The sequence below is a fragment of the Ruixingdingia sedimenti genome (assembly GCF_031432425.1).
GTDB lineage: Bacteria > Pseudomonadota > Alphaproteobacteria > Rhodobacterales > Rhodobacteraceae > Ruixingdingia > Ruixingdingia sedimenti.
On the sequence record NZ_JAVKPH010000006.1, the window covers coordinates 113,223 to 168,175 of the forward strand.

At 69.9% G+C, this 54,953-nt stretch carries 55 protein-coding genes, 1 tRNA gene and 1 riboswitch (1 of these 57 only partly in view); of the genes, 23 read left to right on the forward strand and 33 right to left on the reverse strand.

Translation table 11 applies throughout. The features are described 5' to 3' along the window. Positions 1-84 precede the first annotated feature (84 nt). The 3 genes from rpsT to mutM all read right to left on the reverse strand — a co-directional run bounded on the left by rpsT (position 85) and on the right by mutM (position 2,366). Complete coding sequence (gene rpsT, locus RGD00_RS07620; protein ID WP_310456713.1) at positions 85-354, reverse strand: 30S ribosomal protein S20; 270 nt, start codon at positions 352-354, stop codon at positions 85-87. 309 nt (positions 355-663) lie between these two features. Continuing rightward, positions 664-1,440 carry an enoyl-CoA hydratase gene (locus tag RGD00_RS07625; protein WP_310456714.1) on the reverse strand — a complete coding sequence of 259 codons (777 nt, stop codon included), beginning with the start codon at positions 1,438-1,440 and terminating at the stop codon, positions 664-666. A gap of 59 nt (positions 1,441-1,499) precedes the next feature. After that, complete coding sequence (gene mutM, locus RGD00_RS07630) at positions 1,500-2,366, reverse strand: bifunctional DNA-formamidopyrimidine glycosylase/DNA-(apurinic or apyrimidinic site) lyase (RefSeq protein WP_310456715.1); 867 nt, start codon at positions 2,364-2,366, stop codon at positions 1,500-1,502. 119 nt (positions 2,367-2,485) lie between these two features. On the opposite strand from mutM, the gene ubiE reads away from it, so the two are divergent. From ubiE to RGD00_RS07650, 4 genes are all read left to right on the forward strand, one after another. After that, on the forward strand, positions 2,486-3,247 hold the full coding sequence (gene ubiE, locus RGD00_RS07635) for a bifunctional demethylmenaquinone methyltransferase/2-methoxy-6-polyprenyl-1,4-benzoquinol methylase UbiE (RefSeq protein ID WP_310456716.1): 762 nt from the start codon (positions 2,486-2,488) through the stop codon (positions 3,245-3,247). Between the two features lies 1 nt (position 3,248). After that, complete coding sequence (gene ubiB, locus RGD00_RS07640; protein ID WP_310456717.1) at positions 3,249-4,778, forward strand: 2-polyprenylphenol 6-hydroxylase; 1,530 nt, start codon at positions 3,249-3,251, stop codon at positions 4,776-4,778. A 396-nt stretch (positions 4,779-5,174) separates the two neighbouring features. Further along, complete coding sequence (gene ahcY, locus RGD00_RS07645) at positions 5,175-6,569, forward strand: adenosylhomocysteinase (RefSeq protein WP_310456718.1); 1,395 nt, start codon at positions 5,175-5,177, stop codon at positions 6,567-6,569. A gap of 107 nt (positions 6,570-6,676) precedes the next feature. Then, positions 6,677-7,018 (forward strand): DUF2853 family protein, encoded by a 342-nt coding sequence (locus tag RGD00_RS07650; RefSeq protein WP_310456719.1) that lies wholly within the window; start codon positions 6,677-6,679, stop codon positions 7,016-7,018. A 501-nt stretch (positions 7,019-7,519) separates the two neighbouring features. Here RGD00_RS07650 and RGD00_RS07655 read toward each other — a convergent pair. From RGD00_RS07655 to tsaD, 6 genes are all read right to left on the reverse strand, one after another. After that, on the reverse strand, positions 7,520-7,999 hold the full coding sequence (locus RGD00_RS07655; protein ID WP_310456720.1) for a VOC family protein: 480 nt from the start codon (positions 7,997-7,999) through the stop codon (positions 7,520-7,522). A gap of 110 nt (positions 8,000-8,109) precedes the next feature. Continuing rightward, on the reverse strand, positions 8,110-8,451 hold the full coding sequence (locus tag RGD00_RS07660; RefSeq protein ID WP_310456721.1) for a hypothetical protein: 342 nt from the start codon (positions 8,449-8,451) through the stop codon (positions 8,110-8,112). Beyond that, on the reverse strand, positions 8,448-8,867 hold the full coding sequence (locus RGD00_RS07665) for an EVE domain-containing protein (protein ID WP_310456798.1): 420 nt from the start codon (positions 8,865-8,867) through the stop codon (positions 8,448-8,450). The genes RGD00_RS07660 and RGD00_RS07665 overlap by 4 nt, the downstream gene beginning before the upstream one ends. Then, positions 8,867-9,136, reverse strand: coding sequence for a YciI family protein (locus RGD00_RS07670; RefSeq protein WP_310456722.1), 270 nt, complete (start codon positions 9,134-9,136; stop codon positions 8,867-8,869). Before RGD00_RS07670 ends, RGD00_RS07665 begins: the two co-directional genes overlap by 1 nt. 2 nt (positions 9,137-9,138) lie before the next feature. Beyond that, positions 9,139-10,092 carry an NAD(P)H-dependent glycerol-3-phosphate dehydrogenase gene (locus RGD00_RS07675; RefSeq protein ID WP_310456723.1) on the reverse strand — a complete coding sequence of 318 codons (954 nt, stop codon included), beginning with the start codon at positions 10,090-10,092 and terminating at the stop codon, positions 9,139-9,141. Then, entirely contained in the window at positions 10,089-11,171 is a 1,083-nt protein-coding gene (gene tsaD / locus RGD00_RS07680) for a tRNA (adenosine(37)-N6)-threonylcarbamoyltransferase complex transferase subunit TsaD (protein WP_310456724.1), read from the reverse strand. Before tsaD ends, RGD00_RS07675 begins: the two co-directional genes overlap by 4 nt. A gap of 54 nt (positions 11,172-11,225) precedes the next feature. Here tsaD and RGD00_RS07685 point away from each other — a divergent pair, with 54 nt between their 5' ends. The 5 genes from RGD00_RS07685 (at position 11,226) to RGD00_RS07705 (ending at position 15,245) form a co-directional block, all read left to right on the forward strand. Then, positions 11,226-11,963: a uroporphyrinogen-III synthase gene (locus RGD00_RS07685; RefSeq protein WP_310456725.1), complete on the forward strand. Its 738-nt coding sequence runs from the start codon at positions 11,226-11,228 to the stop codon at positions 11,961-11,963. A 70-nt stretch (positions 11,964-12,033) separates the two neighbouring features. Further along, positions 12,034-13,236, forward strand: a complete 1,203-nt coding sequence (locus tag RGD00_RS07690; protein WP_310456726.1) for a COG4223 family protein — start codon at positions 12,034-12,036, stop codon at positions 13,234-13,236. A gap of 11 nt (positions 13,237-13,247) precedes the next feature. Further along, entirely contained in the window at positions 13,248-14,702 is a 1,455-nt protein-coding gene (locus tag RGD00_RS07695) for a heme biosynthesis protein HemY (RefSeq protein ID WP_310456727.1), read from the forward strand. 45 nt (positions 14,703-14,747) lie between these two features. Beyond that, positions 14,748-14,823: transfer RNA gene (locus RGD00_RS07700), tRNA-Thr, on the forward strand. 158 nt (positions 14,824-14,981) lie between these two features. Next, complete coding sequence (locus tag RGD00_RS07705) at positions 14,982-15,245, forward strand: hypothetical protein (RefSeq protein ID WP_310456728.1); 264 nt, start codon at positions 14,982-14,984, stop codon at positions 15,243-15,245. 194 nt (positions 15,246-15,439) lie between these two features. Here the strand turns inward: RGD00_RS07705 and olsA are convergent, their stop codons facing one another. From olsA to RGD00_RS07720, 3 genes are all read right to left on the reverse strand, one after another. Continuing rightward, on the reverse strand, positions 15,440-16,255 hold the full coding sequence (olsA, locus tag RGD00_RS07710; RefSeq protein ID WP_310456729.1) for a lyso-ornithine lipid O-acyltransferase: 816 nt from the start codon (positions 16,253-16,255) through the stop codon (positions 15,440-15,442). After that, positions 16,252-17,037, reverse strand: a complete 786-nt coding sequence (gene olsB, locus RGD00_RS07715) for an L-ornithine N(alpha)-acyltransferase (protein WP_310456730.1) — start codon at positions 17,035-17,037, stop codon at positions 16,252-16,254. The genes olsA and olsB overlap by 4 nt, the downstream gene beginning before the upstream one ends. Positions 17,038-17,183: 146 nt before the next feature. Beyond that, complete coding sequence (locus tag RGD00_RS07720) at positions 17,184-17,366, reverse strand: DUF3553 domain-containing protein (protein WP_310456731.1); 183 nt, start codon at positions 17,364-17,366, stop codon at positions 17,184-17,186. A 28-nt stretch (positions 17,367-17,394) separates the two neighbouring features. Here RGD00_RS07720 and RGD00_RS07725 point away from each other — a divergent pair, with 28 nt between their 5' ends. Then, entirely contained in the window at positions 17,395-17,988 is a 594-nt protein-coding gene (locus tag RGD00_RS07725; protein WP_310456732.1) for a histidine phosphotransferase family protein, read from the forward strand. A 204-nt stretch (positions 17,989-18,192) separates the two neighbouring features. Here RGD00_RS07725 and glyS read toward each other — a convergent pair whose 3' ends face one another. The 3 genes from glyS to RGD00_RS07740 are packed head-to-tail and all read right to left on the reverse strand — an operon-like array spanning position 18,193 to position 21,864. Continuing rightward, positions 18,193-20,472: a glycine--tRNA ligase subunit beta gene (glyS, locus tag RGD00_RS07730; RefSeq protein WP_310456733.1), complete on the reverse strand. Its 2,280-nt coding sequence runs from the start codon at positions 20,470-20,472 to the stop codon at positions 18,193-18,195. A 4-nt stretch (positions 20,473-20,476) separates the two neighbouring features. Beyond that, positions 20,477-20,938, reverse strand: a complete 462-nt coding sequence (locus RGD00_RS07735; RefSeq protein WP_310456734.1) for a DUF6446 family protein — start codon at positions 20,936-20,938, stop codon at positions 20,477-20,479. Then, entirely contained in the window at positions 20,935-21,864 is a 930-nt protein-coding gene (locus RGD00_RS07740) for a glycine--tRNA ligase subunit alpha (protein WP_310456735.1), read from the reverse strand. The genes RGD00_RS07735 and RGD00_RS07740 overlap by 4 nt, the downstream gene beginning before the upstream one ends. A 187-nt stretch (positions 21,865-22,051) precedes the next feature. On the opposite strand from RGD00_RS07740, the gene RGD00_RS07745 reads away from it, so the two are divergent. Further along, a complete protein-coding gene (locus RGD00_RS07745) occupies positions 22,052-23,806 on the forward strand; it encodes a serine protease (protein WP_310456736.1) in 1,755 nt (584 codons plus the stop codon). Between the two features lie 297 nt (positions 23,807-24,103). On the opposite strand, the gene RGD00_RS07750 is transcribed toward RGD00_RS07745, so the two are convergent. Continuing rightward, positions 24,104-25,549: a TrkH family potassium uptake protein gene (locus RGD00_RS07750; RefSeq protein WP_310456737.1), complete on the reverse strand. Its 1,446-nt coding sequence runs from the start codon at positions 25,547-25,549 to the stop codon at positions 24,104-24,106. 225 nt (positions 25,550-25,774) lie between these two features. Further along, the gene (gene folE2 / locus RGD00_RS07755; RefSeq protein WP_310456738.1) at positions 25,775-26,866 is read right to left on the reverse strand and encodes a GTP cyclohydrolase FolE2; all 1,092 of its coding nucleotides are present in this window, start codon (positions 26,864-26,866) and stop codon (positions 25,775-25,777) included. 160 nt (positions 26,867-27,026) lie between these two features. On the opposite strand from folE2, the gene RGD00_RS07760 reads away from it, so the two are divergent. Beyond that, positions 27,027-27,647, forward strand: coding sequence for a glutathione S-transferase family protein (locus RGD00_RS07760; RefSeq protein WP_310456739.1), 621 nt, complete (start codon positions 27,027-27,029; stop codon positions 27,645-27,647). Between the two features lie 217 nt (positions 27,648-27,864). Here RGD00_RS07760 and metZ read toward each other — a convergent pair whose 3' ends face one another. Together metZ and RGD00_RS07770 are read right to left on the reverse strand one after the other, a co-directional pair. Continuing rightward, a complete protein-coding gene (metZ, locus tag RGD00_RS07765) occupies positions 27,865-29,049 on the reverse strand; it encodes an O-succinylhomoserine sulfhydrylase (protein WP_310456740.1) in 1,185 nt (394 codons plus the stop codon). A 48-nt stretch (positions 29,050-29,097) separates the two neighbouring features. After that, positions 29,098-29,177, reverse strand: a riboswitch (SAM riboswitch). 32 nt (positions 29,178-29,209) lie between these two features. Further along, complete coding sequence (locus tag RGD00_RS07770; RefSeq protein WP_310456741.1) at positions 29,210-29,581, reverse strand: DUF4440 domain-containing protein; 372 nt, start codon at positions 29,579-29,581, stop codon at positions 29,210-29,212. 60 nt (positions 29,582-29,641) lie between these two features. On the opposite strand from RGD00_RS07770, the gene RGD00_RS07775 reads away from it, so the two are divergent. Both RGD00_RS07775 and RGD00_RS07780 read left to right on the forward strand, forming a co-directional pair. Beyond that, positions 29,642-30,595, forward strand: a complete 954-nt coding sequence (locus tag RGD00_RS07775; RefSeq protein ID WP_310456742.1) for an alpha/beta hydrolase — start codon at positions 29,642-29,644, stop codon at positions 30,593-30,595. Positions 30,596-30,652: 57 nt separating this feature from the next. After that, complete coding sequence (locus tag RGD00_RS07780) at positions 30,653-31,357, forward strand: glutathione S-transferase N-terminal domain-containing protein (protein WP_310456743.1); 705 nt, start codon at positions 30,653-30,655, stop codon at positions 31,355-31,357. A gap of 319 nt (positions 31,358-31,676) precedes the next feature. Here the strand turns inward: RGD00_RS07780 and RGD00_RS07785 are convergent, their stop codons facing one another. Both RGD00_RS07785 and ftsY read right to left on the reverse strand, forming a co-directional pair. Then, positions 31,677-32,282, reverse strand: coding sequence for an inner membrane-spanning protein YciB (locus RGD00_RS07785; RefSeq protein ID WP_310456744.1), 606 nt, complete (start codon positions 32,280-32,282; stop codon positions 31,677-31,679). Between the two features lie 5 nt (positions 32,283-32,287). Next, positions 32,288-33,298 carry a signal recognition particle-docking protein FtsY gene (gene ftsY, locus RGD00_RS07790; RefSeq protein WP_310456745.1) on the reverse strand — a complete coding sequence of 337 codons (1,011 nt, stop codon included), beginning with the start codon at positions 33,296-33,298 and terminating at the stop codon, positions 32,288-32,290. A 173-nt stretch (positions 33,299-33,471) separates the two neighbouring features. Between ftsY and RGD00_RS07795 the strand changes: the two genes are divergently transcribed. Both RGD00_RS07795 and RGD00_RS07800 read left to right on the forward strand, forming a co-directional pair. After that, a complete protein-coding gene (locus RGD00_RS07795; protein WP_310456746.1) occupies positions 33,472-34,491 on the forward strand; it encodes an alkane 1-monooxygenase in 1,020 nt (339 codons plus the stop codon). A gap of 52 nt (positions 34,492-34,543) precedes the next feature. Next, the gene (locus RGD00_RS07800) at positions 34,544-34,942 is read left to right on the forward strand and encodes a hypothetical protein (protein ID WP_310456747.1); all 399 of its coding nucleotides are present in this window, start codon (positions 34,544-34,546) and stop codon (positions 34,940-34,942) included. 168 nt (positions 34,943-35,110) lie between these two features. Here the strand turns inward: RGD00_RS07800 and xseA are convergent, their stop codons facing one another. Continuing rightward, on the reverse strand, positions 35,111-36,667 hold the full coding sequence (gene xseA / locus RGD00_RS07805; protein WP_310456748.1) for an exodeoxyribonuclease VII large subunit: 1,557 nt from the start codon (positions 36,665-36,667) through the stop codon (positions 35,111-35,113). A 70-nt stretch (positions 36,668-36,737) separates the two neighbouring features. Between xseA and purD the strand changes: the two genes are divergently transcribed. After that, positions 36,738-38,000, forward strand: coding sequence for a phosphoribosylamine--glycine ligase (purD, locus tag RGD00_RS07810; RefSeq protein ID WP_310456749.1), 1,263 nt, complete (start codon positions 36,738-36,740; stop codon positions 37,998-38,000). A 191-nt stretch (positions 38,001-38,191) separates the two neighbouring features. Here the strand turns inward: purD and RGD00_RS07815 are convergent, their stop codons facing one another. Continuing rightward, complete coding sequence (locus tag RGD00_RS07815) at positions 38,192-38,515, reverse strand: 2Fe-2S iron-sulfur cluster-binding protein (protein ID WP_310456750.1); 324 nt, start codon at positions 38,513-38,515, stop codon at positions 38,192-38,194. A 172-nt stretch (positions 38,516-38,687) separates the two neighbouring features. Between RGD00_RS07815 and RGD00_RS07820 the strand changes: the two genes are divergently transcribed. Then, positions 38,688-39,185: a peptidoglycan-binding domain-containing protein gene (locus RGD00_RS07820; RefSeq protein ID WP_310456751.1), complete on the forward strand. Its 498-nt coding sequence runs from the start codon at positions 38,688-38,690 to the stop codon at positions 39,183-39,185. A gap of 51 nt (positions 39,186-39,236) precedes the next feature. Here RGD00_RS07820 and RGD00_RS07825 read toward each other — a convergent pair whose 3' ends face one another. The 6 genes from RGD00_RS07825 to rpiA form a co-directional block, all read right to left on the reverse strand. Continuing rightward, on the reverse strand, positions 39,237-40,712 hold the full coding sequence (locus RGD00_RS07825) for a DegQ family serine endoprotease (RefSeq protein ID WP_310456752.1): 1,476 nt from the start codon (positions 40,710-40,712) through the stop codon (positions 39,237-39,239). A gap of 160 nt (positions 40,713-40,872) precedes the next feature. Next, positions 40,873-41,064, reverse strand: a complete 192-nt coding sequence (locus RGD00_RS07830; protein WP_310456753.1) for a DUF2065 domain-containing protein — start codon at positions 41,062-41,064, stop codon at positions 40,873-40,875. Next, a complete protein-coding gene (hflC, locus tag RGD00_RS07835; protein WP_310456754.1) occupies positions 41,061-41,933 on the reverse strand; it encodes a protease modulator HflC in 873 nt (290 codons plus the stop codon). The genes RGD00_RS07830 and hflC overlap by 4 nt, the downstream gene beginning before the upstream one ends. Beyond that, positions 41,933-43,114 carry an FtsH protease activity modulator HflK gene (hflK, locus tag RGD00_RS07840; RefSeq protein ID WP_310456755.1) on the reverse strand — a complete coding sequence of 394 codons (1,182 nt, stop codon included), beginning with the start codon at positions 43,112-43,114 and terminating at the stop codon, positions 41,933-41,935. Before hflK ends, hflC begins: the two co-directional genes overlap by 1 nt. Before the next feature lie 61 nt (positions 43,115-43,175). Then, the gene (gor, locus tag RGD00_RS07845; RefSeq protein ID WP_310456756.1) at positions 43,176-44,534 is read right to left on the reverse strand and encodes a glutathione-disulfide reductase; all 1,359 of its coding nucleotides are present in this window, start codon (positions 44,532-44,534) and stop codon (positions 43,176-43,178) included. A gap of 4 nt (positions 44,535-44,538) precedes the next feature. Further along, positions 44,539-45,327, reverse strand: coding sequence for a ribose-5-phosphate isomerase RpiA (rpiA, locus tag RGD00_RS07850; protein ID WP_310456757.1), 789 nt, complete (start codon positions 45,325-45,327; stop codon positions 44,539-44,541). Positions 45,328-45,620: 293 nt separating this feature from the next. Between rpiA and RGD00_RS07855 the strand changes: the two genes are divergently transcribed. After that, positions 45,621-46,565 carry a DMT family transporter gene (locus tag RGD00_RS07855; protein WP_310456758.1) on the forward strand — a complete coding sequence of 315 codons (945 nt, stop codon included), beginning with the start codon at positions 45,621-45,623 and terminating at the stop codon, positions 46,563-46,565. On the opposite strand, the gene RGD00_RS07860 is transcribed toward RGD00_RS07855, so the two are convergent. Beyond that, on the reverse strand, positions 46,480-47,172 hold the full coding sequence (locus RGD00_RS07860; RefSeq protein ID WP_310456759.1) for a thiamine diphosphokinase: 693 nt from the start codon (positions 47,170-47,172) through the stop codon (positions 46,480-46,482). The two genes, RGD00_RS07855 and RGD00_RS07860, sit on opposite strands and share 86 nt — an antisense overlap. 139 nt (positions 47,173-47,311) lie before the next feature. On the opposite strand from RGD00_RS07860, the gene RGD00_RS07865 reads away from it, so the two are divergent. After that, positions 47,312-50,026, forward strand: a complete 2,715-nt coding sequence (locus tag RGD00_RS07865; RefSeq protein WP_310456760.1) for a hypothetical protein — start codon at positions 47,312-47,314, stop codon at positions 50,024-50,026. 38 nt (positions 50,027-50,064) lie between these two features. Here the strand turns inward: RGD00_RS07865 and RGD00_RS07870 are convergent, their stop codons facing one another. From RGD00_RS07870 to RGD00_RS07880, 3 genes are read right to left on the reverse strand one after another with little or no spacing between them, the layout of a single operon-like run. Further along, positions 50,065-50,307 carry a DUF2842 domain-containing protein gene (locus tag RGD00_RS07870; RefSeq protein WP_310456761.1) on the reverse strand — a complete coding sequence of 81 codons (243 nt, stop codon included), beginning with the start codon at positions 50,305-50,307 and terminating at the stop codon, positions 50,065-50,067. Continuing rightward, complete coding sequence (locus tag RGD00_RS07875; protein WP_310456762.1) at positions 50,304-50,906, reverse strand: NAD(P)H-dependent oxidoreductase; 603 nt, start codon at positions 50,904-50,906, stop codon at positions 50,304-50,306. Before RGD00_RS07875 ends, RGD00_RS07870 begins: the two co-directional genes overlap by 4 nt. 4 nt (positions 50,907-50,910) lie before the next feature. Next, the gene (locus tag RGD00_RS07880; RefSeq protein WP_310456763.1) at positions 50,911-52,203 is read right to left on the reverse strand and encodes an adenylosuccinate synthase; all 1,293 of its coding nucleotides are present in this window, start codon (positions 52,201-52,203) and stop codon (positions 50,911-50,913) included. A 155-nt stretch (positions 52,204-52,358) separates the two neighbouring features. Between RGD00_RS07880 and secG the strand changes: the two genes are divergently transcribed. The 3 genes from secG to RGD00_RS07895 all read left to right on the forward strand — a co-directional run. Further along, positions 52,359-52,718: a preprotein translocase subunit SecG gene (secG, locus tag RGD00_RS07885; protein ID WP_310456764.1), complete on the forward strand. Its 360-nt coding sequence runs from the start codon at positions 52,359-52,361 to the stop codon at positions 52,716-52,718. Positions 52,719-52,910: 192 nt separating this feature from the next. Next, positions 52,911-54,554 carry a CTP synthase gene (pyrG, locus tag RGD00_RS07890; protein WP_310456765.1) on the forward strand — a complete coding sequence of 548 codons (1,644 nt, stop codon included), beginning with the start codon at positions 52,911-52,913 and terminating at the stop codon, positions 54,552-54,554. A gap of 359 nt (positions 54,555-54,913) precedes the next feature. Next, positions 54,914-54,953, forward strand: the 5' portion of a protein-coding gene (locus RGD00_RS07895) for an imelysin family protein (RefSeq protein WP_310456766.1). It continues 1,223 nt past the right edge of the window; the window shows 40 of its 1,263 coding nt (coding positions 1-40); its start codon is at positions 54,914-54,916; the stop codon falls past the right edge of the window.

The following is a 54,953-nucleotide window of genomic DNA, read 5'->3' on the forward strand; positions in this document are numbered from 1 at the left end:
CCGGTTGCGCGGAAATCGGGCCGCGAACGAAAAAAGGCGCCCCCTGCGGGGCGCCCTCGGATCGGATCGTCCGGCGGGGCCGGATCAGGCGTTCGACAGCGCCTTCACCCGGGCGGCCAGGCGCGACATCTTGCGCGCGACGGTGTTCTTGTGCAGCACGCCCTTGGTCACGCCGCGGTCGAGTTCGGGTTGCGCATTGCGCAGCGCGGTGGCGGCGACTTCGGCATTGCCCGAGGCGATCGCCTCTTCGACCTTGCGCAGGTAGGTGCGGATGCGCGAACGGCGCGCCTTGTTGACGGCATAGCGCGCCTCGGACTGGCGGGCGCGTTTCTTGGACTGGATCGTGTTGGCCATGGTCTGGGTCTTTCCGGGTCAGTTGTTTCGGTTGCACAAAAGACCCAAGGCCCCGGAAACGGATGACCGGGATGATTCCTGCCTTAAGCGGGCCCACGCGCATGTAGGGCGGTCGCTTATACCATCACGGAGACAAAGGAAAGGGGGGGCAGCGCCGGCGGATGGCGCAGGGCCGGGGGCCAGCCTGAAGATGCAGGACGCCTTCATGGGGAAGAATGCATGCTGCTTCATCTTTTCAAAAATACTCCGGGGGTCCGGGGGCTGGCCCCCGGCCCTGTCCCGTCCGCCCGCACCACGCCGGGCGGGGGCTCAGCGGTCGCGGAACTGCGGCGTGCGTTTTTCCACGAAGGCGGCCATGCCTTCCTTCTGGTCCTCGGTGGCGAAAAGCGCGTGGAAGGCGCGGCGTTCGAACAGCAGGCCCTCGCGCAGCGTGGTCTCGTAGCTGCGGTTCACCGATTCCTTCACCACCATCGTGGTCAGCGCCGATTTCTCGGCGATCTTGCGGGCGGCGGCGCGGGCCTCTTCCATCAGGTTTTTCGCGGGCACCACGCGGCTGACGAGGCCCGCGCGTTCCGCCTCTGCCGCATCCATGAAACGGCCGGTCAGGTGCATGTCCATCGCCTTGGACTTGCCCACCAGCCGCGTCAGCCGCTGCGTGCCGCCGATCCCGGCGACCACGCCGAGGTTGATTTCCGGCTGGCCGAATTTCGCATTGTCGGCGGCGATGATGAAATCGCACATCATCGCCAGTTCGCACCCGCCGCCAAGGGCATAGCCCGCCACCGCCGCGATTACCGGCTTGCGCACGCGGGTGATGGCGTCGGATTCGGGGGTGAAGAAATCCTCGGTGAACATCTCGACGAAGCTTTTCTGCGACATCTCGCGGATGTCCGCGCCCGCCGCGAAAACCTTGTCGGATCCCGTCAGCACGACGCAGCGCACCGCCGGGTCGGCGTCCAGCGCCGCCAGCGCCTCGGCCAGTTCGCGCATCAGCTTCTGGTTCAGCGCGTTCAGCGCCTCGGGCCGGTTGAGCCGGACGACGGCGACATCATCCTCGACCTCGACAAGCAGCGTTTCATAAGCCATCGGCGCATCCCCCTTCTGGACTGGGCCCGAGTCCTAGCAGGCCCGGCCCGCGGATCAAGTCATCTCTGGCACTGGGGGCAGAAGTAGGTGGACCGCCCCGATTGCACGATGCGGCGGATCGTGCCGGTGCAGCCGGGGCTGCGGCAGGGTTCGCCCTCGCGGCCGTAGACGCGGAAATCGTGCTGGAAATAGCCCAGTTCCCCGTCCGCCTGCCGGTAGTCGCGCAAGGACGACCCGCCCGCCGCGATGGCGTCCGACAGCACCTCGCGGATGATGCCCGCCAGCCGGGCGATGCGGTCGGGGGCGATGCGCCCGGCCTGCCGGGTGGGGCTGATGCCGGCGCGGAACAGCGCCTCGCAGACATAGATGTTGCCGAGCCCCGCGACGAGCCGCTGGTCCAGCAGCGCGGCCTTGACCGGCGCGCGCCTGCCCCTGAACCGCGCGGCCAGCCAGGGTTCGTTGAAATCGTTGCCGAAGGGCTCGGGGCCGAGGCCCGCCAGCAGGGGATGCGCCTCCGCCGCCGCCGTCGGCACGAGGTCCATCATCCCGAAGCGGCGCGCGTCGTTGAAGGTGACGCGCGCGCCGCCCTCCATGTCCAGCACCACATGGTCGTGCTTTCCGGGGGCGGCCTGCGGATGGTGGAAATCCCCCGCCATGCCCGGCGCCGCGCCCGGGGGCGCGATCAGCATCCGCCCCGACATGCCCAGATGGATCAGCAGCGTTTCGCCCGTCGACAGGTCCGCAAGGATATATTTGGACCGCCGCCGCAGCCCGGCCACCCGCGCGCCGGTCAGCCGTTCGGCCATCCGGTCGGGCAGGGGCCAGCGCAGGTCGGGGCGGCGCACCTCGGCGCGCGCGATCACCCGGCCCGTCATTACGGGTTCCAGCCCGCGGCGAACTGTCTCGACTTCCGGCAATTCGGGCAATCCGGCCTCCGCCATGCTAGGTTGGGGCCGAGGTGGATTGTAACCCCGGCGCGGCACCCTATAACAAACCCGGGGTGCGCGCGCGAGACGCAACCCCCGCCCGCAGAGCCGAGAGCCCCATGACCGACACGCCCGAACACGACCCGAAGACCACCCATTTCGGCTTCCAGACGGTGGCCGAGGGCGACAAGGCCGGCATGGTCCACGGCGTCTTCACCCGCGTCGCGAACCGCTATGACGTGATGAACGACCTGATGTCGGTGGGCATCCATCGGCTTTGGAAGGACGCGATGATGGACTGGCTGGCCCCGCGGCCGGGCCAGCGGCTGCTGGACGTGGCGGGGGGTACGGGCGACATCGCCTTCCGCTTCCTGCGCCGCGCGCCGGGGGCGTCGGCGGTGGTCTGCGACATGACCGAATCCATGCTGGTCGAGGGCCGGGCGCGGGCCGATGCCGGGGCGATGGCCGAAAGGCTGGACTGGGTGGTGGGCGATGCGATGGCGCTGCCCTTTGCCGACAACAGCTTCGACGTCTATACGATCAGTTTCGGCATCCGCAACGTCACCCGCATCCCCGACGCGCTGGCAGAGGCATACCGCGTGCTGCGCCCCGGCGGGCGGCTGATGGTGCTGGAATTCAGCCAGATCCCCAACGACATGCTGCAATGGGCCTATGACCGCTACAGCTTCAACGTGATCCCGGCGATGGGGCAGGTGGTGGCGGGCGACCGCGACAGCTACCAGTATCTGGTGGAATCGATCCGCAAGTTCCCCGATCAGGAAACCTTCGCCGCGATGATCCGTACCGCGGGCTTCGGGCTGGTGAAATACCGCAATCTCAGCCTCGGGATCGCGGCGCTGCATTCGGGCTGGAAGCTCTGACATGCGCGGACCGCACAACATCCTGCGGCTGATCCGCACGCTGGCCACGCTGGAACGCACCGGCGCCATCGGCGCGGTGCTGGAGGCGATGGAGGCCCCGCCGCGCATCCGGCTGGCGGCGCGGGTGCTGGGCTGGCCGTTCAAATGGCTGGGCGAGGCGGGCGACCCCGCGCTGCCGCCCGCGACACGGGCGCTGACCGCGCTCGGCCCCGCCTATATCAAGCTGGGCCAGACGCTTTCGACCCGCCCCGACATCGTGGGCGAGGAAATGGCGCTGCAACTGCAATACCTGCAGGACAAGCTGCCCCCCTTTCCGACCGGCACCGCCAAAAGGGTGATCGAGGCCGAACTGGGCCTGCCGGTCGACACGCTGTTTTCGGATTTTTCCGAACCCGTCGCCGCGGCCTCCATCGCGCAGGTGCACCGCGCGCGGCTGCTGGACACGGGCGAGGACGTGGCCGTCAAGGTGCTGCGGCCCGACATCGAGCGCGCCTTCCGCCGCGACATCGACGCCTTCTATCTGGCCGCCTGGGTGATCGAGGCGCTGGCGCCCTCGGCCCGCCGCCTGCGGCCCAAGGACGTGATCGCGCATTTCGAGGGCGTGGTGGCGGGCGAACTGGACCTGCGGCTGGAAAGCGCCGCGGCGGCCGAATTCGCCGCCAATACCGAAAAGGACGAGGGCTTTGTCGTGCCCCGGCCCTACTGGTATCTGTCGGGGCGGCAGGTGATGACGCTCGGCTGGGCAGAAGGCTCGGCGCTGTCGGACAATGCCGCGATCGACGCGGCGGGGCACGATCGGCGGGCGCTGGCGGCGCGGGTGTTGCAACTCTTCCTGAAACACGCGCTGCGCGACGGCTATTTCCACGCCGACATGCACCAGGGCAACCTCAAGGTGACGCCGGCCGGCGACATCATCGCCTATGATTTCGGGATCATGGGGCGGCTCGACGAATATACCCGCCGGGTCTATGCGGAAATCCTGATGGGCTTCATCCGGCGCGACTACCGCCGCGTGGCCGAGGTGCATTTCGAGGCCGGATACGTGCCCGCCGACCGCGACATCGACGAATTCGCCCGCGCCCTGCGCGTGGTGGGCGAGCCGATCTTCGGCATGGACGCAAGCCGCATCTCGATGGCCCGCCTGCTGCATTACCTGTTCGAGGTGACGGAACGCTTCGGCATGCAGACGCGGACGGAACTGATCCTGCTGCAACGCACGATGGTGGTGGTCGAGGGCGTGGCGCGGTCGCTCGACCCCCATATCAACATCTGGCAGGTCGCCCGCCCGGTGGTCGAGGGCTATATCAAGGACAATCTCGGCCCCCGCGCGATGGGGCGCGACCTGATGCGCACCCTGCGCGTGCTGTCGCGCTTCGGCCCCCGCCTGCCCGCGCTGGTCGAGGCGCAACTGATCCGCCAGTCCGCCCCGCCCCCCCCGCCCCCCCGCCGCCGCCGCGGCCATCCCGCGCTGTGGATGCTGGCGGGTGCGGGGCTGACGGCGGTGGCGGTCTGGGCGGCCGAGATGCTGTAGCCGAGGCCGGGGTGAACCCCGGCCCGCGGGCACAGCGCCCACCCCCGGCGGCGGTGCGGGTGGAAGGGTCGGCGGCCTCCGGCGGGGATATTTAGGGACAGAAAGTGAACAGGCCCGCCCCTTCCCCGAAAGGGCGGCGGGCTTCACCTTTTTCCAAATACTCCCGCCGGAGGCCGCCGACAGAACCGCCGGGCGGGCGGCTGGCGGGGGAATGGCCCGCCACTTCATCTTGCCGCAAAATACTCCCGCCGGAGGCCACGGCCCTTTCCACCGGCCCGGATGCGGGGCAAGGGGCGCTGCGCCCGCAGGCCGGGGTTCACCCCGGCATCCGTCATTGCCGCGCGAAGGGGCCGATGCTATCCCGGCCACAGGAAAAATATCGCAGGAAGCGCCAGGATGCCCAGGGACTATATCGTCAAGGACATTTCGCTTGCCGCCTTCGGCCGCAAGGAACTCGACATCGCCGAAACCGAAATGCCGGGCCTGATGGCGCTGCGGGCGGAATACGGGGCGGCGCAGCCGCTCAGGGGCGCGCGGATCGCGGGCAGCCTGCACATGACGATCCAGACCGCGGTGCTGATCGAGACGCTGAAGGCGCTCGGCGCCGATGTGCGGTGGGCGTCCTGCAACATCTTTTCCACCCAGGACCATGCCGCCGCCGCCATCGCCGCCACCGGCACCCCCGTCTTCGCCGTCAAGGGCGAGACGCTGACCGAATACTGGGCCTATACCGACCGCATCTTCCAGTTCGCGGAAGGCACCGCCAACATGATCCTCGACGATGGCGGGGACGCCACGCTCTACATCCTGATGGGGGCCCGGGTCGAGGCGGGGGAAACCCACCTGATCGCCGCCCCCGGCAGCGAGGAGGAAGAGGCGCTTTTCGCCCAGATCCGCCTGCGCCTGGCGGAAAGCCCCGGCTGGTTCACCAAACAGCGCGCGGCGATCTGCGGCGTGTCGGAGGAAACCACCACCGGCGTCCATCGCCTTTACGACCTGCACAAGAAGGGCCTGCTGCCCTTCCCCGCGATCAACGTCAACGATTCCGTCACCAAGTCGAAATTCGACAACAAATACGGCTGCAAGGAATCGCTGGTCGACGGCATCCGGCGCGCCACCGACACGATGATGGCGGGCAAGGTCGCGGTCGTCTGCGGCTATGGCGACGTGGGCAAGGGGTCGGCGGCCAGCCTGCGCGGCGCGGGCGCGCGCGTGAAGGTCACGGAAATCGACCCGATCTGCGCCTTGCAGGCCGCCATGGACGGCTACGAGGTCACGGTGCTGGAGGAAGAGGTCGCCACCGCCGACATCTTCATCACCACCACCGGCAACAAGGACGTGATCCGCATCGAGCATCTGCGTGCGATGAAGGACATGGCCATCGTCGGCAACATCGGGCATTTCGACAACGAGATCCAGGTCGCCGCCCTGAAGAACCACCAGTGGACCAACATCAAGGACCAGGTGGACATGATCACCATGCCCTCGGGCAACCGGATCATCCTTCTGTCCGAAGGCCGCCTGCTGAACCTCGGCAACGCCACCGGGCATCCGAGCTTCGTCATGTCGGCCAGCTTCACCAACCAGGTGCTGGCGCAGATCGAACTGTGGACCCGCCACGCCGACTATGCCCCCGGCGTCTACATCCTGCCCAAGCATCTGGACGAAAAGGTCGCCCGGCTGCATCTGGCGCGCATCGGGGTGCGCCTGACGGAACTTCGCAAGGACCAGGCCGACTATATCGGCGTGCCGGTCGAAGGGCCCTACAAGCCCGAGCATTACCGCTACTGATCCTGCGGCATTGCGCGGGGGCGGGATTTTTCGCTTGGTCGCGGCGAATCCCGCCCCTATCCTCCGCCCCGGAAGGGCCGTCGAGCCCGGGGACAGGAGAGGAAGAGATGAGCAAACGCGACGACCTGATCGCCAAATACGCCGAGGACCTGCGCACCAAGTGCAAGGTCGAGCCCGACATGGCGCTCTTGACCAAGGTCACCATCGGCTGCGGCCCGGCGATCTACAACGCCGACAGCTCCACCGTCGCGGGCACCGACAAGGGCGAACTGGAAACGGTCAAGAACAACTTCCTCGTCAAGAAGCTGGGTCTGGCCGACGGCCCCGCGCTGATGGAAGGGATCGACGCCGCGATCGAGACCTATGGCCGGTCCGAGCGCAACAAGTATCGCGCCGTCGTCTATTACCTGCTGGTCAAGCATTTCGGGAAAGAGGCCGCCTACGCCTGACGGGCGGTCCGCGGGATTTGGCTAAAATCCCGCGCACTTGCCGTTTCCCCCGCGGCGCGGAATCGCGTATCCCTTTCCCAAGGGCCAGTATGGCCGGGACCGATACGAATTCCCGTGGTGCGAAGGGTGGCACAGAGGGGAATGGGGGGTCCCGGGGGGTCGGGGCCCCCCGCACTTTTGTGCGGGTGCCAAGGCGTAGTCCGCTGGCGGTCGATCTATCCGGTTGCAGGCACCGCCTTCGTGCAGTTGGGTGTCATCCCGGGGGCGCCTTGCAGGATGCCTGCCGTCATGCCCGCCTTCGTCGGTATATCCGCCGCGATACATTATCGCGACGGTCGTGGCGATGCTGTTCGACCGCGTTTTCAGGATGACCGCCGTTGCGGCGCATCCGCGCACGGCGACCCGCCGGCCCCACATCCAACGGCCCGCGCCCACCAGCCAACCCGCCTGCGCGCGCCGCCGCTGCCATGTCGAAAAAGATGATGCCTGCCCGGCCCGGGGTCAGCCGTGCCGGGCGGCCTCGATCGCGGCCACGTCGATTTTCTGCATCGTCATCATCGCCGCGAAGGCGCGTTGCGCCTCGTCGCCGCCGGCGGCCAGCGCCTCGGTCAGCACGCGGGGGGTGATCTGCCAGGACAGGCCCCATCTGTCCTTGCACCAGCCGCAGTCGCTGGCCTGCCCGCCGTTGTCGATTATGGCGTTCCAGTAGCGGTCGGTTTCCTCTTGGGAATCGGTGGCGATCTGGAAGGAAAACGCCTCGCTTTGCGGAAACACCGGCCCGCCGTTGAGCCCGATGCAGGGGATGCCCGCGACGGTGAACTGCACCGTCAGCACATCGCCCGCCTTGCCCCCCGGGAAATCCGCCGGGGCGTGAAAGACGGCCTGCACGGCGCTGTCGGGAAAGACGCTGGCATAGAACCGCGCCGCGGCCTCGGCGTCCTTGTCGTACCAGAGGCAGATCGTGTTCCTGGGGGTCGCCATCGCCTGATCCTTTCGCCGCCGTGGTCGCCTGCAAGGCCGCCCCAGTCTACGCCGCCACCGGGGATCCGCAAAGAAACCAAAGGGGCCGGGCGGGGTTTCCCGCCGCCCCCTCAGCCGCGGCCGTCATCCCCGGGCCGGTCGTCGCGCCCGGCGCGGCGCAGCCAGTAGGCGTGGACCATCACCATCAGCGCCGCGACCCCGGCCAGAACGGCCAGCCGGGGCGGGTCGTTCGGGCGGGCGGGGGCCAGCAGCAGCACCGCCATCATCGCCGCCGCCAGCGCGGGCAGCATGGCCAGCGCCACGCGGCGCGGCGCCGTCCAGCGCACGCGGCCGTTGCGCGACCATTGCATCGGCAGCCGGTCGCGGTGGCGCAGGCCGGGGGCGGCGCGCAGCGACATCAGCGCCAGCACCAGCGGCGCGGCGACGGCCACCGCCGCCTCTGCCGTGGTCACGGGGCGACCCCGCCCAGTTCGCAGACGACGCGGAATTCGTCCTCTGTCACCGGCTGGACCGACAGGCGCATGTTGTTGACCAGCACCATATCCGCCAGCCGCGGGTCGGTCTTGCACATCTCCAGCGTCACCGGTGTTTTCAGCGGCTTCACCGCGCGGATGTCCACGCATTCCCACCGCGCGTCCTCGGTCGTGCTGTCGGGATGCGCCAGCGCGCAGACCTCGACGATGCCGACGATCTCTTTCCCGATGTTGGAATGGTAGAAGAACCCCCGGTCCCCCAGTTCCATCGCCCGCATGTTGTTGCGCGCCTGATAGTTGCGCACGCCGTGCCATTCCTCGCCCGCGTCGCCCCTGGCGACCTGCTGGTCCCAGGACCAGGCATCCGGTTCCGATTTGAACAGCCAGTACCGCATCAGCCGATCACCCGCTTCCATTCGTTGACCGTGACCTCGGCGAACAGCCCGGCCCTGGCGTAGGGGTCGTTCGCGGCAAACGCCTCTGCCGCCGCGCGGTCCGCCGTCTCGACGATCACCAGCGAACCCACGGGCCTGTCGTCCTCGATGAACGGCCCGGCGATGCGGACGACGCCGGTTTCCTCCAGATAGGCCAGATGCGCAGGGCGGGTGTCGAGCCGCAGTTGCAGCGCGCCGGGTTTGTCGCGGCAGATGATGGCGTAAAGCATGGTCACTCCTGTCTCAGGGGGCGGGTCATCAGCGCCTGCACCGCCTCGGCGATGCTGACGCGGCCTTCGGTCACGGCGGATACCATCTGCGTCACGGGCATCTGCCCGGCCAGCGCAAGGCGGTTCGCCTGTTGCACTACCGCGCGGGCGGTCGCCAGCCCCTCGACGGTGGCGGTGATATCGGGCGGCTCGCCCCGGCCAAGCGCCAGGCCGTGGCGGAAGTTGCGCGACTGCGCCGAGGTGCAGGTCAGCACCAGATCGCCCAGGCCCGACAGCCCCGCCAGCGTTTCCGCCCGCGCGCCGAGCCGGGTGGCGAAGCGCACCATTTCCGCATAACCCCGCGTCATCAGCGCCGCGCGGGCGCTGTCGCCCAGACCCGCGCCCATGACGATGCCCGCCGCGATGGCGATGACGTTCTTCAGCGCCCCGCCCAGTTCCGCGCCCGCCACATCGGTGGTGCGGTAAAGCCGCAGGACGGGGGTGGACAGCTGCGCCTGCAACGCCGCGCCCACATTGGCATCGGCGCAGGCGAGCGTCAGGGCGGTGGGCAGGCCGCGCGCGATGTCGGCGGCAAAGCTGGGGCCGGTCAGCACCGCCGCAAGGGCGGCGGGGCAGTGGCGTTCGATCAGCGCGGAGGGCCCGCGCAGGGTGGCCAGATCCACCCCCTTGCTGCACGCGACCAGCCGGCGGCCATCCAGCCTTCCGGCATGGTCGCGCAGAAACGCCCCCGTTACCTGCATCGGCAGCGCCAGCAGCACCGGGTGGCCGTCGCGCGGCGGCAGGCGGTCGGTCACGGTGACGCCGGGGGGCAGGGTGACGCCCGGCAGACGCGGGTTTTCGCGCGCCGCGGCCCAACCCACATCCCGGCCCCACAGCACCACCGGGCCATTGGCGGCCAGCGTCACCGCCAGCGCCGTGCCGAACGCCCCCGCGCCGAGGATGGTGACGCCGCTCATGCCTTGGCCCCTTTCTTTCCCGCGCCCAGCATCGGTGCGGCAGTGGTGTCCAGCGGCCAGCGCGGGCGGGCGGCAAGGTCCATCCCGTCGCGGTGGCCAAGGCGGAACCGCTCGATCCCCGCCCAGGCGATCATCGCCGCATTGTCGGTGCAAAGCCGCAGGGGCGGGGCCACGAACCGCGCACCCGCGCCTTCGGCCACCGCCATCAGCCGCGCGCGCAGCACCCTGTTCGCCGCGACTCCGCCTGCCACGGCCAACACCCCGGCCCCGGTCAGCGCCAGCGCGCGGCGGGTCTTTTCGGCCAGCACATCGGCCACCGCCGCCTGAAAGCCTGCGCACAGATCGCGCCGGTCCTGCACCGTGATGCCGCCCTGCGCCGCCAGCAGCGCGTCGCGCGCGCGCAACAGCGCCGTCTTGAGGCCCGAAAACGACAGGTCGCACCCGGGGCGGTCCAGCAGCGGGCGGGGGAAGGCGAAACGCGCGGGGTCGCCGCCCGCTGCCTCTGCCTCCACCGCCGGGCCGCCGGGCTGGGGCAGGGCGAGCAGCTTGGCGGTCTTGTCGAACGCCTCGCCCGGTGCGTCGTCGATGGTGCCGCCGAGGCGGCGGAAGCTGTCGGGCCCCTCGACCGACAGGAACTGGCAATGCCCGCCGGATACCAGCAGCATCAGATAGGGAAATTCCAGCCCGTCGGTCAGCCGCGGGGTCAGCGCATGGCCGGCAAGGTGGTTCACCCCCACCAGCGGCAGCCCGGTCGCCGCGGCGATCCCCTTGGCGCACATCACGCCCGCCAGCACCCCGCCGATCAGCCCCGGCCCCGCCGTCACCGCCACGCCGTCGATCCCCGTCAGATCCACGCCCGCCTGCGCCAGCGCGGCCTCTGCCGCAAGGTCGATCCGTTCGGCATGCGCCCGCGCGGCGATTTCCGGCACCACGCCGCCAAAGTCCGCATGCAGCGATTCCTGCCCCATCACGACCGAGGACAGGATTTCCGGCGCATGCCCCGGCGCATGGCGCACCACCGCCGCTGCGGTATCGTCGCAGCTGCTTTCCAGCCCGAGGAAGGTGAGCATGCGGGTCATCAGGCGGGTCCGGGTCCGTTGCGGTGGGGGCCAATCGCAGGTAACACCTGCACCATGACCGCACAATCCCGCCCCGTCATCCTGCTGACCCGGCCCGAACCCGCCGCCGCGCGCTTTGCCGCCGCGTTGCGCGATCACCTGCCGGGCGCCGAGGTGCTGATGGCGCCGCTGATCGCGCCCCGGCTGTTGTCGCCCCCCCTGCCGCCGGTGTGGGGGGACGGGCGGGTGCGCGGCCTCATCTTCACGTCGGAAACCGGGGTGGCGGGCTTTGCGCGGATTGCCGCCGACCGCAGCCTGCCCGCCTTCTGCGTCGGCCCCCATACCGCCGATGTGGCGCGCGCGGCGGGGTTCACGGCCCATGCCTGCGGCGGCGATGCAGAGGCGGTGGTGGCCGAACTCACCGCCCTGCGGCCCGCCGCGCCGCTGCTGCACGCCCGGGGCCGCGACGCCCGCGGCGCGATCGCCGCCCGGCTGAGCGCGGCGGGGATCGAAACCGGGGAACTCATCGTCTACGAACAGCAGGAACAGCCCTTGTCAGCCCCGGCGCTGGCATTGCTGGCCGGGGATGCGCCGGTCATCGCGCCGCTCTTTTCCCCCCGCACGGCGGCGATCTTTGCCCGCGCGGCGGCGGGGGTGCGCGCGCCGCTGTACCTTGCCGCGATCAGCCCGGCGGCGGCGGCGGAACTGTCGGGCCTTCCCGCCCGTATGCGCCTGACCGCCGAGGCCCCCGACGCCCCCGCCATGCTGCGCGCCGCCGCCGCGCTGCATCATGCCGCGCAGGCCGCGGCTTGAAGCCGCCCGGCGCGGGGCCTAATCTTGGAACCAGAAGGGGCCCGGCCCCGGCCAGCAGAGGAGAAGCGCCTTGACCGGCCCGGACAAGACCACCCCCGAAGGCGAAATCGCGCAGGACGTTGCCGAGACGCACGTTGCCGAGGCGCCCGCATCCGGCGCGCCCGAGCCTGTGTCCGAACCTGAGGTTGCGCCCACGCCCGAGCCCGTCATCGTGGAACTGTCCGAACCCGAACGGCCGGAACCGCCGCCGGCACCCCCCGCGGCCGAACCCCCCGCGCCCGAGCCCGTCGCTGCACCGCGCCGCAGGGGCATGGGCGTGGCGCTTGGCCTCGTGATCGGCGGGGTTCTGGCCGCCGCCATCGGCTTTGCCGCCGCGCGCTATGTCGTGCCCGGCGGCTGGCCCTTCCCCGGCGACACCGCCCGCTTCACCGCGCTGGAGGATCGCCTTGCCGCGCAGGACCGCGCGGTGGAGGCTTTGCGGGCCGATCTGTCCGGGCTTGCCGGCATGGGCGCCGCGCTGGATGACCTGCGCGCCGCGCAAACGGATCTGGGTGCCCGGCTGGATGCCGCCGCCGCGCGGCTGGAGGAAGTGGCCGCCCGTCCCGTCAGCACCGTCCCGCCCGAGGATCTGGCCGCGCTGCGCGCCGAGGTCGCCCGCCTGCAAGGGCAGCTGGACCAGCTCGGCACCGGGGATGTCGAGGAAACCATCGCCGCGATGAAGGCCGCCGCCGAGGAAGAACGCCGTGCCGCAGAGGCCCGCCTTGCCGCGGCAGAGGCAGAGGCGCAGGCCCGCGCGCAGGCCGCGCTCGCCCGCGCCGCCGTGCTGCGCGCGCAGGCGGCGCTGGATACCGGCACCAGCCTTGCCGAACCGCTGGCCGATCTGGCGGCGGCGGGCGTCGCCCTGCCGCCCGCGCTGGCGGAAGGCGCCGACGTGCCCACCCTGCCGCAATTGCAGGAAGAATTCCCCGAGGCCGCCCGCGCCGCGCTGGCCGCCGTGGCCAAGGTGGAACCCGACGCGCCGCTCGGCGACCGCATCGGCGCCTTCCTGCGCGCGCAGACCGGCGCGCGGTCGCTGACCCCGCGCGCGGGCGACGACCCCGACGCGGTGCTGTCGCGGGCAGAGGCGGCCTTGCGCGCGGGCGATCTGGCGGGGGCGGTCGCGGGGCTCGACCCGCTTCCGGCAGAGGCGACGGCGGAAATGGCCGCATGGCGCGCGCGCGCCGAATCGCGGCTGGCCGTGGCGGCGGCGCTTTCCGGCCTGGCCGGCAACTGAGGGGGCAAGGGATGCTGTGGTCTCTGGCAAAGGTGCTGCTGTTCGTCGCGCTGACCGCGGCGCTGACCATCGGGGCGAGCCGCCTGATGGACATGGGCGGCGAATTGCGCGTGGCGCTGGCGGGGTGGGAATTCACGCTCGGCCCCCTGCAAGGGCTGATCGCGATCCTGGTGCTGGTGCTGGCGCTGTGGCTTCTGTTCCGCATCGCGGGTTTCCTGATCGCGCTTTTGCGCTTCATCGCCGGGGATGAAACCGCGCTGTCGCGCCACTTCGACCGCAACCGCGAACGGCGCGGCTATGCGGCGGTGCAGGAATCGCTTCTGGCGCTGGCCTCGGGCGAGGGGCGGGTGGCGCTGGCGCGGGCGGCCAAGGCGGAACGGTTCCTCGATCAGCCGCAGCTGACCAACCTTCTGGTCGCGCAGGCGGCAGAGATGTCGGGCGACCGCGACCGCGCCAAGACGGCCTGGAAGGCGTTGCTGGAGGACGACCGCAGCCGGTTCGTCGGCGTCCGCGGCCTGTTGCGGGTCAAGCTGGACGAGGGCGATACCGAAACCGCGCTGAAACTGGCGGAAAAGGCCTTCGCGCTGAAACCCGCACATCCCGAAACCCAGGACATCCTGTTGCAGTTGCAGGCGGGCGCGAAGGACTGGAAGGGCGCGCGCGCGACGCTGGAGGCCAAGCGCCGCGCCGGGGCCCTGCCGCGCGACATCTACCGCCGCCGCGACGCCGTGCTGGCGCTGCAAGAGGCCAGGGACGTCATCGACGAAGGCAAGGACATCGAGGCGCGCGAGGCCGCGATCGCCGCCAACCGCCAGTCGCCCGACCTGATCCCGGCCGCGGCGATGGCGGCGCGCAGCTATATCGCCAAGGGCGACACGCGCCACGCCGCCCGCGTGCTGCGCAAGGCATGGGAGGCGCAGCCCCACCCCGACCTCGCCGCCGCCTTTGCCGAGATCGCGCCCGACGAAACCCCGCAGGACCGCCAGCGCCGTTTCGCCAAACTGACCGACATCAACCCCGGCCACCCCGAAACCCGCATGCTGATGGCCGAGCTTGCCATCGCGGCAGAGGATTTCCCGGCCGCCCGCCGCGCCCTTGGCGATCTGGTTCAGGCGGAACCCACCGCCCGCGCGCTGACCATCATGGCCGCGATCGAACGGGGCGAAGGCGCGGACGACGCCGTGGTGCGCGGCTGGCTGGCCCGCGCCCTGACCGCGCCGCGGGGCAAGCAGTGGGTCTGCGAGAAATGCCACAACATCCATGCCGAATGGCAACCCGTCTGCGACAACTGCGGCGCCTTCGACACGCTGGCCTGGACCACCCCGCCCGAAGGCGCGGGGCCGAGCCCGACCCAGACGGAAATGCTGCCCCTGATCGTCGGCCGCCCCGACAGCACGGCCGCCACGGTGGATGCCGAGGTGGTGGAGGACGCGCCCCCAGATTCCGGCGCGCGCGGTGCACTTTAGCACTACACAGTCCGAAACGGGGGTGCTAAGAGGCACCCGATCAGTGCCGGTGTAGCTCAGCTGGTAGAGCACGTCATTCGTAATGATGGGGTCGGGGGTTCGAGTCCCTTCACCGGCACCACTGATCCTTCCCAAGGTCTGTCAGATATTCGTGGCTTTCCGTCAGATTCCTGACCCAGGCGGCGTTTCGGTCGTGGCCGCGCCATCGGTGTGAAGAGCCCGTTGCGAACGGTGGCAATATAGCCCCCTTATTCATCAGGGCACCTTGATGAGGCAAAGATGGAAGTCCGCGACGAGCGCTATGAAGCTGTTGAAAAAGCATATGCTGAAAGCGCAAGGGCGGTGCGCTGGGCATATGTTCATTGGGCGCCGGATGGTGGAATCGAGAGCGCTTTGAAAGATGAAATGGGAGATGAGGTATCCAAAGCCGTTGTTGGCCTTTTGTATGCTGTGGAAGCGCTTCTGAAGGATGGAGGAGGGCTGCCCACACCCAAGCTGGCTCTACGCGCCGAGGACCATGACCCTGACCAAGAGCCTCCCTGAGCGGCAGCTAGGTCCCGCAAGGCAGACGCCCGCCCTCATGCACAATGGGTCTGGTCGACGTTCGGGTCGGAACGTCTGACGTTTCGTCGTGCCGGGCACAGAGATGCACTGCCCCATGAGGCAAGAACCACGGGTATCCGATCCCTGCCAGAACCTCCCGCCGGGCCTTGGTTTCCCCGGATAAAACCTGCCGCTCAGATCACATGCGCATGGCGCACGGCGGTTTCGCAATGGGCCGACAGGGCCTTGCGGTCGGTGAAGGCGGCTACCGGCACCGGATCGTGAAAGACCACCTCGACGCTGCCCTGCCGGGGTGCGGCCAGTACCTTGAGCAGATGGGGCCCGAAATCCATGTCTCCCCACCAGCCATAGAACCGCGGGTCGGCGCCCTCGGGGGCGCGATAGATCACCGTCACCGGCTGGACATGCAGCACCTCGGCCAGCCCGTCGGCAAAGAAGGCCGCGAACAGCGTCGGCTTGAACGGCAGCACCCGCAGCCCGTCGGTCGATGTGCCTTCGGGAAAGAACAGGAGCTTGTGGCCCGCGCGCAGCCGCGCCTCGAACAGGTCCTTCTGCGCCAGCGCCTCGGTTCCCTTGCGGGCGATGAACACGGTGCCCGTGGCGCGCGCCAGCCAGCCGATCCCGGGCCAGCCCGCGACCTCTGCCTTGGACACGAAATAGATCCGCTGGCAGGCGTTCAGGGTGAATATGTCCAGCCAGGACCCATGGTTCGCCACTACCGCCCCCTTGTGGCGCATCGGCCGGCCCCGGGTGGAATAACGGATGCCGAGGATGACGAAGGCCGCGCGGCAGACGAATTGCGTGATCCAGGGCGTGACCGGGCGGTTCAACCCGCAGAGCGGGCGTTCCACCAGCCGGCAGAGCAGCAGCAGAACCAGACAGCCATAGGTCACGACCCCCAGCACCAGCCCCCGCAGCGCCACCCGCAGCCAGCCCGCCGCCCCGATGCGCGAGGGGGGGGCGGCCTCCTCGTCGCGCCAGGTGGTCACGAAGCGGGGCCCTGCTTGCGCATGTAGAAGCTCAGATGCCGTTCGGACATGCGCACCGTGTCCATCAGCAGGCAGACATCGGTGGTGTTGAAGTCATGGTCGATCCACGCGCCCTCGCCCACGAAGCCGCCGAGCCGCAGATAGGCCTTGATCAGCGCAGGCGTCGCCGCCATCGCCGCGCGGCGGTCCACCTGGTCGGCGGGCAGCAGGTCCATCGCCTGGAAATGTTCCGGCATGGCGCGCACGCGGATGTCCTCGGGCGCGAGGTGATGGTGGTGCAGATAGGCCAGCGGCATCTTCAGCGCCTCGGCATCGGTGCCGTGGAAACTGGCGACGCCGAACATGATCTCGATCTTCCGCTCCAGCACGTATTCGGCCAGCGCATTCCACAGGTGGAACATTGCCGTCCCGCCGCGATAGTCCTTGTCGACGCAGGACCGCCCCAGTTCCAGAAGCCGCCGCCCCGTGGCCTTGAGCGGCGCGAGGTCGTATTCGGTTTCGGAATAGTACCGCCCCAGTTCCGCCGCCCTGTCCGAGGTCAACAGCCGGTAGACCCCCACCACATGGTCCATCTGCGCCGGATCGCGGCGCCGGTCGATCAGCAGCAGGTGGTCGAAATGGGGGTCGAACTCGTCCCGTTCCAGCCGCCGGTCGTGATCGACCATCGGGCCGGTGCCGCCCAGTTCCTCGACGAATACCCGGTATCGGAGCCGCTGCGCCGCCAGCAGGTCCTGGTCGTCACGGGCAAGGCGCAGGGTGAAGTTCGGATCTTCCATCGTCATCGGCGGCTGATGGTCCTTTGGCGGCAGGGCGTAGGCGCATTTAGGCCCCGTAGCACGGCAATGCAACAAAAAGCCAAGACCGTCAGCCGTACAGGTTGAAGCAGGCGGGGAATTCAACCTATAGATGTATGCGTCAGGCCCGGCCCCTACGGGTCCGGAACCGGGGTCAGGGTGACACGGCTGCTTTCGATCACGACCTTGCCGGCGTGTTCGAAATTCACCGTGACCCGGCCGCCGATGTTGGATTGCACCTGCCCCAGCCCCCAGTCGGGGCAGGCGGGATGGCGCACCAGCATGCCGGGTTCGAGGATCGCGTTGGGGTCACGCATCGGGGCTCCGGGCAGTGTGAGGGTAACGATGGACAAGACTGAACTGGCGGCCCTGCTCGGCTCGCGCATCTGCCACGATCTTATCAGCCCTCTGGGCGCGATCGGCAATGGGGTGGAACTGCTGGCGATGGCGGGCCAGGGCACGGGGCCCGAGGTGGCGCTGATTTCCGAAAGCGTGGCGAATGCGAATGCGCGGATCCGGTTCTTCCGCGTCGCCTATGGCATGGCCGGGGCGGACCAGCGGATGGGGCGGCCGGAAATCCTGTCGATCCTGGGCGAAAGCACGCGGGGCGGGCGCACGGTGATCGACTGGCGCGTGGCGGGCGACCTGCCGCGGCGCGAGGTGCGGCTGGCCTTTCTGGCGCTGCAATGCCTGGAAACCGCGATGCCCTATGGCGGGCAAGTGGCGGTGGACCGCGAGGGCGCGCGCTGGACGCTGGCCGGTACGGCGCGCAAGCTGCGTCACGATGCCGCGCTGTGGGATGCGCTCTGCGATCCGCTGATGGCGCTGAGCCTGACGCCCGCGCAGGTGCATTTCGGCCTGCTGCGCGAGGATCTGACCGCCCAGAACCGCCACGCCGCCCTGCGCATCGCCGATCAGGTGATCGAGCTGAGCTTCTGACGGGTCGGCCCGGTGGCGAGGGCAGGGCCGGGGGCTTCGCGCCCCCGGACCCCCGCGGGATATTTCTGGACAGAAAGTGGAAAAGGGGCGTGCCCTTGCCTGTCCTGTATCGCGGGTGACGAGCGCGGGGCCTCCGGCGGGGATATTTAAGTCCAGCCTGAAGGCACAGGGCGCTGTCCTCGTCGCCGGCGTGCTGGCCGGAGGTCAGCCCTCGATCCGCGTCAGGTCGGCCACCTGCGCGCAGGTGGCGCGGATGCGGTGCAGCAGGTTCAGCCGGTTGCGGCGCAGGATCTGGTTGTCGGTGTTGATCTGCACCGCGGTGAAGAAGGCGTCGATGGGTGCGCGCAGGGCGGCCATGGCGGCCATGGCGGCGGCGAAATCCTCGGCCCGCATCGCCGGGGCGATGGCGGCCTCGGCCCTGTCCAAGGCGGCGAAAAGCGCGCTTTCCTCGGCCCCTTCGGCGAATTTCGGATCGGCGCCGAAGGAATATTCCACCCCGTCCTTCGCCTCGGCCTGCGTCAGGATGTTGTTGGCACGCTTGAAGCCCTGGAGCAGGTTGGTGCCGTCCTCGGTCTTGAGGAAGGCGGCGAGGGATTCGGCGCGCTTGACCAGCAGGGTGAGGTCGTCGTTGCCGGGCATGGCGAGGCAGGCGTCGATCACGTCGTGGCGGATGCCCTGATCGCGCAGGTAGACCTTGAGGCGGTCGTGGAGGAAGGCGAGGAGGCTTTGGGTTTCTTCAGTAGAGCCAGCTAACACGCGTAGCGAAATCTTTTCAGCCGCTCCTCTGCGCTCATCAATATTCAGATCGTCTGAGGCCACAGCACGTGCGAGATAGTCAATCATTTCGGGTAAGGCCCAATCATCTCGAATGTGCAAGAAGGGACGAGATTGGTCGGCTCGTTTGCCATGAAACAATGTCTCATCATCAACATGTGCCATCAGGCTATCGCCAATGGTTCGCATAAACGCTGGTGACATCGTTGCCGACAACCCCACCCGCAACCCATTCCCCAACACCAACCGGATCACCCCCAACGCCGCCCGCCGCAGCGCGAAGGGATCCTTGGACCCCGTGGGCTTCTCGTCGATGGCCCAGAAGCCCGTCAGCGTGTCGATCTTGTCGGCCAGCGCCACCGCCACAGATACCGGCGCGGTGGGCACGTCGTCTGAGGGGCCGAGGGGCTGGTAATGTTCCTTGCAGGTCGCGGCGACAGATTCCGGCAGGCCGGCGGCGCGGGCGTAATAGGTGCCCATCGTGCCTTGCAGTTCGGGGAATTCGCCCACCATCGCCGATTGCAGGTCGGCCTTGGCCACCCGCGCGGCCTCTGCCGCCAGATCGGGGGATGCGCCCACGGCGGGCGCGATCTCGCGCGCCAGCGCCGCGATGCGGGCAATGCGGTCGGATTGCGACCCGAGCTTGTTGTGGAAGGTGACGTTGGCCAGCCCTGCGGCCATGCCCTCCATCCCCTCGGCCTTCACCACCCGCAGGTCGTTTTCCCAGAAGAACCGCGCATCCGACAGTCGTGCGGCCAGCACCTTGCCGTTGCCCGCAAGGATCGTGGCGCCATGGTCGGGCGTTTCGATATTCGCCACGGTGACGTATTTCTCGATCCGCCCAGTCGCGGGATTGCGGACGGAAAAGAATTTTTGGTGTTCGCGCATCGAGGTTTGCAGCACCTCGGGCGGCAGGGTCAGGAATTCGGCCCCGATACCGCCCATCAGCACCACCGGCCATTCCACCAGTCCCGCGACCTCTGCCAGCAGCGCGCGGTCCTCGACCACCTCCAGCCCTTGGGCGAAGGCGAGCGTGGTGGCGTCGTGCCAGATGCGGCTTTCGCGTTCGGCCGAGTCCAGCACCACATGCGCGGTTTTCAGGCGCGCGACGTAATCGTCGAAGCCGGTGACGGCAAAGCGGCCGGGCGAGAGGAAGCGGTGCCCCTCGGTCGTGTTGCCCGCCGCGATGCCGTCGACATCCAGCGGCACGGTTTCGGCCCCGGCCTCGTCGCGCAGGATGCACAGGATCGAATGCAGCGGGCGCACCCACCGCAGGCTGCCCGCCCCCCACCGCATGGATTTGGGCCAGGGGAAATCGCGGATCGTGCGCTCCAGCACCTCGGCCACGATGTCCGCCGCCTTGCGGCCGGGCTTCTCGACGACGGCGAAATACACCTCGGCCTTCTTGTCGGCGCGCTTTTCCAGCCGGTCCAGCGTCAGGCCGGTGGACCGCAGGAAGCCCTCGATGGCGGCGGGGGGGGCGTCGGTGCGGGGGCCCTTGCGTTCCTCGCGCACGGGGCGGCTTTCGGCGGTCAGCCCCTCCACAGCCAGCACCAGACGGCGCGGGGTGGAAAAGGCGGCGGCATGGGCATAGGTCAGCCCGGATTCCATCAGCCCGTCGGTGATCAGGCGGCGCAGGTCGTCGCGCGCCTTCGCCTGCATGCGGGCGGGGATTTCTTCCGAGAAAAGCTCGATCAGCAGGTCGGGCATGGGATCACTCCTCGAGCGTTCCGTTGAGCTGGTGCCAGGCATAGGCCCGGCCATCGGGGAAGACGGCGATCACGCGGTCTACGCCCCGGGCGATTTCATGTTCGGCGACAAAGGCCCGCGCCTCGCCCCGTTCCAGCGCCGCGCCGAGCGCGGCGGCGTCGAAGCAGGAAAACCAGCCCGGCGCGATCAGCGGCAGGGGATTTGCGACGGGTTCGGCATCGGCGATCTGCGCCGCATCGGCCAGCCGGAAACAGGCGCGGAACCGCAGGGGTGACGACGTGGCGTCGACCCCCTCGAAATCCTGCACCGCCAATACTCGTGGCACGCCGCCGTCAGCCGGGGCGACATGCAGCACCGTGTCGGCGGGCAGCCGGTCGTAGAAGGCGTAGACCTGAAGGTAATACATCCCCGCCCCCGCGATGACCGCGGCGGCGACAAGCCCGATGCCGATGACCTTGCCGTTCACGCCGCCGCCCCGCCGGCCTCGGTGGTGACGAAGGCGTCGGCGCATTTCTTGGCCAGCGCGCGGACGCGGCCGATATAGGCCTGACGTTCGGTGACGGAAATCACCCCGCGCGCATCCAGCAGGTTGAACAGGTGGCTGGCCTTGATGCATTGGTCATAGGCGGGATGCACCATGGTGATGCGCTTGCCGGTTTTCGCGTCCTGCGGGTCGAAGGCCAGCAGGCGTTCGCATTCGGCCTCGGCGTCCTCGAAATGGCGCAACAGCATCCCGGTCGTGGCGCCGTCGAAGTTGTGGCGCGAATATTCCTGTTCGGTCTGCCGGAACACATCGCCGTATTTCAGCGGGATCGGGCTGTCGGGGTCGTTGAACGGCATGTCCATCACATGGTTCACGCCCAGAACATACATCGCCAGCCGTTCCAGCCCGTAGGTCAATTCGCCCGACACCGGGCGGCAGTCGTGGCCGCCGACCTGCTGGAAATAGGTGAACTGGCTGACCTCCATCCCGTCGCACCAGACCTCCCACCCCAGGCCCCAGGCGCCGAGGGTGGGGCTTTCCCAGTCGTCCTCGACAAAGCGGATGTCGTGCATCCGCGTGTCGATCCCGATGGCGTCGAGGCTGCCGAGGTAGAGCGCCTGAAGGTCGGGCGGCGAGGGTTTGATGATCACCTGATACTGGTAATAGTGCTGAAGGCGATTGGGGTTTTCGCCATAGCGCCCGTCGGTCGGGCGGCGCGAGGGCTGGACATAGGCCGCCGCCCAGGGGCGCGACCCGAGGGCCCGCAGCGTCGTGGCCGGGTGGAAGGTGCCCGCGCCCACCTCCATGTCGTAGGGTTGCAGCACGGCGCAGCCCTTTGCGGCCCAATAGGTCTGAAGCCGCAGGAGGATTTCCTGAAAGCTGCGGGGAAGGGGGGGCGCGTCAGCCATGCCGGACCTCTTGAAAAGTGCCCCTTCCATAGGCAGAAGCCGGCCAGCGGTCAATGCGGGGCACGCTGTCTGCGGGGCGCGGATTCGACGTGCATCCGCCGCGCGCTCTGCTAGGGTCGCGCCGCTGCCGGGCGGGGTTTGGCCCGGCGTGCCGAAGAAACAGGGGCCCGGGATAGGGGACGACGGAATGAAAAGATTGGCCTTGCTGATCGCGGTGGTGCTGGCGGTGGCCGCTGGCGGGGCGGCGCGGGCGCAGGAACGGTTCTGGTTGCAGATCGAGGCGCAGCCCACCCTGCGCGAGGCCGAGGAACGCGCCGCCGCCTATTCGGGCGCGTTCGAGGATGTGATGGGCTTCGCGCTGTCCTCGGGCTGGTATGCGATCGTCCTGGGGCCGCATGACCGCGAGGGCGCGCAGGTCCGGCTCACGGCGCTGCTGCGCGACCGGATGGTGCCGCGCGACAGTTTCGTGGCCGACGGCGGCAATTTCCGCGCACGCTTCTGGCCGCCCGAGGGTGCGGTGGCCCCGGCCATCATTCCCGTGACCCCGGAACCCGAACCCGCCCCCGCCGTGACGGCGCCGCAGGAACCGCCCGCCCCGGTGGCGGAACCGCGGGAAACGCTCGCCCAGTCCCGCGCGGCAGAGGCGCGGCTCACGCGCGGGGAACGGCAGGACATCCAGTCCGCCCTGCGCTGGTTCGGCTTTTACGACGCGGCCATCGACGGCGCCTTCGGCCCGGGCACGCGGGCGGCGATTTCCGCATGGCAGCAGGCGGCGGGGCAGGACCCGACGGGCGTGCTGACGACGGCGCAGCATGCCGGGCTGGTCGGCGACTGGCGCGCGGTGCAGGCGGAACTGGGGTTGCAGAGCGTGACCGACGAACCCGCCGGCATCACCATCGACCTGCCGATGGGGCTGGTGGAATTCGACCGCCACGCCGCCCCCTTCGCCCATTACATCCCCCGCAACGACAGCGGCGTGCGCGTGCTGCTGATCAGCCAGCCGGGCGATCAGGCGGCGCTGTTCGGGCTTTACGACATGCTCCAGACGCTGGAAATCGTGCCGCCCTCGGGGCCGCGCGAACGCCGGGCGCGCAATTTCGAGATCTCGGCGCTGGACATGCAGGTGGCCAGCTACAGCTATGCCGAACTGTCGGGCGGGCTGATCAAGGGCTTCATACTGGTCTGGCGGCCCGAGGACGGCGCGCGCATGCAGCCGGTGCTGGAGGCGATGAAGACCAGTTTCAAATCCGCGGGCACCCGCGCGCTCGACCCCACCTCGATCCCGCTGTCGGAGGATCACCGCGCCGGCATGGTCGCGGGGCTGGAGGCGCGCCGGCCGGTGCATGCGCGGTCGGGCTTCTATGTCGACGGTGCGGGCACGGTGCTGACGGCGGTGGAAACGGTCGCGGGCTGCGGGCGCATCACGCTGGACGGCGGGCAGGAGGCGCAGGTGACGCTGGCAGACGCCACGCTCGGCATCGCGGTGCTGCGGCCGCGCGCGACGCTGGCCCCGCAGGCCCATGCGCGTTTCGCGCCCGCCCTGCCGCGCCCGGGGGCAGAGGTGATGGTGGCGGGCTTTTCCTTCGGCACGGCGCTGGCGCAGCCCACGATGACCTTCGGCCGGTTCGAGGACGACAAGGGCCTGACCGGCGAACCCGGCCTCGCCCGCCTGTCGCTGAACCCGATGGAGGGCGACGCGGGCGGCGCGGTGCTGGATGCGGGCGGCGCGGTGATCGGCCTGCTGCGCCCCGCCCCCGCGGCGACGGACGGCCGCGTGCTGCCGCCCGAGGTCGCCTTCATCGCCCCCGCCCCCGCGATCGCCGAGGCGCTGCGCGCCGCCGGCATCGCGCCTGCCGAGGCCACCCGGCAAGGCGCGCTGGCGCCCGAGGATCTGGCCGCCATCGGCGGGCAGATGGCGGTGATGGTTTCCTGCTGGGAGTGATGGGCGCGCGGTTCCGGGAAGGCTTGGTGGATGGCATCGTGCCGCCGCCGGGCCGGGCGGGATCGGGAAACGCACCGCGTTTCCCCCGCCCGTTCGCGCGACGGTGCCCCTAGGGGCGGTGATGTCGGGAATACCGGGTAGGCCAGCGCCTGCCCCGGCGGGCGAGAAGCGCCCGCCATGGGCGGGGCGGGCGCTGGCCGGGGGCTTGGGGCCCCCGGCCGGGGCAACTTCACGCGCAGGATGTGGCGAAGGCACGCGCCTTCGCCAGTCAGAGCGGAGGGACCGGTCTTTATCCCCCTACCGGCCCCAGAACCGCGCCGTGAACAGCACATAGACCGACAGCAGTTCCAGCCGCCCCACCAGCATCCCCGCGATCATCAGCCATTTCGCCGCATCGGGAAACTGGTGCAGCGCCCCGGTCTGCCCCACCGCCGCACCCCAAGCCGGGCCGATATTGGCGATCGAGGTCCAGGCCGCAGTCAGCGCCGTGCGCGTCTGCAACCCGGTCATCGACAGCGCCACCGCCAGCACGCCGAAGCTCAGCACGAACAGCGTGAAGAACACGATGACCGAATTCACGATATCCGCATCCACCGGCCGGCCGTCATAGCGCACCGGCTGCACCGCATGGGGCGACAGCAGGCGGCGGATCTGGGTCTTTACCGCCTCGAACACGATCAGATAGCGGAACACCTTGACCGAACAGCCGGTCGATGACGTGCACCCCCCGATGAAACCCGCGATCATCAGCAGCACGAAGGCGAAGGGCCCCCAGCCCAGCACATCGGCGGACAGGAAACCCGTCCCGCTCCAGATCGAGACGGTGTTGAACAGCACCTCGCGCAGCGCGGTCAGCGGCGCGGCACCCAGCACCAGCACCCGATAGGCCACGATCATCGCCACCACATATCCCGTCCAGCGCAGATAGGCCCGCACCTGCGGGTCGCGCCAGAACGGCAGCCACGACCCCTGCGTCAACTGGACGAAACGGATGAACGGCAGGCTCGCCAGCACCATGAACACCGCCGCCGCATATTCCGCCGGCCCCGCGAACGCGGCGAAAGAGGCGTCGTAGGACGAAAACCCCCCGGTCGAAACGGTGGCCAGCGCATGCACCACCGCATCGAATCCCGACAGGCCGAGCGCGAGGAAACTGACCACGCAGGCCAGCGTCAGCCCGATGTAGATGCGGATCAGCGCGGCGGAAATGTCGAGCGCCCGGGGCAGGATCTTGCCCATGGTGTCGAACCCTTCCGAGCGGAAGAACTGCATCCCGCCCACCTTCATCACCGGCAAAAAGATCAGCGCCACGATGACGATGCCGAGCCCGCCGAGCCATTGCAGGATCCCCCGCCACAGGTTGGTGCCCTGCGGCAGGGCGTCGAGCCCGACGAAAACCGTGGCGCCGGTGGTGGTCATGCCCGACATCGCCTCGAACACCGCATCCGTCAGGTTTGCGCCCGGTTCCCCCAGCATGAAGGGCAGGCTGCCGAAAAGGGGCAGCATGACCCAGACCCCGGTGGTCAGCACGAAGGCCTGCCGCACCGTCAGGCTGCGCGCCGCATTGGCGCAGGCCAGCGCCAGCAGCGCGCCCGCCAGTATGGTGATGACGGCGGATTGCAGGAAAGCCTGCCAGTGCCCGTTGCCGGTGGCCAGATCCAGCGCCATCGGAAACAGCATCGCCGCCCCCAGGGTGGCGATCAGCAGGCCGATGACATATCCGACGGGGCGCAGGTCGATCATGCGCCAAGCCATCCCCCGCCGCCCCGCGCCTGTCAACGGTGGCCGAAGGGGGCCATGCCGGCCGCTCCTGCCCGGCGGCGGTGCCGGTGGGGGCCGCAGCAGCCTCCGGCGGGGATATTTTGGTCACGGTGAAAGACCAAGGCGCGCCTTACGGCAAACCGCGTTTGCCGCAGGGGCCAAAGGATGCAGCAATGCATGCCGGGGCCCGCCCCGGCCTGCCCGCCCCTACCCCGGATGCACCAGCGAGGCGAAGAGCCGCGGGTCGATGCTGTCGGCGGCGAACAGCGGGCCCTCGGTCAGCAGGCTGATCGCGTCATGGCTGTGCAGGCTTTCCTGATGGCTGGCGACCACGCGGAAATCGCCGATCCGCGCATCCGCCTTCAGCACCGCGCAGAACGACCGCGCCGCATCCTCGACGAAGATCGGGTTGGCGGCGTTCAGTTCGGCAAAGGCCTGTTCGTCCTCGCGCTTGACCATCACCTGCGTTTCCGTCGGCACCGCGGCCCGGCAGAGTTCCACCAGATCCTCGAACCACAGGCAGTCCTGCCCGACCAGCTCGACCGAGATCCGCGCCACCGACCGCTGCGAATGCGGCGTGGCCAGCTGCCCCCGTACCCGGCGCGCATGTTCCGACAGTTCCAGCGAACAGGGGCAGGTGCTGGAATACACATAGTCCAGATGCATGATCTTGCGCCGCACCCCCGCGACCTCGACCAATTCCAGCGCGATGTCGTAATACTGCCACCCCGACAGGCCCGACCGCAGCGAGCCCACCTTCATCGGAAAGGAAAACCGCATCTGGATGCGGGCGTCGAAACTGTCCAGATCGCGCTTGTAGTCGTTCAGCGCGTGCTCGATCACCTCGAAGCTGAAATCGCGTTCGGCATGGGCATAGAAGGACCGCATGATGCGGCTCATGTTGATGCCCTTCTTTTCCGCCTCCAGGCTGACCGTGCCGGTGACGGAGGTTTCCAGCGTGATCTCGCCATTGTCGCGGGTGCGATAGCGGATCGGCAGGCGGAAGTTGGAAATGCCCACATGCTGGATCACCGCCTTTTCGCCCACGATCAGGCTGGCGGGGCCGTTCTGCAGGTCGGGCAGGCCGGCCTTGTAGGCGGCATCGGCGCGAAACCCCTCGGGATAGTCGCGGCTGAGCACCGGATAGCCCTGACCGGCCCGCAGGTTGCCCAGTGCGGGGTCGAGCGCCGCGATCTCCTGATCCGAGGCGCGCCCGGCCCAGTCCCGCAACAGCGCCAGCGCGGCGCGCAGGTCCTCCCGTTCGGGATGGCGGTCGATCTGGGGGATATGGAGGTTCATCGCGCCTCTCCTTCCTGTGCTGAGCGGCAGAGTCAGATTTAGGCTTTCTGCCGCCGGGATCCAAGCCGTTAGCGCCGGTCGCGGGCCGGGCCGGGGCGAATCCTTGACGCGGCGGCCCCGGCGGCGCCATCTGGCCCAAAACCCTGCCGGTTGCGAGGCCATGATGCTGCAAGATGCCGTGCTTTACGGTCACCCCGATTCGGGACATGCCTGCAAGGCCGCCTTCGCGCTGGCGCTGGCAGGGGTCCCGCACCGCAGGGTGCGGGTGGACATCTGGGCCCCGCCCGAAACCCGGCCCGCCGAATTCCGCGCCGCCAGCCCCTTTGCCGAAGTGCCCTGCCTCGTGACCGGGGGCGCGGCGCTGGTGCAATCGGCGTCGATCCTGCACGAGATCGCGACCCGCACCGGCCGCCTCGGGGGCGCGGATGCGCAGGGCATGATCCGCCAGCGCGAGATCCTGTTCTGGGAAGCGAACCGCATCGGCATGTGCCTGCCGCAACTGATCGAATCGCGCCGCCCCGGCGCCGGCCCCTTCCCGCCCGGCGCGGTGGACTGGCTGCGCGCCCGCCACGCGGTCGATGCCGCGCGGTTCGAACGCCTGATCGGCGCCGCCCCCTTCCTTGCCGGCGCCGCCCCCGGCATCGCCGATTGCGCCGTCTTCGGCTATGCGCAATGGCACGACCGCGCCGGCGTCACCCCCGGCCCCCGCATGGCCGACTGGCTTGCCCGCATGCGCGCGCTGCCCGAATACCGCCCGCCCGAAGCATGGTTCCCGGCCTGAGCCCATTCCCGGCGTTGGTGCGGGTGGAGGGCGCAGCGGCCTCCGGCGGGGATATTTAAGGACAGAAAATGAACAGGGCTTCTTCCGCTTGAGGAAGGGTGTCGGGCTTCATCTTGCCCCAAATACTCCGGGGGCGCCGACGGGTAGCGCCACTGGTTCGAGAACCAGAAGGCGCGGGGCTGGCCCCCGGCGCCGCCCTCGCCACCGCGCGGAACGGTCAGATCCTGTCCAGCGCCTGCCGCAGGTCCGCGATCAGGTCGCCCGCATCCTCCAGCCCCACCGACAGCCGGATCAGCCCCGGCGTGATGCCGAGCCGGGCCTTCTGGTCGTCGGGCAGGCGCTGATGGGTGGTGGTCGCCGGATGGGTGGCGATCGACTTCGCATCGCCGAGGTTGTTGGAAATCAGCACGATCTTCAGCGCGTTCATGAAACGGAAGGCGGCCTCTTTGCCCGCGGCGATGTCGAAGGTGACGATGGTGCCGCCTTCCTCCATCTGTTCGCGCGCCAGCGCATGTTGCGGGTGGCCGGGCAGGTGCGGATAGATCACGCGCGACAGCCGCCTGTCGCCGTCCAGCGCGGCGGCGATGCGCGCGGCGCTGTCCGACATCGCCCGGCAGCGCAGGTCGAGCGTCACCATGCCGTTCAGCATCACCCAGGCGTTGAACGGGCTCATCGCGCCGCCGGTGTGCTTCATGTAGGTTTCGACCGTCTTGCGGATGAACTCGCGCCGTCCGCAGATCACGCCGCCGAGCGCGCGGCCCTGGCCGTCGATATGTTTGGTGGTGGAATAGACCACCACATCCGCCCCGAGTTCCGCCGCGCGCGAATAGACCGGCGTCGCGAATACGTTGTCGGCGACGACCAGCGCGCCCGCCGCATGGGCGATGTCGGCCACCGCGCGGATGTCGATCACCTCCAGCGTGGGGTTGGAGATGGTCTCGAAAAACACCGCCTTGGTCACGCCGGGCCGCACCGCGGCGCGCCACTGGTCCAGATCGGTGCCGTCGACGAACGTCACCTCGACCCCGTAGCGGCCAAGCACCTCTTCGAGGATATAAAGACACGACCCGAAGAGCGCACGCGCCGACACCACATGGTCCCCCGCGCGCAGCATCGACACCAGCGCGCCGTTCACCGCCGCCATGCCGGATGCGGCGGCGAAGGCATCCTCGGTGCCCTCCAGCGCGGCGATGCGGTCCTCGAACATGCGCACGGTGGGGTTGCCGTAGCGGGCGTAGATGAATTCATCCTCTCCCGCCTTGATGAAGCGCGCCTCGGCGGCCTCGGCGGAAGGGTAGGCGAAGCCCTGCGTCAGAAAGATCGCCTCGGCCATCTCGCCGTACTGGCTGCGGCGGACGCCTTCGTGGACCAGTTTCGTGCGCGTCTTCCAGTCTTTCGTCATCGCGGTGTCCTTCCACGCAAAAGCCCCGGACGCATCCGAGGCGCCGGGGCTGGGCTGGCCGGGGCTCCTCTTTAGCGGCTTGTTTTACGTGGCCCGCAATCCGGAAACAAAGCACCACCCTTTGCGCGATACGCCTGACGCGGGCCAAGGTCAACCGGGGTCAGGGCAGGGCGGCGCCCTCGGGCGTGTCCTGGCTGTAGAGGTTGACCCACCCCGCCCCCTGCCGCTGCCAGAGCGAGGCGACATACATCGCCTCTTCGGCCGCCTGCCCGGGCCGGGTGAACACCGCGCGATAGGCCAGCAGGCCGAGCGCGGGGCCAAGGTCCATCGCCTGCGGGGCCTCGATCCGCCAGGCGGTGACGGCAGGGCCCCGGGCCAGGGCCGCGGCATGCGCCTCGCGCCCGGCAAAGCCCGCAGGCGACAGGCCGAGGAACCCGGGCGCCAGCAGCGCCGCATCCGCCGCGGCATCGCCTGCGGCCATCGCGTGCCAGACGCGGCGTTCCATCTCCAGCAACTCGTCGCGCAGTGCCATCGGGGTCTCCGTCCTTCTGACGGCAGGATGCGGCGGGGCGGCGGGAAAGCCAAGCCCGTCATGGCCTTGCCACCCCCATGTCATCGCCCTGTTGCGCGGATCGAGGATGCTGCGGCGCAGAAAGAGGCGGCTCCGGGGGTGGGCATGGCGGTGGTGCGGATCACGGCGGGGGAGGGGGGTCCGCAGGGGCTGGCGGCCTTGGCCCCGGCGCTGGCGGGCCTGCCGGGGGGTGCGCCGGTGGCGGTGCTGGTGCATGGCTACCGCTATGCGCCCGGCCACCCGCGGGACTGCCCGCATGACGACATCCTCGCGCCCGAAGGGGCGGCCAGCTGGCCGCGGGGCCTGGGGCTGGCGGGGCAGGGCGGGCTGGCGGTCTGTTTCGGCTGGCAGGCGCGCGGCGGGCTGCATGCGGCCTATGGCCGGGCGGGGGCGGCGGGGCAGGCGCTGGCGGATCTGGTCGCCCATCTGCGGACGGTGGCGCCCGGGCAGCGGATCGCGCTGATGGGCCACAGCCTGGGCGCGCGGGTGGTGCTGTCGGCGCTGGCCGCGCTGCCCGCGGGCGCGGCGGATCTGGCGATCCTTCTGGCGCCCGCGGAACTGGCCGGGCCCGGGGCGGCGGCGCTGGCCGCACCCGCCGCGCGGGGCCTGCCGGTGATCCATGTCACCAGCGCGGAAAACGCGCTGTTCGAGCGCGGCTTCGGCCTGCTGATGGGGGCCGCGCCGATCGGGCTGGCGCCGGTGCGGCATCCGGGGTGGATCGACCTGCGGCTCGACGATCCCGCGGTGCTGGCGGCGCTGGCGCGGCTCGGCCATCCGGTGGGCCCGCGCGCCGCGCGCATCTGCCACCACAGCAGCTATACCCGCCCCGGGGCGCTGGCCCTTCAGGGCGCGCTGATCGCCGGCCGCCTTGGTCCCGGCGCGCTGCGCGACGCGCTGCCCGCAGCCGCCCCTCGCCCGCCGCGCTGGCGGCTGCCGGGTCTGGGCGGCGGGATGGGCGCGTTTTCGCGTGCCTGAGCCTTGCACCCCCCGGCCGCCGGGTGCACCCTGACGCCGCGAACCGGAGGACATGCCATGACGACCCCCATCGATCTTTACTACTGGCCCACGCCGAACGGCTGGAAGATCACCATCGCGCTGGAGGAAATGGGCCTGCCCTATGCGGTGCATCTGGTGAACATCGGTGCGGGCGAACAGTTCGCGCCCGATTTCCTGGCGATATCCCCCAACAACCGCATGCCCGCCATCGTGGACCCCGAAGGCCCCGGCGGCGCGCCGGTGTCGATCTTCGAATCCGGCGCGATTCTGCAATACCTCGCCCGCAAGACGGGGCAGTTCTACGGCGCGACGGAACGCGACCGGATCGCGGTGGACCAGTGGCTGATGTGGCAGATGGGCGGCGTCGGCCCGATGGCGGGGCAGGCGCACCATTTCCTGACCTATGCGCCGGAAATGGACCCGCCCCAGGTGCTGCCCTATGCGCAGGACCGCTACCGGCGCGAGGTCGCGCGGCTTTACGGCGTGCTGGACCGGCAACTGGCGAAGGCGGAATTCGTGGCGGGCGACTTCCTGTCGATCGCCGACATGGCGATCTGGCCCTGGGCGATGTTGTGGGAACGCCAGCAGCAGGTGCTGGATGACAAGCCCGACCTCGCCCGCTGGCTCGACGCGCTGGCCGCCCGCCCGGGGTTCCGGCGCGGTAAGGCGGTGGCAGAGGACCGCCGCCGCCAGGGCGCGATGAGCAGCGCGGAACAGAAGGTGTTGTTCCGGCAGAAGTGAGGATGCCGGGGCGGCCCTCTTTGCCCGGCTTCCGGGCTGGTGGAGGGGGCGGGCGCCTCCGGCGGGAGTATTTACGGCAAGATGAAGCGGCGTGGCCCGGTTTTCCGGCCCCGGTCCTCCCTGTCGGCCGCCGGCCCGGCGTTCGTGCCGGGGGCGCTCCGCGCGGGAGTATTTGGGAAAAGGTGAAGCCGCACCGCCGTTTCGGGAACGCGCCGCATCTTCAGGCTGGACCTAAATATCCCCGCCGGAGGCCCCCGCCCTTTCCGCCGGGCCGGACGCCGGGCGGAAGGCGCGGGCGGTGTCGGCCGGGGCCGCCCCTTCAGGCGTCGCCGTCGCGTTCCATCCCGTAGCGGCGCAGAAGCCCGCCCTGCGCCATGAAGAAACCGAACAGCGCCGCCGTCAGCCCGAAGGTCTTGAAATTCACCCAGGCGTCGGTCGACATCAGCCGCCACACCGCCTCGTTCGCCACCGCGAGCCCGGCGAAGAACAGCGCCAGCCGCCGGGTCAGGATCATCCAGCCTTCGGGGCGCAGCGGCAGCATTTCCCCCATCAGCGACGCCAGATAGGACTGCCCGCGCATCAGCCCCAGACCCAGCACCCCGGCGAAGAGCGCATAGATGATCGTGGGCTTCATCTTGAAGAAGCGTTCGTCGTTCAGCCAGACCGACATGCCGCCGAACACCACCACCAGCACCACGGTCGCCACCTGCATCCGGCTCAGCCGCCCCGTCAGCGCCCACAGCACCCCGGTGCAGGCCACCATCAGCGGAATGAAGGCCGCCGTCACCACGATGAAGCCGTCGTATTCGGTGCCGCCGATGGTGAAGACCTGATCCCGCAGCCGCAGGTAGCCGGCGAAAAACGCCGCCACCGGGCCCAGTTCCAGCGCCATCTTCACCCAGGGTTTCACGGGTCTTTCCGCCATGCCGGTCATGCCTCTTCCGTCTCGCCCACCAGCGCGCGGGCGAAATCCTCGGGGTCGAAGGGTTGCAGGTCGTCGATCTGTTCGCCCACGCCGATGGCGTGGATCGGCAGGCCGAAGCGGTCGGCCAGCGCCACCAGCACGCCGCCCCGTGCCGTGCCGTCGAGTTTGGTCATCACCAGGCCCGACACATCCGCGATCTTGCGGAAGATCTCCACCTGGCTGAGCGCGTTCTGGCCGGTGGTGGCGTCCAGCACCAGCAGGGTGTTGTGCGGCGCGGTCGCGTCGCGCTTGCGCAGCACGCGGACGATCTTGGCCAGTTCCTCCATCAGGTCGGCGCGGTTCTGCAACCGGCCCGCAGTGTCGATCATCAGCAGGTCCGCGCCCTCGGCCTGCGCCTTGGCCAGTGCGTCATAGGCAAGGCTCGCGGGGTCGGACCCCTCGGGGGCGGTCAGCACCGGCACGCCCGCGCGCTGGCCCCAGACCTGCAACTGTTCCACCGCCGCGGCGCGGAAGGTGTCGCCGGCGGCGATCACCACCGACTTGCCGGCGGCGCGGAACTGGCTGGCGAGCTTGCCGATCGTCGTCGTCTTGCCCGATCCGTTGACGCCCACCACCAGCACCACCTGCGGCTTTTTCGCGTAAAGCGGCAGCGGCCGGGCCACGGGGTCCATGATGCGGGCGATCTCTGCCGCCAGCGCGGCGCGGATTTCCCGTGCGCTGACGCGGCGGCCGAACCGGCCCTCGGCGATATTGGCGGTGACGCGGGCGGCGGTTTCCACGCCCATGTCGGCGCGGATCAGCAGGTCCTCCAGCTCCTCCAGCATCGCGTCGTCCAGCACGCGGCGGCTTTCCTCGCGCCCGATCAGGCGCGACAGCATGCCGCCGGGCGCGGGCGCGGCGGGGGCCTCTGCCACGGGGGCATCCGCCGGGGCCTCGGCCACCAGATCGTCCAGCCCCTCGCCGATCTTCGACGAGGATTTGAACATCCGATCCTTGAGCTTCTTGAAGAAGGACATCCCCACCCCGCGCTGGCCACAGCTTTCAGCTAATGCATGTACGCCCCGGATGAAAGCCCCGCCCCCATTCGCCGCAGGTGCGGGGCGGTGATTTCGGCGCCGGGGGCGGCTATTCTGGCGCCATGAGCCGCCCTGCCCCGATTCCCGCCCCCTCCGGCGCTCCGCCCGCTGCGATGCGCGCCTTCGCCGCCGCGACGCTGGCGCCGGTGGTGTTGCTGGGGCTCGGCATCCTCTTCGGCGGGCCATGGGCGGCGGGGGCGCTGGTCTACATGACGGTGCTGTCCTTCACGCTGGACCGCCTGATCGCCCGCGCCCTGCCCGAGGCGCCGGAGGGGGCGGAGTTTCCGGCCGCCGACGCGCTGTCGGCGGTGCTGGCGCTGGCCCATCTGGCGCTGGTGCCCGCCGTGGTCTGGGCTGTGGCGGGCGACAGCGGGTTGTCGGGCGCGGCGCGGGTGGCGCTGGCGGCGGGGGCGGGGCTGTGGTTCGGGCAGGTGTCGAATTCGAACGCGCACGAACTGATCCACCGGAGCGACCGGCGGCTCTACCGGCTCGGGGTGGCGGTCTATGTCTCGCTGCTTTACGGCCAGCACGTCTCGGCCCACCGGCTGGTGCACCACCGCCATGTGGCGACGGATGCCGACCCCAATAGCGCCCGGCGGGGCGAAAGCTTCTACGCCTTCGCGGCCCGCGCCTGGCCGGCGGAGTTCCGCGCCGGACGGGCGGCGGAAAGCGCGCTGCGCAAGGGGCGGGGGCTGCATCCCTATGCGGTCTACCTCGGGGGCGCGGCGCTGTGGGTCGCGGGGATCGCCTGGGCCTTCGGCTGGCGGGGCCTGCTGGTCTATCTGGCGCTGGCGGCCTATGCGCAGGCGCAACTGCTGCTGTCGGATTACGTCCAGCACTACGGGCTGCGCCGCGCACTGCTGCCCTCGGGGCGGTTCGAGCCCGTGGGGCCCGGCCACAGCTGGGACGCGCGGCCCCCCTTCACCGCGGCGCTGATGCTGAACGCGCCGCGCCATGCCGACCACCACGCCCATCCCGCGCGCCCCTATCCCGCGCTGCGCCTGCCCGCGGGCGCGGCGGTGCTGCCCCACGGCCTGCCGGTGATGGCGGTGCTGGCGCTGGCGCCGCCGGTCTGGTTCCGGCTGATGGACCGGCGGCTCGACCGGCTCGCGCGCGCGGTGCCGCAGCCGTGAATGGCCCGGCGCCGCGGTTTCTGGCAGCCTGCCGCCCGACGGAGGTGACGCGATGAAACCCTTGGCCCCGATCCTTGCCCTTCTGGGGCTGGCTGTCCCCGCCGGGGCCGAAACCCCGCTGGACGGACCGGCCTTCGAGGCGCGGGTGACGGGCCGCACACTCGCCTATGCGCAGGACGGCATGGCCTACGGGGCCGAACAATACCTGCCCGGGCGCCGCGTGGTCTGGGCCTTCGCCGGGCAACCCTGCCAGTATGGCCGCTGGTACGAAGCCGCCCCGGCCCGGATCTGCTTTGTCTACGACACCGACCCCACGCCGCAATGCTGGCAGTTCTTCGACCGCCCCGGCGGGCTGACGGCGGTGTTCGAGGGCGGAGGCACCCAGCCCCTGACAGAGGTCGGCGACATCGACGGCCCGCTTGCCTGCCCCGGCCCGCAGGTCGGGGTGTAACGCCCGCTGTGTGGCCCGGTTGAGAGTGCGGGAGCCTCCGGCGGGGATATTTAAGGACAGAAAGTGAGGAAGGCCGGGTCTTGTGGACCTCCTTGTTCATTTTCTGTCTTTAAATATCCCGGGGTCCGGGGCAGCGCCCCGGTGCTATCCGCAGGCCCGGGCATGGCGTCAGAACAGATCGCCCTGCGCCGGGGGCGGGCCGCCCTTCGGCTTGCGCGCCGCCGGGCGGGCGGGGGGGCCGAGGGGCAGGCGGCCGTCGTGGAACTCGATCTCCAGCGCGCCGGCCGCCTCGGCCGCCGCGCGGCTGGTGACGACCGCGCCGTCGCCGCGCACCACCGCATAGCCGCGCCGCAGGGTTTCGGCATAGCCGAGCGTCTGGCGCAGGCGGTCGCGCGCCTCCAGCCGTTCGCGCAGCGCGGCGAGGCGGGCGGGGGGCGCGGCGTCCAGCCGGGTGGCGAGGCCGGTCAGCGCGCCGCGCTGTTGCGCCGTGCGGTGGCCGTGGCTGGCGAGCGTCGCCGCCAGCCGGTCGGAAAGGCCCGCCAGCGCCAGCCGCTGGCGTTCCACCCGCTGGTCCGCCGCGCGGGCGAGCCGCGCCCCGGTCTCAAGGCCCCGGCGCCCGGCCTGATCCAGCGTCTGCGCCAGAAGCCGCGGCCGGATCGCCGCCGCCAGTTCCGTCAGCCGCGCGCGTTTCTTCGCCACAGGGGCCGCCAGCGCCGCCGGCAGCCGTTCGCCCCAAAGATCGAGCCGCTGGCGCGCCGGTTCGGTCAGCCGTTCGGCCCGGGGCAGGGCGCGCGCCAGATCGCCCGCCCGCTGCCGCCGCTGCGCCAGCCCCTGCACCAGCGCCCGCAACAGCCGCGCGCCAAGCGTATCGGCCTGCGCCAGCAGGTCCATCCGCACCGGCACCGCCATTTCCGCCGCCGCCGTGGGCGTCGGCGCGCGGCGGTCGGCGGCATGGTCGATCAGCGTCGTGTCGGTTTCATGCCCCACGGCGGAAATCAGCGGGATGCGGCTTTCGGCGGCGGCGCGCACCACCGCTTCCTCGTTGAAGCCCCACAGATCCTCGATCGACCCGCCGCCGCGCGCCACGATCAGCACATCGGGCCGCGGCACCGGCCCGCCGGGCGCAATGGCGTTGAAGCCGCGGATGGCGGCCGCGACCTCTGCCGCGCATTTCTCGCCCTGCACCGCCACCGGCCAGATCAGCACATGGCGGGGAAAGCGGTCCGCCAGCCGGTGCAGGATGTCGCGGATGACGGCGCCCGAGGGCGAGGTGACGACCCCGATCACCTGCGGCAGGAACGGGATCGGCTTCTTGCGCGCCGGATCGAACAGCCCTTCGGCGGCCAGCGCGGCGCGGCGCTTTTCCAGCATCGCCATCAGCGCGCCGAGCCCCGCGGGCGCAAGATCGTCCACGATCAGCTGGTATTTCGACTGGCCCGGGAAGGTGGTCATGCGGCCGGTCGCGATCACCTCCATCCCTTCCTCGGGGCGGATCTGCAACCGCGCGGCCTGCCCCTTCCAGGTGATCGCGGCGATGACGGCGCCGGAATCCTTGAGGTCGAAGTAAAGATGCCCCGACGCCGGGCGGCTGACGCGCCCCACCTCGCCGCGCACGCGGATGCGGCCGAATTCGCCCTCGATCACCCGTTTCACCGCGCCGGACAGTTCCGACACGGTATATTCGGGGGCATTGCCCGGGCGGGGGTCTTCGAACAGGTCGGACATGGACGCTCGCTTGTGATCCGGCGGGAGTGACCTTAGAACGCGGGCGAGGCGAGGCCAAGCGGGGGCGGCGATGAACATCCTGATACTGGGCGGCGGCGGGCGCGAACATGCGCTGGCCTGGGCGATCCGGCAGAACCCGAAATGCGACCGGCTGATCGTCGCGCCCGGCAATGCGGGGATTGCGCTGCTGGCCGAATGCGCGGCGCTGGATGTGCTCGATCCCGCGGCGGTGGTGGCCTTCTGCGAGGCCGAGGCGGTGGATTTCGTCGTGATCGGGCCCGAGGCGCCCCTGGCCGCGGGTGTGGCCGATGCGCTGGCGGCGGCGGGGGTGCTGGCCTTCGGGCCGTCCGCCGCGGCGGCGCGGCTGGAGGCGTCGAAAGCCTTCACCAAGGAAATCTGCGACGCCTGCGGCGCGCCGACCGCCGCCTGGGCCCGGTTCGACGCCGCCGAACCCGCGCGGGCCTATATCCGCGAAAAGGGCGCGCCGATCGTGGTCAAGGCCGATGGCCTTGCCGCGGGCAAGGGCGTGATCGTGGCGATGACCGAGGCCGAGGCGCTGGACGCGGTGGACGAGATGTTCGGGGGCGCCTTCGGGGCCGCCGGCGCCGAGGTGGTGATCGAGGAATTCATGGCCGGCGAGGAGGCGAGCTTTTTCGTCCTCTGCGACGGCACCTCGGTCCTGCCCGTGGGCACGGCGCAGGACCACAAGCGCGTGGGCGACGGTGATACCGGGCCGAACACGGGGGGCATGGGCGCCTATTCCCCCGCGCCGGTGCTGACCGATGCCATCGCCCGGCAGGCGCTGGAAGACATCGTCAAGCCCACCGTGGCCGAAATGGCGCGGCGCGGCACGCCCTATTGCGGTGTCCTCTATGCCGGGCTGATGATCGAGGGGGGCCGCGCGCGGCTGGTGGAATACAACGTCCGCTTCGGCGACCCGGAATGTCAGGTGCTGATGATGCGGCTCGGCGCACAGGCGCTGGACCTGCTGCTCGCCTGTGCCGAGGGGCGGTTGGCGGGCGCGGGGGTGAACTGGGCCGACGACCACGCGCTGACGGTGGTGATGGCGGCGCAGGGTTATCCGGGGGATTACGCCAGGGGCTCGGTGATCCGGGGGCTGGATGCGCTGCCGGCGGACAGCGCCAACATGGTCTTCCACGCCGGCACCGCGGCGCGCGACGGGCAGGTGGTGGCCAATGGCGGGCGGGTGCTGAACGTCACCGCGCGGGGCGCCACGCTGGCCGAGGCGCAGGCCCGCGCCTATGCGATGGTGGACCGGATCGACTGGCCCGAAGGCTTCTGCCGCCGCGACATCGGCTGGCGCGCGCTCTGATCGCCGGGCTCTTGCCCTGCCGCTGGCCCGGGGGCGAGGGCAGGGGCCTCCGGCGGGAGTATTTCAGGGCAAGATGAAGCCACGCGCGCCCTCACCGGGGGGCGTGACCTGTTCATTTTCTGTCCATAAATATCCCCGCCGGAGGCCGCTGCGTCCTCCATCGGGCCAGCGGCCGGGGTGGGGCGCTGCGATCAGATCTGGCGTTCGGGCAGGTGCAGCACCAGCCCGTCCAGCGCCTCCGTCACCTTGATCTGGCACGTCAGGCGCGAGTGTTTCGGGTCCGGCTGCCAGGCGAAATCCAGCATGTCGGCCTCCATCGCATCCGCCGGCGGCAGGCGGTCGAGCCATTCGGGCGCGACATAGGCGTGGCAGGTGGAACAGGCGCAGGCGCCGCCGCAATCGGCCTCGATCCCCGGCACGCCGTTGTCGCGCGCGCCCTCCATCGCGGTCATGCCGTTCGGCACCTCGATTTCATGCCGGCGTCCGTTGTGTTCGATATAGGTGATTTTCGCCATGACTGCCTGCCCGGGTTGCCTTGTCGGTGTTGCCTTGCCGTTCCGGGCCCGGCATACGCCACCGGGGCCGGATTCGCCAGTGCCGGGCGGGCGGGGTTTCGCCGCGCCGCGGCTGCGGTTATGGTGGCGCCCGGCCCCCCGGGGCCGGATCCAGGGCAGGACCAAGGGCAGGATGATCCCGCTTCGCATCATCATGGTGGGCGCGCTGGCGCTGGCGGGCTGTACGCCCGCGGTTCCGCCGCCGGGGGACGGCACGCTGGCCGCCGCGCTGGCCACCGCCGCGCCCGAGCCCGCGCCGGGCGAATGCTGGCATGCCGAGGTGCTGCCCGCCCTTTTCGAGACCGTGACGGAACAGGTGGTCGTCCCCGCCGCGAACGGCGCCCCCGCCAGCGTGCGGACCGAGACGCACCAGCGCATGGTCCGCCCCCGGCGCGAGGTCTGGTTCCGCGTGGTCTGCCCGGCGCAGGGCGCGGGCACGCCGGATTTCACCGCCACGCTGCAACGGGCGCTGAAGGCGCGCGGGGTCTATGCCGCGCCGGTGACGGGGGTGATGGACGGCGAAACCCGCGCCGCGATCCGCCGCTGGCAGGCGGCGCGCGGGCTCGACAGCGACGAGATGTCGCTGGAAGGCGCGCGGGTTCTGGGGATCGTGCCGGGCGGGTTCAAATGAAAGGGGCGCCCGGCGGGGCGCCCCTTCGCATCGCTCAGGCCCGGAGGGCGGTCATTCCACCGACAGCGCCATGAACCGCGGGTCGCCCCCGCGCCGCACCAGAAGCAGCAGCGACTTGCGCCCCTCTTCCTTCGCCTCGTCGATGCGGGCCTTGAGGTCGGCGGGCGTCGCCACCTTCTGCTGCGCCACCTCGGTGATCACGTCGCCCGGGCGCAGGCCCTTGGCATAGGCCTCGGCGCTTTCGTCGACCCCGGTCACCAGCAGCCCTTCGGTGCCCGCGGCAAGGCCGAGCTGTTCCAGATCCTCTGCCGCCAGCCGGCGCACCGTCAGCCCCAGAAGCGACTGTTCGGAAGGTGCTGCATCCGGCGCGGCGCCGGGGGCGGTGTCGGATTCGCCCTCTGCCGTCTCGCGCCGGCCGAGGGTCACGGTCAGGGTGGTGGTCTTGCCCTCGCGCAGGACCACGACGCGCACGCCCTTGCCCACCTCTGCATCCGCGACGCGGCGCACCAGTTCGCGCGTGTCGGCCACATCGGCGCCGTCGAAGCTGATGATCACATCGCCCGCCTGCATGCCCGCCTCGGCGGCGGGGCCCGTAGGCACGTCGGTGACCAGCGCGCCCTTGGCGGCGGGCAGGCCCATCGCCTCGGCCACGTCCGGGGTCACGTCCTGGATACGCACGCCAAGCCAGCCGCGCCGCGTTTCGCCGAAGTCGCGCAGCTGCGCGACCACCTTGGACACCACGTTCGAGGCCATCGCGAAACCGATCCCGATGGAGCCGCCGTTGGGCGACAGGATCGCGGTGTTCACGCCCACGACCTGCCCGTCCATGTTGAACAAGGGGCCGCCGGAATTGCCGCGGTTGATCGCCGCGTCGGTTTGCAGATAGTCGTCATAGGTGCCCGAAAGCGTCCGCCCCCGCGCCGACACGATCCCGGCAGAGACCGAGAACCCCTGGCCGAGCGGGTTGCCCATCGCCATCACCCAGTCGCCCACGCGCGCGGCGTTGCTGTCGCCGAAGGGCACATGCGCCAGCGGGGTTTCGCTTTCGACCTTCAGCAGCGCGATATCGGTCTTGGGATCGGTGCCGACCACCTTGGCCTTGAGCCGGTTGCCGCCGAAGAATTCCACCTCGATCTCGTCGGCGCCCTCGATGACGTGGTTGTTGGTGACGATGAACCCGTCCTCGGAAATCACGAACCCCGAGCCGAGCGCCTGCCCGCGGCGCGGGGCCGGTTCGCCCCGGTTGTTGCGGTCGAGGAAGTCGCGGAACAGGTCCTCGAAGGGCGATCCCTCGGGCACCAGCGGGCTTTCGTCGGTGCGCGCGGGGATGGTGGTGGAGGTCGTGATGTTCACCACCGCCGGGCTTACCTTGTCGGCGAGGTCGGCGAAACTGTCGGGCCGCGCGGCGGCGGCCACCGCCTGCGTCAGCACCAGCGCCAGCGCAAGCAGCAGGCCCCAGAACCAGCGCGCGGCCTCTGCCGTGCCGGGGCCGGCGCGGCCGGTCAGGGTGAGTGCCCTTGACTGCATGGAAATCCCTCCATCGGTAGGTCGGCCCGCAAGCGGCAGGCCCGGATGATGCCCAGACAATGGGCAAGGCGGCGGCACAATGCAAACGGCGCAACGAAGTCTCAAAGGGATGTGATGCGCGCGGATGAGTTCGTGTGCGGGGCCCGGGGGTGCGGGCGGGTCAGACCGCGCCGCGGGCCAGCCAGACCAGCACCACGCCCGCGGCCAGCATCGCAAGGCCGATGGCGCGGCGGCGGTCGCGCGGCATGCGCGCGATCACCGCCACCACATCTTCCAGCCGCGAGGGCGCCAACGCGAAGGCCAGCCCCTCGATCACCAGCACCAGCCCGATCGCCAGCGCCAGCAGGCTCATTCCCCGCTGCCGTCGCTGCGCAGGTAGTCGAAGAAGGTGCTGTCGGGTTGCAGCACGATCGACGAATTCTCGCCCTTGAGTGCGCGCTGATACGAGGTCAGCGAGCGGGTGAAGGCGAAGAATTCCGGGTCGCGGCCGAAGGCTTCGGCATAGATCCGGTTGCGTTCGGCATCGGCCTCGCCGCGGATCACCTCTGCCTGCCGGCGGGCGTCCGAGGTCAGTTCCACCACCGTCCGGTCGGCCGCCGCGCGCACGCGCTGCGCGGCCTCGCCGCCGCGGGCGATTTCGTCCGCCGCCTCGCGTTCGCGTTCGGCGCGCATGCGGGCGAAGGTCGCGGCAAGGTTCTGGTCGGGCAGGTCGGTGCGGGTCAGCCGCACGTCGATGACCTCGACGCCGAGCGCCGCCGCCTCGCGCCGGGCGATGTCGCGGATGCGGTTCATCAGCCCCGTCCGGTCCTCGGACAGCACCGCGTTCGAGGGCACGCCGCCGAGGATCTCGCGGATGGCGGCGTTCAGGATGCGTTCCAGCCGGATCTGCGCGGCACTGATGCCCTGTGCGCCCACGGCCTCGCGGAACTCCACCAGATTGGCGATGCGCCAGCGCGCGAAGGCATCGACGACAAGCCGGCGGTCGTCGAGCGGCGTGATCTCGGCCGGCTGGGTGAAGAGCCCCAAGATCCGGCCGTCATAGGTGACGACTTCCTGGATGAGCGGGATCTTGAAGCCGAGCCCCGGTTCTTCCTTGACCTGTTTCACCTGGCCGAATTGCAGCACCAGCGCCTTTTCGCGTTCGTCCACGATGAAGATCGACGACAGCACACCGGCGATGACGATGGCGAGGACGGGCAGGATGATCGCACTGCGTTTCATCAGTTGGTCCCCCTGCTGGTCTGGCCGCCCGTCTGGCTCCCGGTCTGGCCGCGCGTCAATTCGTTCAGCGGCAGATAGGGCACCACGCCCGAACCGCCCGCCTGGCCCGAAACGCCGTCGAGGATGACCTTGTTCATGCCGCCCAGAACATCCTCCATCGTTTCCAGATACATCCGCCGCCGGGTGACGTCGGGGGCCTTCACATATTCCTCATAGACGGCAAGGAAGCGGCTCGCCTCGCCCTGGGCCGCGTTCACGACCTCTGCCCGGTAGGCTTCGGACTGTTCCAGCAGCCGCGCGGCCTCGCCGCGGGCGCCGGCGGTGACGCGGTTGGCATAGGCGTCGGCCTCTTTTTCCAGCCGGTCGCGTTCCTGCTGCGCCGCCTGCACCTCGCGGAAGCTGTCGATGACCTCGCGCGGCGGGTCGGCGCGGTCGAGGTTGATACGGACCACGTTGATCCCCGACTGATAGCTGTCGAGCGTGGACTGGATCGCCGTGCGCAGGTCGGCCGCGATGACGCCGCGGTCGCGGTTCAGCACGGGGGCCAGTTCGGAGCGCGCGATGATGTCGCGCATCGCCGATTCCGCCACCGCGCGGATCGTGTCGACCGGATCGGCAAGGTTGAACAGGAATTTGTCGGGGTCGGCGATGTTCCAGACCACCTGGAATTCTATATCCACGATGTTCTGGTCGCGCGTCAGCATCAGCCCGGTGTCCTGCGGGCCGTTGCGGCCGGTGCCGATGTCGGTGTTCCGTTCGCCCGTCACCTGCACGATTTCGGCAGTGACCAGCGGCCAGGGGGCGAAGTTCAGGCCCGGGTTGCCGATGCCGGAAAACTCGCCCAGGAACAGTTCGACCGAACGTTCCTCGGGCTTGACGGTGTAGAAGGACATGAAGCCCCACAGCACCGCCACCGCCAGCGCGCCCAGCACCAGCCCCTGGCGGGTGAAGATGGGCGAGGGCCCGCCCCCGCCGTTGCCCGTGCCGCGCCCGCCGCCGTTGCCGCGCCCGCCCATCAGCACGCGCAGCTGTTCCTGGCCCTTCTTCATCAACTCGTCGATCTCGGGGATCTGTGGCCCTTCCGGGCGGCGCCCGCCGCCCCCCGGTCCGCGATTGCCGCCGCGGTCGTCGTTGCCGCCGCCGCCCGAACCTCCACCCCAGGGTCCGCCTGTTCCCGCCATTAACCTATCCCTTGTCGTTTTCCTTGTCGCTAACTGGTGATTTCCGGGCGGAAATCAAGCATTACCAGCCACGCACGGGGGTTTTCATTGTCACCAGTTCTTCCGCGATGGTGGGATGCACCGCCACGGTTCGGTCGAAATCCTCTTTGGTGGCGCCCATGCGGATCGCCACCGCCGCCAGCTGGATCATCTCGCCCGCGCCCGGGCCGACGATATGGCAGCCGAGCACCCGGCGCGAGTCCTTCGCGACGATCAGTTTCATCAGCACCCTGTCCTGCCGCCCGGCGAACAGCGTCTGCATCGGGCGGAAGGTGGCGGTATAGACCTCGGCGGGCCCATGGTCGCGCGCGGCTTCCTCGGTCATCCCGATGGTGCCGAGTTCGGGTTGCGTGAACACCGCCGAGGGCACGATGTCGTGATCCGCCTGCGTGGGCCTGCCCTTGAACACCGTTTCGGAAAACGCCTGCCCCTCGCGGATCGCCACGGGGGTCAGGTTGATGCGGTCGGTCACGTCGCCCACGGCATAGATCGAGGGCACGGCGGTCTGGCTGTAGCCGTCCACGACGATCTCGCCTTTCGCGCCGATCTCGACCCCCAGCCGTTCCAGCCCGAGGCCCGCCGAATTCGGCCGTCGCCCGGTGGCGTAGAGAACGAGGCCGTACACGTCCGCCGTGCCGTCCGTCGCCACGGCGCGGATGCCCTGCGGGGTCTTTTCCAGCCGTTCCACATCGGTGTTGCAGCGGATCGCCACGCCGTTCGCGCGCATGGCGTCGGCGACATGGCGGCGCGCCTCGTCGTCGAAGCCGCGCAGGATTTCTTCGCCCCGGTAGTATTGCGTGGTCTGAACCCCCAGTCCGTTGAGGATGCAGGCGAATTCCGACGCGATGAAGCCCCCGCCGACGATCAGCGCACGGTCGGGCAGGGCGGGCAGCGAGAAGATCTCGTTCGAGGTGACGGCCAGATCCGCCCCCGGGATGTCGGGCACGAAGGGCCGCCCGCCGGTGGCGATCAGGATATGTTTGGCGGTCAGGGCCGTGCCGTCCGCCAGCCGCACGGTATGCGCATCCTCCACCACCGCGCGGCTGTCGTGGGTGGTGACGCCCGCGTTTTTCAGCGTGCCCCGATAGGCGTTTTCCAGCCGCGTCAGTTCCGCCGCCAGCGCGGTGCGGAAATGGCCCCAGTCGAACCCGCCCGCCTGCGCCTGCCAGCCATAGGCGCGCGCATCCGCGATCTGGCCGGGATAGGCCGATGCATAGACCATCAGCTTTTTCGGCACGCAGCCGCGGATCACGCAGGTGCCGCCCATGCGGTATTCCTCGGCCAGGCCCACGCGCGCGCCGCCCTCTGCGGCCGCGATGCGCGCCGCGCGCACCCCGCCCGATCCGCCGCCGATGACGAAAAGGTCATAGTCGAACGTCATCCGCTCAGTCCCCGAGATCGGCGAAGATGTTGTCGGTATCGGCGAATTCCACCCGGTCCTGTTCCACCGTGCCGGCGTTGATGTCGCGCACCTCGACCCGGCCGTCGCCATGGCCGATCACCACGATGTCGCAGATGTCGATGAAAAGCCCGTTTTCCACCACGCCCGGGATCTGGTTGACCACCAGCGACAATTGCCGCGGGTTGCCGATCCGGCCCAGATGCAGGTCGACGATATAATTGCCCTCGTCGGTGACGAAGGGCCGTTCGCCGTTCATGCGCAGCGTCACGTCGCGGCCCAGAACCTCGAGGCTGACCAGCGTTTCCTCGATCAGCGCCTTGGTGGTCTGCCAGCCGAAGGGGATCACCTCCAGCGGCAGGGGAAAGCCGCCAAGCTGCGCCACCTCTTTCGCCGTGTCGGCGATGACGATCATCCGGTCCGATGCGGTGGCGACGATCTTTTCCTGCAACAGCGCCCCGCCGCCGCCCTTGATCAGCGCGAGGTCGTGGTCGAATTCGTCTGCCCCGTCGATGGTCAGGTCGAGCCAGCGCGCCTCGTCCAGGCTGGTGATCGGGATGCCCAACTGCCGCGCCAGCCCCGCCGTGCGGCTGGATGTCGGCACGCCGGTGACGCGCAAACCTTCCTCGCGCATGCGTTCGGCAAGGCAGCGCACCATCCACGCCGCGGTCGACCCGGTGCCGAGCCCGACGCGCATGCCGTCCTCGATGAACTCGACAGCGCGTTTCGCGGCTACGAACTTCGCCTTGTCGATGGGGGAAAGGTCAGCGGCCATGGGCTCCTCCGGTCGGGGTCTGGCAAGGTTATAGGGAAAGCCCCGCCGGGGCGCGAGGGGGAATCGCCCCGCAGGCGCAGGGCGGCAAGGGGGCGGGGCAGGGCAAACAGCGCCGCAAGCAATAGCAGGGTCATCATCATGATCATCACGGGTTCCCTTTTCGTTCGCGTCACCCTCGCGCAAAGCCGTTAACAGGGCGTAAACCGCGGCGATTTGCCCCGCCCGCGGGTCCATGCTAGGCGGCCCATAGGTCGGGGCGCGCCCGACTCCGGTCCCCGCCGCAGGAGAAGGCCATGCACCAACACCGCATCCTGCCCGGCGTCGGGCTCATGCTGGCTTTCTGCGCGCTGGCGCCGCTGCTGGACGTGCATGCCAAGCTTGCTTCCGACGCGATCCCGGTGGGGCAGATCACCTTCGCGCGGTTCGCGGTGCAGGGCGCGCTGATGCTGCCCGTCGTGCTGCTGATGCGCCTGGGCTGGGGGATGAGCCCGCGGCAGATGGGGATGGTGGCGCTGCGGGCGCTGTTCCTGCTGCTGGCGACCTATGGTTTCGTCGCCGCCATCGCGGTGATGCCGATCGCCGACGCGCTGGCCATCGCCTTTGTCGAGCCTTTCATCGTGCTGCTGCTCGGCTGGCTCGTGTTCGGCGAAAAGGTGGGGCCGCGGCGCATCGCGGCCTCGGCGGTGGGGTTCGCGGGGGCGCTTCTGGTGATCCAGCCCTCGTTCGTGGCGTTCGGGGCGGCGGCGTTCTATCCCCTCGGCACGGCGGTGGCCTTTGCCTGCTACATGCTGATCACGCGGCACATGTCGCTTTATTTCCATCCGGTGACGATGCAGATGCAGACCTCGGTCGCCGGCGTGCTGCTGTGCCTGCCGGTGCTGGTCTGGGCCGAGGGCACGGGGATCGCCGCGCTCGATCCGGTGATGCCGCAGGGGATCTACTGGCTGTGGCTGTTCGGCGTGGGGTTCTGGGCGACGCTGGCGCATATGGCGATCACCTATGCGTTGCAGCTTGCGCCCTCGTCCACGCTGGTGCCGCTGCACTATCTGGAAATGGTGTCGGCGGTCACGTTCGGCTATCTGGTGTTCGGCGATTTCCCGAACCTGCTGACCTGGGCGGGGATCGCGACCATCGTCGCCTCGGGCCTCTACATCATCCACCGCGAGCGTCTGGCGGCCAGGCATCCGCCGCTCGCAGTCCCGCCAGCGCCGCCGCCAGCCGGGCCCGCGGCAGGATGACCAGCATCCGCGGCGCGTCGAACCGCAGCCGCACCGCCCCCTCCGCCACCCGGTTCGAGGTGCCGATGGTGCCCGCGGGGGCGAAGGCCAGCCCCTCGATGGGCCAGCGCAGCCCCTCGCTTTGCCCCTGAACCGGGCCGAGCGGGAACAGCGACAGCCGCCCCCCCGGCGGCAGGTCGAGCCGCAGGTCCGGCGGGGCGAGGAAGGCCACGTCGTGCCCCGACAGGATCAGGCAGCGCCGCCCCGGGTGCCGCGCCAGCGTGTTCAGCGCCGCCAGCCCGTGATCCATCCGCGCCCCCGAAAACCCGAGGCCGAGGATGAACGGCGCCTCGACCGACCGCAGCGCCTTGTCGAAATCGGTCGTGTCCTGTTCGGGCAGGTGGTGCAGCCGGTCGGCCAGCGCCGCGCGCGCCATCGGCGTGATCGAATCGAAATCCCCGATCACCGCCTGCGGCAGGTGCCCAAGGCGCAACAGCCGGTCCGCCCCGCCATCGGCCGCCACCAGCAAGGGGGCGATCGCCAGCGCCTCGGCCAGTACGCGCGCCGACAGGGGGGCGCCGCCGACCAGTGTGATGCCATCTTGTGATCTCAGAAGGGGTTCCTGCATGGCCGATGACATGGCAATTAAGGCAGGGGAACACAATCGGGGCCATAATCAATCCTTCAAATTACCCTGATCCAATCACGGAATCGGCGTGGCGGATGGTAATTTGAGGGGAACGAGTTTTGCAGAAGGCGAACGTTTCATGGTCGGTCCGAGCAAGATCCTGACGGTATCCTACGGCACCTTTTCCTGCACGCTGGAAGGGTTCGACGAGCCGTTCAACACCATGAAGGCGATCGCGGAATACTTCCGCGACCTTGCGGCGGAAGACCGTTACTTCGGCGCGGAACCGCCGCAGCCGGATGCGGCGATGCTGCACCGCATCGCGGAACGAGAGATCCAGCGCCGGGTGGAGGCCAAGGTGCAGGACAACGGCGTGCTGCTGCGGGCGGGCGAGGCAGAGGCGCCCGCCCCGGCGGCTGCGCCGGTCGCGCCTGAGGTGACGGCGGCAGTGGCCGCCCCCGCGCCCGAGGCCGCGCCGCCCGTCGCCCCGGTTGCCCCGGTTGCCGCGCCGGTCGCGGCCTTCGCGCCGCCGCAGGCCGCCCCCGCTGTCCCGCAGCCCCCGCGCGCGCAGCCGCAGGTGATCACCCCCGAACCCGGGCAGGTCGAGGAAAGCGTGGCCGCCAAGCTCGCCCGCATCCGCGCGGCGGTGGACCGTTCGCGCGCGGCCCCGCCGCTGGCCGCGGCCATCGACGAGGCGGAGGATGCGGTGGACATCCCGCTGACTGCCCCCGCTTTCGCCGCCGAGCCCGAACCCGTCGCCCCGCCGCCGGAACCCGCCGCCGCGGTGCTGGCCGCCGATCTGGCGGAACTGGACGAGGATCTGCTCGCCCCCGAACCCGCGCCGCAGGTAGAGGAGCCCGCCGAACACCCCGCCGTGGCGGAAGAGGGAGCGGTGGAGGAACCCTTGCCGGTGACGGTCGCGGCAGAGCCCGCCGAAGACCCCCTGCCGGAGATCGCGGCCGAAGCCATCGAAGAGACCACGATGGAGGCCGCGGCCGAGGTCGAAGCCATCCAAGCCCCCGACCTCGCCCCCCAGTACGATGCGCCCGCCGACCTTGCAGCCGAAACGGCCGTGGCCGAGGTGGAGCCGGTGGCAGAGGAACCGGCGCCTCTGCGCGACGCGGAACCTGTGGCGGAGGCCGAGGCCGAACCCGATCTGGCCGCGCTGCTCGACACCCTTGCCGGCGCCGAAGCTGCTGTGGGCGAGGCGGAGATCGCAGTGGAGCCGGTGGCGGAGCCCGATCTGGCCGCATTGCTGGACACGCTCGCCGGGGCCGAAGTTGCTGCGGACGCGGCGGAGGTTGGGGCCGAACCGGCGGCGGAAGCCGAGGCGGAGCCCGATCTGGCTGCACTGCTCGACACCCTCGCCGGGGCCGAGGCTGCTGCGGAGGTGGCGGAGGTTGTGGCCGAACCGGCGGCGGAAGCCGAGGCCGAGCCTGATCTGGCCGCGCTGCTCGATACTCTCGCGGGTGCCGGGATGTCCGTGGGCGAGGCCGAATCCGTGGCGCAAGCCGAAGGGGAACCCGACCTGGGGGCGTTGCTCGACACCCTGCGCGGGGCGGGGGCCGAGCCGGTTGTCGAGGCCGTTGCGGTGGAGGCTGCCGAAGCACCCGCCGAGGAAGAGCCTGCCGAACCGCAGCTGTCGGTGGAACCGGACGGGGGGGAGGAGCCTGCCTCCGAACCCGCGCAGGCCGAGGCTGCGCAGGCCGTGACCGAACCCGCCGAGGCGCAGGATGCGCCGGTGCAGCCGGTACGGGCCCGGGTCATCAAGGTGCGGCGTCTGGGGCGGCCGGCAGAGGCGGAGCCCGCGCCCGAAACGCTGGTTGACGAGGCCCTGTCGCCCGAACCCGCCCCCATGCCCGACCCCGAATCCGTCGTCGCGCTGTCGCCCGAGGCAGAGGCCGAACTGGCGCGCGAACTGGCGGAACTGGAACGCGAGATGGAGGCGGCGCATGACGACGCCGCGTCGCTGCCCGACGCGGCCGCGGCCGCGCTGGCCCGGGCGCTCGACGTGGACGAACCGCCCGCGGCCCTGTCGGAACCCGAGTCGATGTCCGAGTCCGGGCCCGTAGCCCCGGCCCGACCCGAACCGCGGCGTGCGGTGCTGGAGGCGTCGGAAGATGGCGATGCGGCGGTGTCGCGGCTGATGCGGGCGGCGGAAACGCAGTTCGAGGACCCCGAAAGCCGCCGCCGCGCCGCGACCATTGCGCATCTGAAGGCCGCCGTGGCCGTCACCCAGGCCGAACGCAGCGCGGGCGGGCAGGGGGCGGGCGTGAAGCGCGTCGACCCCTACCGCGAGGATCTGGCCCAGGTGGTGCGCCCGCGCCGCCCGGAAATCGCCCCCGGCCCGCGCCCGCGCCCGGTGCAGGCGACCCGCATCCCGCCGCTGGTGCTGGTGTCGGAACAGCGCATCGACCGCCCGGCAGCCCCCACCCCCGCCGCCCCTGTGGAACCCGCGCGCGTGGTGCGCCCGCGGCGGATCAGCACCGGCAGCCTCGCACTGACGCAGGAGGTCGAAGAGGCCGAAAACCTCGACGCGCCGGAAAACATATTTGCCGGGGAAAACAGCTTTCCCGAATTCGCCCGCCGGCTGAAGGCCGAAACGCTCGACCGTCAGCTGGAGGCCGCCGCCGCCTTCATCTGCCTCGCCGAGGGGCGCGAGGGCTTCACCCGGCCGCAGATCACCCGGCTGACCGCCGTGCTGGCGGGGGGCGAACCGCCGCCGCGCGAGGATGTGCTGCGCGCCTTCGGCACCCTTCTGCGCGAGGGGCGCATCCATAAGACCCGCCGGGGCCAGTTCGCGCTGGCCGAAGGATCGGCGATCGAGGCCGAGGCGCGCCGTATCGCCGGATAGGCGGCGCGCGCCGGGGTATCCGCTTGGCGTAACGAGTATCAGGCAGGGGGATCCGGCGGTTCCCCTGCCTTTTCATCGGCCGGATCGCCATGCGCCACACCGCGAAAGACAAAGCGGAACGGCAGGATCCATACGAAGCCGAGCGCGATATAGACCAGAAGCTCTGCCCAGATCGGGGGCCGGTCCAGCATGTTCACAAGGCTGACGGCGGCGACGATATAGACCGGCAGCCCGACCAGCAGGATCAGCAGCGCCAGTCGCTTGCGGCTGCGGTGGGTCATCGGGCCGCCCCCCTGCGGCGCAGGCCGGGGGCCGAACGCGCCGCGCGTTCCAGACGGGTGCGCCAGCCGGGCAGGGCGCGTTCCGCCCCGCCGCTGCGGACCGGGCCGCAATAGTGGAAACGGATGGGGCGAAAGCCGACGAAACCCAGCACCTGCCGCCGATAGCGCCAGCCGAGGGGGTCGAAATAGGCCAGCCGCAGGTAGAAGGGCGGGGTGTCCATCGTCACGATCACATCGGCCGACCGCCCGGCCAGCAACCTGTCCCACCACGGATCCGCATCGTGATAGCGGAAGGCGCGCCTGGGCAGCAATGCGCGATCCCAGAACCCTTTCAGCAGCGCCGGTTCCGCCCCCCACCACAGCGGAAAGGCCAGCACCAGATGGTCGCAACCCTCGATCGCCGCCAGCGCGCGGTCGAGGTCGGGTTCCAGCGGCGGCAGGGCCCTGTAGCCCTGCGCAAGGTTCGGGTCGAACGCCAGTTCGCGGATCGCCAGCCGCTCCACCGCCGTGCCGGGGGGCAGGGCGGCGGCGTAGATGTCCAGCAGATGCGCGGCAAGCCGGTCGGCGTCGGGATGGGCGTCGATCAGCAGGCAGCGCATGGGATCAGTCCGCGAAGGGGTCGGTCACCAGAATGGTATCATCGCGTTCCGGGCTGGTCGACAGCAGCGCGACGGGGCACTGGATCAGTTCCTCGATCCGGCGGACGTATTTCACCGCCGCCCCCGGCAGGTCGGCCCAGGACCGCGCGCCGGCGGTGGATTCGGACCAGCCTTCCAGTTCCTCGTAGATCGGCGTCACGCGCGCCTGCAGGTTGGCGGCGGTCGGCAGGTAATCCAGCCGCTGGCCGTCCAGTTCATAGCCCACGCAGATCTTCAGCGTCCTGAACCCGTCGAGCACGTCGAGCTTGGTCAGCGCGATCCCCGACACGCCCGAGGTGGCGCAGGTCTGGCGCACCAGCACCGCGTCGAACCAGCCGCAGCGGCGCTTGCGCCCGGTGACGGTGCCGAATTCGTGGCCGCGCTCGCCAAGGCGCTGGCCGTCGTCGTCCAGCAGTTCGGTGGGGAAGGGGCCCTCGCCCACGCGCGTGGTGTAAGCCTTGACGATGCCGAGCACGAAATCCACCGCCGTGGGGCCGAGCCCGGTGCCCGTCGCCGCCATCCCCGCCAGCGTGTTGGACGAGGTGACATAGGGATAGGTGCCGAAATCGACATCCAGCAGCGCCCCCTGCGCGCCCTCGAACAGGATGCGTTTGCCGGCGCGGCGGGCGTCGTGCATCACCTTCCAGACCGGCTTGGCATAGGGCAGGATCTGCGGCGCGATTTCCGTCAGCTGCGCCCGCAGCGCCGCGATGTCGATCGGGTCGAGCCCGAGGCCCGCGCGCAGCGCGTTGTGATGCGTCAGCAGCCGGCCGATGCGCAGGTCCAGCGTCGCCTCGTCCGCAAGGTCGGCCACGCGGATGGACCGGCGGCCCACCTTGTCTTCATAGGCCGGGCCGATGCCGCGCCCGGTGGTGCCGATCTTGGCCATGCCCACCTGCCCCTCGCGCGCGCGGTCGAGTTCGCCGTGCAGCGGCAGGATCAGCGGGGTGTTTTCCGCGATCATCAGGTTCTCGGGGCTGACGATGACGCCCTGGCTGCGCAGCTTGTCGATCTCCGCCATCAGCGCCCAGGGGTCCAGCACCACGCCGTTGCCGATGACGGACAGCTTGCCGCCCCGCACGATGCCCGAGGGCAGCAGCGACAGCTTGAAGACGTTGTTGCCGATCACCAGCGTATGGCCCGCGTTGTGGCCGCCCTGAAAGCGCGCGATCACATCGGCGCGCTCGGACAGCCAGTCGACGATCTTGCCCTTGCCCTCGTCGCCCCACTGGGCACCCACGACAACCACATTGGCCATGACATGTTCCTGACAGATGCAAACCCGCGGCTGTATAGCGCCCCGCGCGCCCCGGCGAAACCCGCAATTCGCGGGGTACGCGGGGGGGCGCCTTCGGGGTTGCGGCGTGGCGCGCTTGGCCCTAGATAGGCCCATACTCCGCCGAAGGCCGCATCATGCTGAATATCGTCCTGACCATCCATCTGATCCTCGCCCTCTGTCTGATCGGGGTGGTGCTGCTGCAACGGTCGGAGGGTGGCGGCCTTGGCATCGGCGGGGGCGGCGGGGTCATGACCGGCCGCGCCGCGGCGACCGCGCTCAGCAAGGTGACATGGATCTTCGCCATCGCCTTCATCATCACCTCGCTGGTGCTGACGGTGCTGGCGGCGCGCGATGCTTCTACGGGATCGGTCATCGACCAGATCGGGGGCGAGGCGCCGGTGACGGCCCCCGTTGCGCCGGGCCTGCCGCCGGCGTCCGAACTGCTGCCGCCGCCGCGCAGCGACGCGCCCGCCGCCCCGCCGCGCGCGGAATGAACCGCGGCCCCGTGGCGGGGCTGCAACAGGATCCGCACCACTATCCGTAGTGAATGCCCGGGTTGCGCTTCCAGCATCTTGCGATGCGTTGCGCGGCCCCGCGGGACCGGCTATAGCTTTGGTCCCGTGATCCCGCGATTCCCGCGGGGCTCAAGAACCGCGCAGATTGCGCCAGATCACGGGGGCCGCCGCATGGCACGTTACATCTTCATCACCGGCGGTGTGGTGTCCTCGCTCGGCAAGGGGCTGGCTTCGGCCGCGCTCGGGGCGCTGTTGCAGGCGCGCGGCTATACGGTGCGGCTGCGCAAGCTCGACCCCTATCTGAACGTCGATCCCGGCACGATGTCGCCTTTCGAACATGGCGAGGTCTTCGTCACCGACGACGGCGCGGAAACCGACCTCGACTTGGGCCATTACGAACGCTTCACCGGTGTCTCGGCGCGGCGGACCGATTCCATTTCCTCCGGCCGGATCTATTCCAACGTGCTGGAAAAGGAACGCCGCGGCGACTATCTGGGCAAAACCATCCAAGTGGTTCCCCATGTCACCAACGAAATCAAGGACTTCCTGCACATCGGCGAGGACGAGTGCGATTTCATGCTGTGCGAGATCGGCGGCACCGTGGGCGACATCGAGGGCCTGCCGTTCTTCGAGGCGATCCGCCAGTTCATCCACGAACGCCCGCGCGGCCAGTCGATCCTGATGCACCTGACGCTGCTGCCCTATCTGGCGGCGGCGGGCGAACTCAAGACCAAGCCCACCCAGCATTCGGTGAAGGAACTGCAATCCATCGGCCTTGCGCCCGATGTGCTTGTCTGCCGGTCGGAACATCCGATCCCCGAACGCGAACGCGAAAAGATCGCGCTGTTCTGCAACGTGCCCAAATCGGCGGTGATCGCGGCCTACGACCTGAGGACGATCTACGAGGCCCCGCTCGCCTATCACCGCGAGGGGCTGGACCAGGCGGTGCTGGATGCCTTCGGCATCGCCCCGGCGCCGCGCCCGAACCTGACGAAATGGGAAGACGTGATGGACCGCCTGACCCACCCCGAGGGCGAGGTGAAGATCGCCGTGGTGGGCAAGTACACGCAGCTGGAAGACGCCTACAAATCCATCGCCGAGGCGCTGACCCATGGCGGCATGGCCAACCGGGTGAAGGTCCGGGCCGAATGGATCGACGCCGAAGTGTTCGAGCGCGGCGATTCCGCCCCCCTGCTGGCCGGGTTTCACGCCATCCTCGTGCCCGGCGGCTTTGGCGAACGCGGGACTGAAGGCAAGATCAAGGCGGCGCAATACGCCCGCGAAAGGAACATCCCCTATCTGGGCATCTGCCTCGGCATGCAGATGGCGGTGATCGAGGCGGCCCGGAACCTCGCCGGGGTGGAGGACGCCGGGTCCGAGGAATTCGACCACGAAAAGGGCGCGCGCCGGTTCACGCCGGTCGTCTACCACCTCAAGGAATGGGTGCAGGGCAACCACAAGGTCGAACGCAAGGTGGGCGACGACAAGGGCGGCACGATGCGGCTCGGTGCCTATACCGCGGTGCTGGCCCCCGATTCGCATGCCGCGCGGATCTACGGCGACACAAGGATCGAGGAACGCCACCGCCACCGCTATGAGGTCGACGTGAAATACCGCGAGGCGCTGGAAGGCTGCGGGCTGGCGTTTTCCGGCATGAGCCCCGACGGGCGGCTGCCGGAAATCGTCGAACACCGCAACCACCCGTGGTTCGTGGGCGTGCAGTTCCACCCGGAACTGAAATCCAAACCCTTCGCCCCCCACCCGCTGTTCGCCGATTTCATCCGCGCAGCCGTCGAGGTCAGCCGCCTGGTCTGAGGCCGGCGCCGGGGGGCCAGCCCCCCGGACCCCCCGGGATATTTAAGGACAGAAAGTGAGGCAGGGTAGGCCCGTGTTCACTTTTTGTCCTTAAATATCCCCGCCGGAGGCGCATCTCTCCGCCATGGCCAACCGGCGGGAAAAGGGCGCTGTGCCCGTAGGCCGGGGCTTGCCCCGGCATGGTTCCGCCCGGAACCGGGGCAGTTCACGACATTCTTGATTTCCGACTGAATGAATCAGTCTTTACAGCCGACTTCTTTTGTCGGAAATTGGCCCCGATCCTGCCGGCGGTCAGGCGGGCGGGATTGCATGGGTGCCATGACGGATCCCGTGCCCCCCGCTTGCAGACAGGACGCCCGATGTTCCGCCGTTTCCTCGCCGCTTCGCTGATGACCACCG

Coding starts and splice junctions, on each gene's coding strand:
- RGD00_RS07830 (WP_310456753.1), bottom strand. CDS start 41,064: ATGAGCCTGCTGGCGCTGGCGATCGGGCTGGTGCTGGTGATCGAGGGG.
- glyS (WP_310456733.1), bottom strand. CDS start 20,472: ATGCCCGACCTGCTGATCGAGCTTTTCTCGGAAGAAATCCCCGCCCGC.
- hflK (WP_310456755.1), bottom strand. CDS start 43,114: ATGGCGGGAACAGGCGGACCCTGGGGTGGAGGTTCGGGCGGCGGCGGC.
- RGD00_RS07655 (WP_310456720.1), bottom strand. CDS start 7,999: ATGGCGACCCCCAGGAACACGATCTGCCTCTGGTACGACAAGGACGCC.
- RGD00_RS07800 (WP_310456747.1), top strand. CDS start 34,544: ATGAAACCCTTGGCCCCGATCCTTGCCCTTCTGGGGCTGGCTGTCCCC.
- RGD00_RS07725 (WP_310456732.1), top strand. CDS start 17,395: ATGGACAAGACTGAACTGGCGGCCCTGCTCGGCTCGCGCATCTGCCAC.
- RGD00_RS07825 (WP_310456752.1), bottom strand. CDS start 40,712: ATGCAGTCAAGGGCACTCACCCTGACCGGCCGCGCCGGCCCCGGCACG.
- purD (WP_310456749.1), top strand. CDS start 36,738: ATGAACATCCTGATACTGGGCGGCGGCGGGCGCGAACATGCGCTGGCC.
- RGD00_RS07750 (WP_310456737.1), bottom strand. CDS start 25,549: ATGATCGACCTGCGCCCCGTCGGATATGTCATCGGCCTGCTGATCGCC.
- RGD00_RS07670 (WP_310456722.1), bottom strand. CDS start 9,136: ATGCTTTACGCCATCATCTGCCGCGACAAACCCGGCGCGCTGCAACTG.
- RGD00_RS07770 (WP_310456741.1), bottom strand. CDS start 29,581: ATGGCACTGCGCGACGAGTTGCTGGAGATGGAACGCCGCGTCTGGCAC.
- RGD00_RS07745 (WP_310456736.1), top strand. CDS start 22,052: ATGAAAAGATTGGCCTTGCTGATCGCGGTGGTGCTGGCGGTGGCCGCT.
- RGD00_RS07880 (WP_310456763.1), bottom strand. CDS start 52,203: ATGGCCAATGTGGTTGTCGTGGGTGCCCAGTGGGGCGACGAGGGCAAG.
- RGD00_RS07865 (WP_310456760.1), top strand. CDS start 47,312: ATGGTCGGTCCGAGCAAGATCCTGACGGTATCCTACGGCACCTTTTCC.
- ftsY (WP_310456745.1), bottom strand. CDS start 33,298: ATGTCCTTCTTCAAGAAGCTCAAGGATCGGATGTTCAAATCCTCGTCG.
- RGD00_RS07795 (WP_310456746.1), top strand. CDS start 33,472: ATGCGCGCCTTCGCCGCCGCGACGCTGGCGCCGGTGGTGTTGCTGGGG.
- ubiB (WP_310456717.1), top strand. CDS start 3,249: ATGCGCGGACCGCACAACATCCTGCGGCTGATCCGCACGCTGGCCACG.
- RGD00_RS07815 (WP_310456750.1), bottom strand. CDS start 38,515: ATGGCGAAAATCACCTATATCGAACACAACGGACGCCGGCATGAAATC.
- hflC (WP_310456754.1), bottom strand. CDS start 41,933: ATGAAACGCAGTGCGATCATCCTGCCCGTCCTCGCCATCGTCATCGCC.
- RGD00_RS07695 (WP_310456727.1), top strand. CDS start 13,248: ATGCTGTGGTCTCTGGCAAAGGTGCTGCTGTTCGTCGCGCTGACCGCG.
- rpsT (WP_310456713.1), bottom strand. CDS start 354: ATGGCCAACACGATCCAGTCCAAGAAACGCGCCCGCCAGTCCGAGGCG.
- RGD00_RS07760 (WP_310456739.1), top strand. CDS start 27,027: ATGATGCTGCAAGATGCCGTGCTTTACGGTCACCCCGATTCGGGACAT.
- RGD00_RS07705 (WP_310456728.1), top strand. CDS start 14,982: ATGGAAGTCCGCGACGAGCGCTATGAAGCTGTTGAAAAAGCATATGCT.
- RGD00_RS07875 (WP_310456762.1), bottom strand. CDS start 50,906: ATGCGCTGCCTGCTGATCGACGCCCATCCCGACGCCGACCGGCTTGCC.
- RGD00_RS07780 (WP_310456743.1), top strand. CDS start 30,653: ATGACGACCCCCATCGATCTTTACTACTGGCCCACGCCGAACGGCTGG.
- RGD00_RS07820 (WP_310456751.1), top strand. CDS start 38,688: ATGATCCCGCTTCGCATCATCATGGTGGGCGCGCTGGCGCTGGCGGGC.
- pyrG (WP_310456765.1), top strand. CDS start 52,911: ATGGCACGTTACATCTTCATCACCGGCGGTGTGGTGTCCTCGCTCGGC.
- metZ (WP_310456740.1), bottom strand. CDS start 29,049: ATGACGAAAGACTGGAAGACGCGCACGAAACTGGTCCACGAAGGCGTC.
- RGD00_RS07740 (WP_310456735.1), bottom strand. CDS start 21,864: ATGGCTGACGCGCCCCCCCTTCCCCGCAGCTTTCAGGAAATCCTCCTG.
- RGD00_RS07720 (WP_310456731.1), bottom strand. CDS start 17,366: ATGCGTGACCCCAACGCGATCCTCGAACCCGGCATGCTGGTGCGCCAT.
- RGD00_RS07785 (WP_310456744.1), bottom strand. CDS start 32,282: ATGGCGGAAAGACCCGTGAAACCCTGGGTGAAGATGGCGCTGGAACTG.
- folE2 (WP_310456738.1), bottom strand. CDS start 26,866: ATGAACCTCCATATCCCCCAGATCGACCGCCATCCCGAACGGGAGGAC.
- RGD00_RS07650 (WP_310456719.1), top strand. CDS start 6,677: ATGAGCAAACGCGACGACCTGATCGCCAAATACGCCGAGGACCTGCGC.
- ahcY (WP_310456718.1), top strand. CDS start 5,175: ATGCCCAGGGACTATATCGTCAAGGACATTTCGCTTGCCGCCTTCGGC.
- ubiE (WP_310456716.1), top strand. CDS start 2,486: ATGACCGACACGCCCGAACACGACCCGAAGACCACCCATTTCGGCTTC.
- RGD00_RS07685 (WP_310456725.1), top strand. CDS start 11,226: ATGACCGCACAATCCCGCCCCGTCATCCTGCTGACCCGGCCCGAACCC.
- secG (WP_310456764.1), top strand. CDS start 52,359: ATGCTGAATATCGTCCTGACCATCCATCTGATCCTCGCCCTCTGTCTG.
- tsaD (WP_310456724.1), bottom strand. CDS start 11,171: ATGACCCGCATGCTCACCTTCCTCGGGCTGGAAAGCAGCTGCGACGAT.
- gor (WP_310456756.1), bottom strand. CDS start 44,534: ATGACGTTCGACTATGACCTTTTCGTCATCGGCGGCGGATCGGGCGGG.
- RGD00_RS07675 (WP_310456723.1), bottom strand. CDS start 10,092: ATGAGCGGCGTCACCATCCTCGGCGCGGGGGCGTTCGGCACGGCGCTG.
- RGD00_RS07870 (WP_310456761.1), bottom strand. CDS start 50,307: ATGACCCACCGCAGCCGCAAGCGACTGGCGCTGCTGATCCTGCTGGTC.
- rpiA (WP_310456757.1), bottom strand. CDS start 45,327: ATGGCCGCTGACCTTTCCCCCATCGACAAGGCGAAGTTCGTAGCCGCG.
- RGD00_RS07855 (WP_310456758.1), top strand. CDS start 45,621: ATGCACCAACACCGCATCCTGCCCGGCGTCGGGCTCATGCTGGCTTTC.
- olsB (WP_310456730.1), bottom strand. CDS start 17,037: ATGACGATGGAAGATCCGAACTTCACCCTGCGCCTTGCCCGTGACGAC.
- RGD00_RS07625 (WP_310456714.1), bottom strand. CDS start 1,440: ATGGCTTATGAAACGCTGCTTGTCGAGGTCGAGGATGATGTCGCCGTC.
- xseA (WP_310456748.1), bottom strand. CDS start 36,667: ATGTCCGACCTGTTCGAAGACCCCCGCCCGGGCAATGCCCCCGAATAT.
- RGD00_RS07860 (WP_310456759.1), bottom strand. CDS start 47,172: ATGCAGGAACCCCTTCTGAGATCACAAGATGGCATCACACTGGTCGGC.
- RGD00_RS07775 (WP_310456742.1), top strand. CDS start 29,642: ATGGCCTTGCCACCCCCATGTCATCGCCCTGTTGCGCGGATCGAGGAT.
- RGD00_RS07665 (WP_310456798.1), bottom strand. CDS start 8,867: ATGCGGTACTGGCTGTTCAAATCGGAACCGGATGCCTGGTCCTGGGAC.